48 protein-coding genes and 3 pseudogenes (1 of these 51 running past the window's edge) are annotated in these 56,760 nt (G+C 73.3%); 28 read left to right on the forward strand and 23 right to left on the reverse strand.

Annotated elements, in window-relative coordinates; genetic code table 11:
• Positions 1-79: 79 nt before the first annotated feature.
• From AB0E07_RS22445 to AB0E07_RS22460, 4 genes are all read left to right on the forward strand, one after another.
• Positions 80-1,978 (forward strand): SWIM zinc finger family protein, encoded by a 1,899-nt coding sequence (locus tag AB0E07_RS22445; RefSeq protein ID WP_362254978.1) that lies wholly within the window; start codon positions 80-82, stop codon positions 1,976-1,978.
• A gap of 332 nt (positions 1,979-2,310) precedes the next feature.
• The gene (gene pcaC, locus AB0E07_RS22450; protein ID WP_362254805.1) at positions 2,311-3,639 is read left to right on the forward strand and encodes a 4-carboxymuconolactone decarboxylase; all 1,329 of its coding nucleotides are present in this window, start codon (positions 2,311-2,313) and stop codon (positions 3,637-3,639) included.
• A 33-nt stretch (positions 3,640-3,672) separates the two neighbouring features.
• On the forward strand, positions 3,673-4,308 hold the full coding sequence (locus AB0E07_RS22455) for an MBL fold metallo-hydrolase (protein WP_362254808.1): 636 nt from the start codon (positions 3,673-3,675) through the stop codon (positions 4,306-4,308).
• 30 nt (positions 4,309-4,338) lie between these two features.
• A complete protein-coding gene (locus AB0E07_RS22460) occupies positions 4,339-5,118 on the forward strand; it encodes an exodeoxyribonuclease III (RefSeq protein WP_362254812.1) in 780 nt (259 codons plus the stop codon).
• 80 nt (positions 5,119-5,198) lie between these two features.
• Here the strand turns inward: AB0E07_RS22460 and AB0E07_RS22465 are convergent, their stop codons facing one another.
• Both AB0E07_RS22465 and fdxA read right to left on the reverse strand, forming a co-directional pair.
• On the reverse strand, positions 5,199-7,049 hold the full coding sequence (locus AB0E07_RS22465; RefSeq protein ID WP_362254980.1) for an SGNH/GDSL hydrolase family protein: 1,851 nt from the start codon (positions 7,047-7,049) through the stop codon (positions 5,199-5,201).
• A 126-nt stretch (positions 7,050-7,175) separates the two neighbouring features.
• The gene (gene fdxA / locus AB0E07_RS22470) at positions 7,176-7,499 is read right to left on the reverse strand and encodes a ferredoxin (RefSeq protein ID WP_362254815.1); all 324 of its coding nucleotides are present in this window, start codon (positions 7,497-7,499) and stop codon (positions 7,176-7,178) included.
• A 247-nt stretch (positions 7,500-7,746) separates the two neighbouring features.
• Here fdxA and AB0E07_RS22475 point away from each other — a divergent pair, with 247 nt between their 5' ends.
• The 3 genes from AB0E07_RS22475 (at position 7,747) to AB0E07_RS22485 (ending at position 10,224) form a co-directional block, all read left to right on the forward strand.
• Positions 7,747-8,703: a hypothetical protein gene (locus AB0E07_RS22475; protein WP_362254818.1), complete on the forward strand. Its 957-nt coding sequence runs from the start codon at positions 7,747-7,749 to the stop codon at positions 8,701-8,703.
• Positions 8,704-9,440: 737 nt separating this feature from the next.
• Positions 9,441-9,587, forward strand: a complete 147-nt coding sequence (locus AB0E07_RS22480; protein ID WP_362254821.1) for a hypothetical protein — start codon at positions 9,441-9,443, stop codon at positions 9,585-9,587.
• A gap of 475 nt (positions 9,588-10,062) precedes the next feature.
• On the forward strand, positions 10,063-10,224 hold the full coding sequence (locus tag AB0E07_RS22485; protein ID WP_351925005.1) for a hypothetical protein: 162 nt from the start codon (positions 10,063-10,065) through the stop codon (positions 10,222-10,224).
• A gap of 81 nt (positions 10,225-10,305) precedes the next feature.
• On the opposite strand, the gene proB is transcribed toward AB0E07_RS22485, so the two are convergent.
• From proB to AB0E07_RS22505, 4 genes and pseudogenes are all read right to left on the reverse strand, one after another.
• A complete protein-coding gene (gene proB, locus AB0E07_RS22490) occupies positions 10,306-11,526 on the reverse strand; it encodes a glutamate 5-kinase (protein ID WP_362254825.1) in 1,221 nt (406 codons plus the stop codon).
• Complete coding sequence (locus tag AB0E07_RS22495; RefSeq protein ID WP_362254828.1) at positions 11,523-12,533, reverse strand: alpha/beta hydrolase; 1,011 nt, start codon at positions 12,531-12,533, stop codon at positions 11,523-11,525. Before AB0E07_RS22495 ends, proB begins: the two co-directional genes overlap by 4 nt.
• Positions 12,530-12,721, reverse strand: a complete 192-nt coding sequence (locus tag AB0E07_RS22500; RefSeq protein WP_362254993.1) for a hypothetical protein — start codon at positions 12,719-12,721, stop codon at positions 12,530-12,532. Before AB0E07_RS22500 ends, AB0E07_RS22495 begins: the two co-directional genes overlap by 4 nt.
• A gap of 1,617 nt (positions 12,722-14,338) precedes the next feature.
• Positions 14,339-14,569 (reverse strand): annotated as a pseudogene (locus AB0E07_RS22505) (WhiB family transcriptional regulator); the annotation flags it as partial.
• 419 nt (positions 14,570-14,988) lie between these two features.
• Between AB0E07_RS22505 and AB0E07_RS22510 the strand changes: the two are divergent.
• Positions 14,989-16,050: a PhlD gene (locus tag AB0E07_RS22510; RefSeq protein WP_362254831.1), complete on the forward strand. Its 1,062-nt coding sequence runs from the start codon at positions 14,989-14,991 to the stop codon at positions 16,048-16,050.
• Positions 16,051-16,194: 144 nt separating this feature from the next.
• Here the strand turns inward: AB0E07_RS22510 and AB0E07_RS22515 are convergent, their stop codons facing one another.
• The 10 genes from AB0E07_RS22515 to AB0E07_RS22560 form a co-directional block, all read right to left on the reverse strand.
• Entirely contained in the window at positions 16,195-16,977 is a 783-nt protein-coding gene (locus tag AB0E07_RS22515) for a TetR/AcrR family transcriptional regulator (RefSeq protein WP_362254834.1), read from the reverse strand.
• Between the two features lie 144 nt (positions 16,978-17,121).
• Positions 17,122-17,691 (reverse strand): TetR family transcriptional regulator, encoded by a 570-nt coding sequence (locus AB0E07_RS22520; RefSeq protein ID WP_362254836.1) that lies wholly within the window; start codon positions 17,689-17,691, stop codon positions 17,122-17,124.
• Positions 17,692-17,800: 109 nt separating this feature from the next.
• Complete coding sequence (locus tag AB0E07_RS22525; RefSeq protein ID WP_362254839.1) at positions 17,801-19,429, reverse strand: FAD-dependent oxidoreductase; 1,629 nt, start codon at positions 19,427-19,429, stop codon at positions 17,801-17,803.
• Positions 19,413-20,687: an MFS transporter gene (locus AB0E07_RS22530; RefSeq protein ID WP_362254842.1), complete on the reverse strand. Its 1,275-nt coding sequence runs from the start codon at positions 20,685-20,687 to the stop codon at positions 19,413-19,415. The genes AB0E07_RS22525 and AB0E07_RS22530 overlap by 17 nt, the downstream gene beginning before the upstream one ends.
• A gap of 22 nt (positions 20,688-20,709) precedes the next feature.
• The gene (locus tag AB0E07_RS22535; protein ID WP_362254982.1) at positions 20,710-21,156 is read right to left on the reverse strand and encodes an SAM-dependent methyltransferase; all 447 of its coding nucleotides are present in this window, start codon (positions 21,154-21,156) and stop codon (positions 20,710-20,712) included.
• Positions 21,157-21,556: 400 nt separating this feature from the next.
• The gene (locus AB0E07_RS22540) at positions 21,557-22,354 is read right to left on the reverse strand and encodes a class I SAM-dependent methyltransferase (protein WP_362254845.1); all 798 of its coding nucleotides are present in this window, start codon (positions 22,352-22,354) and stop codon (positions 21,557-21,559) included.
• Positions 22,341-23,120, reverse strand: a complete 780-nt coding sequence (locus AB0E07_RS22545; protein ID WP_362254848.1) for a hypothetical protein — start codon at positions 23,118-23,120, stop codon at positions 22,341-22,343. Before AB0E07_RS22545 ends, AB0E07_RS22540 begins: the two co-directional genes overlap by 14 nt.
• 4 nt (positions 23,121-23,124) lie before the next feature.
• A complete protein-coding gene (locus AB0E07_RS22550) occupies positions 23,125-24,597 on the reverse strand; it encodes a radical SAM protein (RefSeq protein ID WP_362254851.1) in 1,473 nt (490 codons plus the stop codon).
• Positions 24,598-24,870: 273 nt separating this feature from the next.
• The gene (locus tag AB0E07_RS22555; RefSeq protein WP_269662568.1) at positions 24,871-25,032 is read right to left on the reverse strand and encodes a hypothetical protein; all 162 of its coding nucleotides are present in this window, start codon (positions 25,030-25,032) and stop codon (positions 24,871-24,873) included.
• Positions 25,033-25,167: 135 nt separating this feature from the next.
• The gene (locus AB0E07_RS22560) at positions 25,168-26,502 is read right to left on the reverse strand and encodes a radical SAM protein (RefSeq protein WP_362254855.1); all 1,335 of its coding nucleotides are present in this window, start codon (positions 26,500-26,502) and stop codon (positions 25,168-25,170) included.
• A 156-nt stretch (positions 26,503-26,658) separates the two neighbouring features.
• On the opposite strand from AB0E07_RS22560, the gene AB0E07_RS22565 reads away from it, so the two are divergent.
• Complete coding sequence (locus tag AB0E07_RS22565) at positions 26,659-27,099, forward strand: DUF6278 family protein (protein ID WP_362254858.1); 441 nt, start codon at positions 26,659-26,661, stop codon at positions 27,097-27,099.
• Positions 27,100-27,225: 126 nt separating this feature from the next.
• The gene (locus AB0E07_RS22570; protein ID WP_362254861.1) at positions 27,226-27,390 is read left to right on the forward strand and encodes a hypothetical protein; all 165 of its coding nucleotides are present in this window, start codon (positions 27,226-27,228) and stop codon (positions 27,388-27,390) included.
• Between the two features lie 272 nt (positions 27,391-27,662).
• Here the strand turns inward: AB0E07_RS22570 and AB0E07_RS22575 are convergent.
• Together AB0E07_RS22575 and AB0E07_RS22580 are read right to left on the reverse strand one after the other, a co-directional pair.
• A pseudogene (locus AB0E07_RS22575) lies at positions 27,663-27,922 on the reverse strand (acyl esterase); the annotation flags it as partial.
• Between the two features lie 55 nt (positions 27,923-27,977).
• Positions 27,978-28,742, reverse strand: a complete 765-nt coding sequence (locus AB0E07_RS22580; RefSeq protein ID WP_362254863.1) for a hypothetical protein — start codon at positions 28,740-28,742, stop codon at positions 27,978-27,980.
• A gap of 117 nt (positions 28,743-28,859) precedes the next feature.
• Here AB0E07_RS22580 and ggt point away from each other — a divergent pair, with 117 nt between their 5' ends.
• Complete coding sequence (gene ggt, locus AB0E07_RS22585; RefSeq protein WP_362254866.1) at positions 28,860-30,659, forward strand: gamma-glutamyltransferase; 1,800 nt, start codon at positions 28,860-28,862, stop codon at positions 30,657-30,659.
• A 42-nt stretch (positions 30,660-30,701) separates the two neighbouring features.
• Here the strand turns inward: ggt and AB0E07_RS22590 are convergent, their stop codons facing one another.
• Together AB0E07_RS22590 and map are read right to left on the reverse strand one after the other, a co-directional pair.
• On the reverse strand, positions 30,702-33,374 hold the full coding sequence (locus tag AB0E07_RS22590) for an ATP-dependent Clp protease ATP-binding subunit (RefSeq protein WP_362254869.1): 2,673 nt from the start codon (positions 33,372-33,374) through the stop codon (positions 30,702-30,704).
• Between the two features lie 194 nt (positions 33,375-33,568).
• Positions 33,569-34,341 (reverse strand): annotated as a pseudogene (gene map, locus AB0E07_RS22595) (type I methionyl aminopeptidase).
• Between the two features lie 32 nt (positions 34,342-34,373).
• Between map and AB0E07_RS22600 the strand changes: the two are divergent.
• From AB0E07_RS22600 to AB0E07_RS22640, 9 genes are all read left to right on the forward strand, one after another.
• Positions 34,374-34,625: a helix-turn-helix transcriptional regulator gene (locus AB0E07_RS22600; protein WP_362254872.1), complete on the forward strand. Its 252-nt coding sequence runs from the start codon at positions 34,374-34,376 to the stop codon at positions 34,623-34,625.
• 131 nt (positions 34,626-34,756) lie between these two features.
• Positions 34,757-36,634 carry a hypothetical protein gene (locus tag AB0E07_RS22605; protein WP_362254875.1) on the forward strand — a complete coding sequence of 626 codons (1,878 nt, stop codon included), beginning with the start codon at positions 34,757-34,759 and terminating at the stop codon, positions 36,632-36,634.
• Between the two features lie 158 nt (positions 36,635-36,792).
• Positions 36,793-37,635, forward strand: a complete 843-nt coding sequence (locus tag AB0E07_RS22610; RefSeq protein WP_362254878.1) for a nitrilase-related carbon-nitrogen hydrolase — start codon at positions 36,793-36,795, stop codon at positions 37,633-37,635.
• Entirely contained in the window at positions 37,632-38,921 is a 1,290-nt protein-coding gene (locus AB0E07_RS22615; protein WP_362254881.1) for an aspartate aminotransferase family protein, read from the forward strand. The genes AB0E07_RS22610 and AB0E07_RS22615 overlap by 4 nt, the downstream gene beginning before the upstream one ends.
• A gap of 44 nt (positions 38,922-38,965) precedes the next feature.
• On the forward strand, positions 38,966-40,516 hold the full coding sequence (locus AB0E07_RS22620) for a PucR family transcriptional regulator (RefSeq protein ID WP_362254883.1): 1,551 nt from the start codon (positions 38,966-38,968) through the stop codon (positions 40,514-40,516).
• Positions 40,517-40,671: 155 nt separating this feature from the next.
• Positions 40,672-41,514 carry a nitrilase-related carbon-nitrogen hydrolase gene (locus AB0E07_RS22625; RefSeq protein WP_362254886.1) on the forward strand — a complete coding sequence of 281 codons (843 nt, stop codon included), beginning with the start codon at positions 40,672-40,674 and terminating at the stop codon, positions 41,512-41,514.
• A gap of 34 nt (positions 41,515-41,548) precedes the next feature.
• The gene (hydA, locus tag AB0E07_RS22630) at positions 41,549-42,943 is read left to right on the forward strand and encodes a dihydropyrimidinase (RefSeq protein WP_362254889.1); all 1,395 of its coding nucleotides are present in this window, start codon (positions 41,549-41,551) and stop codon (positions 42,941-42,943) included.
• Between the two features lie 11 nt (positions 42,944-42,954).
• Positions 42,955-43,974, forward strand: coding sequence for a TIGR03842 family LLM class F420-dependent oxidoreductase (locus tag AB0E07_RS22635; protein ID WP_362254892.1), 1,020 nt, complete (start codon positions 42,955-42,957; stop codon positions 43,972-43,974).
• 133 nt (positions 43,975-44,107) lie between these two features.
• A complete protein-coding gene (locus tag AB0E07_RS22640) occupies positions 44,108-45,634 on the forward strand; it encodes an NCS1 family nucleobase:cation symporter-1 (protein WP_362254895.1) in 1,527 nt (508 codons plus the stop codon).
• A 19-nt stretch (positions 45,635-45,653) separates the two neighbouring features.
• On the opposite strand, the gene AB0E07_RS22645 is transcribed toward AB0E07_RS22640, so the two are convergent.
• Positions 45,654-46,331: a hypothetical protein gene (locus AB0E07_RS22645; RefSeq protein WP_362254898.1), complete on the reverse strand. Its 678-nt coding sequence runs from the start codon at positions 46,329-46,331 to the stop codon at positions 45,654-45,656.
• Positions 46,332-46,478: 147 nt separating this feature from the next.
• Positions 46,479-47,480 carry a carboxymuconolactone decarboxylase family protein gene (locus AB0E07_RS22650; RefSeq protein ID WP_362254901.1) on the reverse strand — a complete coding sequence of 334 codons (1,002 nt, stop codon included), beginning with the start codon at positions 47,478-47,480 and terminating at the stop codon, positions 46,479-46,481.
• A gap of 168 nt (positions 47,481-47,648) precedes the next feature.
• On the opposite strand from AB0E07_RS22650, the gene AB0E07_RS22655 reads away from it, so the two are divergent.
• From AB0E07_RS22655 to AB0E07_RS22685, 7 genes are all read left to right on the forward strand, one after another.
• Positions 47,649-48,752: a sensor histidine kinase gene (locus AB0E07_RS22655; RefSeq protein WP_362254904.1), complete on the forward strand. Its 1,104-nt coding sequence runs from the start codon at positions 47,649-47,651 to the stop codon at positions 48,750-48,752.
• On the forward strand, positions 48,749-49,414 hold the full coding sequence (locus AB0E07_RS22660; protein WP_362254906.1) for a response regulator transcription factor: 666 nt from the start codon (positions 48,749-48,751) through the stop codon (positions 49,412-49,414). Before AB0E07_RS22655 ends, AB0E07_RS22660 begins: the two co-directional genes overlap by 4 nt.
• Before the next feature lie 88 nt (positions 49,415-49,502).
• Complete coding sequence (locus AB0E07_RS22665; protein WP_362254909.1) at positions 49,503-51,314, forward strand: gamma-glutamyltransferase; 1,812 nt, start codon at positions 49,503-49,505, stop codon at positions 51,312-51,314.
• Positions 51,315-51,442: 128 nt separating this feature from the next.
• A complete protein-coding gene (locus AB0E07_RS22670; RefSeq protein ID WP_362254912.1) occupies positions 51,443-52,291 on the forward strand; it encodes an inositol monophosphatase family protein in 849 nt (282 codons plus the stop codon).
• A 250-nt stretch (positions 52,292-52,541) separates the two neighbouring features.
• Positions 52,542-53,951 carry an NAD(P)/FAD-dependent oxidoreductase gene (locus AB0E07_RS22675; protein WP_362254915.1) on the forward strand — a complete coding sequence of 470 codons (1,410 nt, stop codon included), beginning with the start codon at positions 52,542-52,544 and terminating at the stop codon, positions 53,949-53,951.
• On the forward strand, positions 53,948-54,457 hold the full coding sequence (locus AB0E07_RS22680) for an O-acetyl-ADP-ribose deacetylase (RefSeq protein WP_362254917.1): 510 nt from the start codon (positions 53,948-53,950) through the stop codon (positions 54,455-54,457). Before AB0E07_RS22675 ends, AB0E07_RS22680 begins: the two co-directional genes overlap by 4 nt.
• A gap of 253 nt (positions 54,458-54,710) precedes the next feature.
• On the forward strand, positions 54,711-56,021 hold the full coding sequence (locus AB0E07_RS22685) for a hypothetical protein (RefSeq protein ID WP_362254920.1): 1,311 nt from the start codon (positions 54,711-54,713) through the stop codon (positions 56,019-56,021).
• Positions 56,022-56,034: 13 nt separating this feature from the next.
• On the opposite strand, the gene AB0E07_RS22690 is transcribed toward AB0E07_RS22685, so the two are convergent.
• On the reverse strand, positions 56,035-56,391 hold the full coding sequence (locus tag AB0E07_RS22690) for a metalloregulator ArsR/SmtB family transcription factor (protein ID WP_351924940.1): 357 nt from the start codon (positions 56,389-56,391) through the stop codon (positions 56,035-56,037).
• A gap of 56 nt (positions 56,392-56,447) precedes the next feature.
• Between AB0E07_RS22690 and AB0E07_RS22695 the strand changes: the two genes are divergently transcribed.
• Positions 56,448-56,760: the 5' portion of a heavy metal translocating P-type ATPase gene (locus tag AB0E07_RS22695; RefSeq protein ID WP_362254924.1), read on the forward strand. The gene runs 1,604 nt beyond the window's last position; 313 of the gene's 1,917 nt are visible here — the first part of the coding sequence; its start codon is at positions 56,448-56,450; its stop codon lies beyond the right edge, outside the window.

Consider the following 56,760-nt stretch of genomic DNA (forward strand, 5'->3'; position numbering starts at 1 on the left):
CGGGGCGTCGGCCGGGTCTGCTTCGGGGACCGAGGAGTTGGGGGAGGCGAGCGAATCGACGCCGTCTCGTACTTCGGACGTGGCGCGCGGGGCGCTGCGCCGTCCGGCTTCCACTGGCGGGGCGTCCGACGGGCCTTCCCCGGACGCCGGGGAAGCGGGCTCCGCCCCGCAGCCCAGCGACCCCACCCGCTCCCGCCCGGCGGACGTGGCCCGCGAGGCGCTGCGGGCGGCGCGCAGGGACAGACACCGGAGCGACGCGGGCCCGCAGCCGTCCCGCACTGTTCCCCGCCCCCAGCGCCCGCCTCGCAACGACACCTCCGCCGCCCGCGCACGCGCCCTGCGCGAACTCCTCGCCGACGCCTTCCGGTTGCCGCCGGACACGGAGCCGGTCGCAGGGGCCGCGACCGCGACCGAGGACGCAGAGCCGCTCGAAGTGTCAGGCGGCGTGGGCGCGGAGCCGGGCGGTGGGCCCGCGCAGCCCGGCACGCCGGGACCACGGGCGTCGGCGACGCGTACCCCGGCCGCTGCCGCCGAACCTCGGCCGCTCGGGCCCGACGCCTTCGAGGCAGCCCGTGTCGCAGCCGGGCACCCCACACCTCCCGAGCCGGAGTGGAGGCCGCGAACCCCCGACCGGGTCGCAGCCGAGCACAGCGGCCGCCCCGCCGACACGTCCACCGGTCCGGACGGCCCGGCTGCTTCCCGCGTGCCCCGTTCCATGGCCGCCCCCTCCCGGGACGGGGAGCAGCGGCGCACCTTCCCCGCCTTCCCCGCCCGGGGAGCCGGCGACGCCGGGTTCGCCGAGACCTGGTGGGGAAACGCCTGGGTGGCGGCGCTGGAGGAGGGCGCGCTGGACGCAGGACGACTCGCACGCGGGCGTGCCTACGCGGAGCAGGGGCACGTCGACGCCATCACGGTCACGCCCGGACTCGTCCTCGCCTACGTACAGGGCAGCCGCCCCCGGCCGTACCGCGTACAGGTGCGGCTGCGGACGCTCGACGACGCCGACTGGGAGCGGTTCCTGGACGCCGCCGCCGAGCGGCCGGGGCACATCGCCGCGCTGCTCGACAAGGAGATGCCGCACTCCCTGGCCGAAGGCGGAGTGCCCCTGCTGCCGGGCCCGCGGGACCTGGACCCACGATGCAGCTGCCCGGACTCGGGGCACCCCTGCAAACACGCGGCAGCCCTGTGCTACCAGACGGCACGGCTGCTCGACGCCGACCCCTTCGTACTGCTCCTGCTCCGTGGCAGGGGTGAACGCGAACTCCTCGACGCCCTCTCCCGTCTCAGCGCCACCCGCGCGGCCCGCGCCGCCCAGGACCGGGAACCGGAGCCCCTGCCGGGCGTACGGGCGAGCGAGGCCCTCGCACCCCGCCGACTCCCGCCGCTGCCCGCGCCGCTGCCGGTACCGCCGCACCCCGAGCAGCCGCCCGTGTACCCTGCGGCGCCGGGCGGGCCGGACCCGTTCGCGCTGGACCAGCTGGCGACGGACGCGGCCGCCCGCGCCCACGCCCTGCTCGCCACCGGCCGCGACCCGCTGGCGGAACTCACGCTGTGGCAGGACGCCGTACGGCTGGCCGCCGCCCGCCCGGGGTCGGGCCTCACCGCGGGAACCCGCGCCCTGTACGCCTCGCTGGCCGCGGCCGCCGACCGCACCCCCGCCGAGCTGGCACGGGCGGTCGCCGCCTGGCGCCAGGGCGGACCGGAGGGCCTCGCCGTACTGGAGGAACCCTGGGACCCGCCGGCCGGCCGCTTCGACCGGGCCCGCCCGCTCCTCCTCGCCGCCGACCTCCCCGCCTTCCGCCCCTGGCGCAACCACCTCACCCACCCCCGCGGCCATGTACAGCTCCGCCTGGGCCGCGACGGCCTCTGGTACGCGTACGAGTCGGAGCCGGGTCACGACAACTGGTGGCCCCGAGGCACCCCCGACCCCGATCCGGTCGGCGCCCTGACCGGCCTGGGCGGCCCGGACGGACCGTGAGAGCCACGGACGGCCGGTTGCAGTGACACCTCCCGGGGACGGAAGCCGCGGACGTCCTGGTCGTTCTCGCCGATGCCGATGCCGATGCCGATCCCGATGCCGATCCCGGTGCCGGTGCCGGCCGGGTGCTCCGCGCCCTCGACGATGTTCACGGGGACTGCCAGTGGTCCGCCTCCCGGTCCGGGCTGATCCGGATACCGTTCCCGCCGACGCCGGGGCGATCACGACCGTCGCGTACCACCGTGTACCAGCCGACCCCCGCACATGGGGAGGTTTCGCGAGTCTCCCAACCCCCTTCCCGCGCGGGACGTGAGATGTGGGAGCGTGAGCGGGTGAGTGAGACACCACCGAACACCCTGCAATACCGCTTTGACGGGCCCGAGGACGCACCTGTGCTGATCCTGGGCCCCTCCCTGGGCACCACCTGGCACATGTGGGACCGGCAGGTCCCCGAGCTGACGCAGCAGTGGCGGATCTTCCGGTTCGACCTGCCCGGTCACGGCGGCGCGCCCGCGTACCCCGCGGGTTCGGTCGCCGAGATCGCCGAGCGGCTGCTCGCCACCCTGGACGGACTCGGCGTGCAGCGCTTCGGCTACGCCGGCTGCGCCCTCGGCGGCGGCGTCGGTGTGGAGCTGGCGCTGCGTCACCCGGAGCGGCTCGCCTCCCTCGCGCTGATCGCCGCCTCGCCCCGCTTCGGCACCGCCGACGAGTTCCGCCAGCGCGGCGTGATCGTCCGTACCAACGGCCTCGACCCCATCGCCAGGACCTCGCCCGAGCGCTGGTTCACCCACGGCTTCGCCGCCGCCCAGCCCGCCATCACCGACTGGGCCGTACAGATGGTGCGCACCACCGACCCCGGCTGCTACATCGCCGCCTGCGAGGCACTGGCCGCCTTCGACGTGCGGGCCGAACTGACCCGTGTCGGGGCGCCCACCCTGGTCCTGGTGGGCTCCGAGGACCAGGTCACCGGCCCCGCCGAGGCCCGCACCCTGGTCGCCGGGATCCCGGACGCCCGGCTCGCCGTCGTCCCGGGCGCGTCCCACCTGGTGCCGGTCGAGCAGCCGGCCGCCGTCACCGATCTGCTGGTCCGGCACTTCTCGACGGCCTGGCAGCCCGCCTACGACTCCTCCACCGGCCAGGTCGCCCTGCCCGCGCACGCCGCGAAGCCGGTGCCCGCGACCGCCCCGGTGCCGGTCGCCGCGGTCCCGGTGCCGCCGCAGCCCGCGCCCATCGCGGAGATCGCCCCGGCCCCCGTGCCCGTCCCCTTGGCGGGCGGGCGGCCCGACCCCTACGACGCCGGGATCAAGGTGCGCCGGGAGGTCCTCGGGGACGCGCACGTCGACCGGGCGCTGTCGCAGGCCGACGAGTTCTCGGGCGACTTCCAGGAGTTCGTGACCCGCTACGCCTGGGGCGAGATCTGGGACCGCCCCGGCCTGGACCGCCGCTCGCGCAGCTGTGTCACCCTCACCGCCCTGGTCGCGGGCGGTCACCTGGAGGAGCTGGCCTTCCACACCCGGGCCGCGCTGCGCAACGGCCTGACCCCGGTGGAGATCAAGGAAGTGCTGCTCCAGGCCGCCGTCTACTGCGGCGTACCGGCGGCGAACAGCGCGTTCAGCGTGGCCCAGCAGGTCATCCGCGAGGAGACCACCCCCACCGAGTGAGCCGGCGCCGGGGCGCGGAGGCAGGATGGTGGCATGAGGTTCACGAAGAAGTCGCACGCCTGCGTCCGTCTGGAGAAGGACGGGCGCACGCTCGTCCTCGACCCCGGCGTCTTCAGCGAGGAGGACGCCGCCGCCGGCGCCGACGCGATCCTGGTCACCCACGAGCACCCCGACCACTTCCACGAGGAGCGTCTGCGCACCGCCCTGGAGGCGAACCCGGCCGCCGAGATCTGGACCCTGAAGTCGGTCGCCGACCGTGTCTCGGCGGCCTTCCCGGGCCGTGTGCACACCGTCGGCCACGGCGACACCTTCACGGCCGCAGGTTTCGACGTCCAGGTCCACGGCGAGCTGCACGCGGTCATCCACCCCGACATCCCGCGCATCACCAACGTCGGCTACCTCGTCGACGGCGGCCGGGTCTTCCACCCCGGTGACGCCCTGACCGTCCCCGGCCACCCGGTCCAGACGCTGCTGCTCCCGGTGATGGCCCCCTGGAGCAAGATCTCCGAGGTGATCGACTACGTCCGCGAGGTCAAGCCGCAGCGCGCCTACGACATCCACGACGCCCTGCTCACCGACCTCGCCCGGCCGATCTACGACAACCAGATCGGCGCCCTGGGCGGCACCGAGCACCTGCGGCTGGCCCCCGGGCAGAGCGCGTCTCTCTGATTGTCAGTGGCGCCGGGTAGGTTGTGGGACATGCGCATCGCGACCTGGAACGTGAACTCGATCACCGCACGCCTGCCGAGGCTGCTGGCCTGGCTGGAGAGCAGCGGCACCGATGTGCTGTGCCTCCAGGAGGCCAAGGTCGCCGAGGACGCCTTCCCGACCGAACAGCTGCGTGAGCTGGGCTACGAGTCGGCGGTCAACGCCACGGGCCGGTGGAACGGCGTGGCGGTGATCTCCCGCGTCGGCATCGAGGACGTCGTCAAGGGCCTGCCCGGCGACCCGGGCTACGACGGCTCGGTCGAGCCCCGTGCCCTCTCCGCGACCTGCGGCCCGGTCCGCGTCTGGTCGGTGTACGTGCCCAACGGCCGCGAGGTCGACCACCCGCACTACGCCTACAAGCTCCAGTGGTTCGAGGCCCTGAGAGCGGCGGTCGCCGGTGACGCGGCCGGTGGCCGCCCCTTCGCGGTGCTGGGCGACTACAACGTGGCGCCGACGGACGACGACGTCTACGACGCGGCCGCCTTCGAGGGCCTCACCCATGTCACCCCCGCCGAGCGGGCCGCCCTGGCGTCGCTGCGCGAGGCGGGCCTGTCGGACGTCGTGCCCCGCCCCCTGAAGTACGACCACCCCTACACCTACTGGGACTACCGCCAGCTCTGCTTCCCCAAGAACCGCGGCATGCGCATCGACCTCGTCTACGGCAACGAGCCGTTCGCGAAGGCCGTCAAGGACAGCTACGTGGACCGTGAGGAGCGCAAGGGCAAGGGCGCCTCGGACCACGCGCCGGTCGTCGTGGACCTGGACGTCTAGCGCGGGCATCCGCCCGGCAGCGCGCGGCACCCCGGCAGCACGCGGGGGCCTGGAACGCGGGGACCTGGCACGCGGGAGCCCTAGAAGCGGCCGGACCCGCCCGGTTCCAGCGCGCGCAGGTCGACCGACCCGGCGAGCGCGGCGAGCCCCGCGTCGCCGGGGTGCAGATGGTCGCCGCTGTCGTACCGGGGCAGCATCCGGGCCGGGTGCGCGGGGTCGCGCAGGACGGCGTCGAAGTCGAGGATCCCGTCGAAGTCGCCCGAGGAGTTCCGGATCCACGCGTTCACCTCGGCCCGCTCCGCGTCCACGGCGGCCGTGCACCGTGCCTCGCCCTCGCAGGGCACGAGCGTGGCCACCAGCATGCGCAGACCCCTCGCGTGTCCGAGCTGCGCGAGCCTGCGCAGGCCCGACACGACCTGCTCCGAGCCGGCTCCCCAGCGGACGTCGTTGATGCCCAGGAACACCACCGCCGTACGCACCGAGGGCCGGGCGAGGACGTCGCGGTCGAAGCGGTTGAGGGCGCTGACCCCGGACAGGTCGGTGGAGACACCGTCCCCGGGGTAGCCGTCGGTGACCACCCGGTTGCCGGAGAGCCCGAGGTTGAGCACGCCGTAGTGGGGTACTTCGCGCTGACCGAGCAGCCGGGAGGCGAGTACGTTCGGCCAGCGGCGGTTGGCGTCGGTGGTGGACCTGTTCCCGTCGGTGATCGAGTCGCCGAGCAGCGCCACCGACCCGGGCCCGCCGGGCACGTCCACCCCGGCGAGCAGCGGCCAGGTCGTCAGCGTCGAGGTGTACGCCGAGCCGGTCGCGTCGGCCGCGTGGTCGCCCGGTTCGCTGACGTACGAGCGCTGCTGTGCGACCCGGTGCACCGGCGCCGCCGTGACGGTTCCGGGCAGATGGAAGCTGACCAGCAGGTTGGCGTCGGCGGGCACCTCGAAGCCGAGCGGATCGCTGAACACCTGGGCGCCCGCGGCGATCTCGGTGCCCGCGGTGCCGCCGAAGGTCAGCGGCGCCGGTGCGCTCAGCGGTACCGCACCGGACCCCTGCACCGCCACCGTGGCCGCCCCGATGCGCACCGGCGCCCCCGCGAAGGTGTTGTCGAACCGCACCCGGACCCGCGGCCCGCCCACCGAGGTGTGCACGACCAGCCGCAGCGTCCGGTCCGTCCAGGGGCCCACGGTGGCGTACCCGCCGGTCGCGGCGGACCAACTGCCGGTCCAGCCGGAGGTGGTGGTACGCACCGCGACGGCGAAGACATGCAGCCCGGCCGCGCGCGGCAGCCGTACCGAGGCCACCTCGCGGTCGGCGGCGAGCGGCACCGTCACCACGTACAGGCGGGCCTTCTCGGCACGCGGGCCGTCGGGGGTGTTGATGTGCGGGAGGGCCAGGGCCTTGGTGGCGAGCGAGCCGGTGCGCCAGTCGGGGGCGCTCAGCGGGTACGGGCTCTGCCCGCCGTCGGTGTAGGCGACCGTGCCCAAACCGCCCGTCTCGGCGCCGGCGGTGCCCGCGACGAGGAAGGCCAGCGCGTCGCCCCGGCCGCCGACCAGGACGTCCTGGCCGTCGGCGAGGACGTTGTCGGGTTCGCCCGGCGCACGGTCGGGCCAGGTCAGCGGGGCGCCCTGGACGGACAGCGTCCGGCCCGGGTGCCAGCCGGCGGCGGCCAGGTCCTGGGCCGACAGGGAGGCACCCGAGCCGTCGAAGTCGGCCTCCTCGGGGCGCGCGTCGTCGCTGACCGCGGTGTTGTCGAAATACCGAGCCAGGGGGAGCGGCTCGGCGGCGGTGGCCGCAGTCCCCGCAGCGGCCGCAGTGGCCGCGGCCGCCGAAGCGGCCGTGGTTGCCGAGGCGGTTGCGGTCGCCGAGGCGGTTGCCGCCGAGACCGGCAACAGTCCCGCGATCAGCGCGCACACGACCCCCGCGCCCCGAAGACTCAGCCGCACGTCCCGCCCCTCTCCTCGGCACACCCTTCGCTGACGTGATGTCAGGCGGGCACAAGCTATGGAGGTGGCGGGCGAAGGTCAACGAGGGCCGGGCGGACGGCCGCCGAACTCACCCGTTCGTCACGGAGTGGCCGACACCGGCAGCTCGGCCACCACGGGGTGGTCGTCCTGCGCGCCGTCGAGGTTGGACGCCCCGCCGGGGGAGCCCAGCTCGGCGAAGAACTCCGTGTCGGCCTTGCGGAAGGCCGCCCACTCGCCGGGCACGTCGTCCTCGAAGAAGATCGCCTCGACGGGGCAGACGGGTTCGCAGGCACCGCAGTCGACACATTCGTCGGGGTTGATGTACATCTTCCGCCGGCCTTCGTAGATGCAGTCGACGGGGCACTCGTCGACGCAGGCCTTGTCCTTCAGGTCGACGCAGGGCTGGGCGATGACGTACGTCATGACTGACTCTCCGTGGTCCAGGTGGCGTTGCCGGGCTGGTGAGTGCGGTGAGGGTAGGTGCCGCGGCAGGAATCCCCGTGGACGGCGGATGGAGTCCGTCTCGAACCGGCGTGGCCGGGTGGTCGCCGCGTTCGCGGGGTGGGCTCGGGCGCACGGATGTGCTGGTTGCGGGCCCTAATTCAGCACCCGTAGACTTCAACAGGCAGTGAAATAACGTGTTCCGTGCCAGGCGCGGTGAAAGGACGTCGTGAACACCGTGTTCTCGGTTCTCGTGCTCGGTACGGCCTCGGCGTTGGCGTACGCGGCCGCCGCCGTCGGGCAGCGCCTCGCCGCGCTCCGGGCCACCGGCCCCCTCGGCGTGGGCCTGCGGCGGTCCGCGTCCTGGTGGGTCGCCGTCCTCCTCAACGTCCTGGGCGCCGTGCTGCACACCGCCGCGCTGCGCTATGGGTCCCTGGTCACCGTGCAGATGCTCGGAGTGCTGACGCTCGTCGCCGCCCCGCTGCTGTCCTCGGTCGTGCTGCGGCAGCGGATGACTCCGGCCCAGTGGTCGGCGACGGGACTGACCGTGGCGGGGGTCGTGGGGCTGCTCGCGCTGGTGCCGTCCGCCGGGGAGAGCCGCCCGCTCGACTCGGGCGAGCTGGTCGGTGTGGTGCTCCTGACCGCGGCCGGCATGGGAGTTCCGGTCGTCGCGGCAGCGGTCAGCCGGAGCGTGGCGGCGGCCAGCCTGTGTCACGCGGCCGCCGCGGGCATCGCCTTCGCCGCCGCTTCGGCGCTGGCGCAGACCGCCGTGCTCCAGGTGACCGGCGCGGGCAGCGGTACCTTCGCCTCGACCCTCCTGGTCGCCGGCGGGGTGCTGTTCCTCGCCCCCGCCGGCCTGCTGCTGTGCCAACTCGCCTACCGGGGCGGGCTGGAGGCCCCGCTGGCCACGGTCACCCTGGTCAACCCCGTGTTCGCCGTGGTGATCGGAGCGGCGGTGCTGGGCGACCGGTACGCCACGGGCCCGTTGACGGTGGCCGCCGGAGTGGCCGCCGCGCTCGCCGCGGGGCGGGGCGTGTTCGTCCTCGCGCGCGCCGAGACGCACGGCGCACCCGAGGGCGCCCGACCTCAGGTCGCCGCGCCCGGTGGTCACTTCTGGGGCATACGGCTGCGGAGATCGACGGCGGTCGCGGTGGGGGCGGGGGCCGGTGCGGAGTCGCGCCGGTAGTGAACCGGCCGTTGGGGGAGCGTGGTTGGGGTCGCGATGGCACCCCGGCAGACTCCGGCCGCGACCGCACGTGCCGAACGGGCGTTTGTGGGGCGGTGACTTGGGGCGTACGGGGGTCGCGAGGCGACGGCTGCGCAACCCGGGCCTTCGTGGGGGTGGGCCCGATGGGTCCGGTGGGCCGGGTGGAGTGGGTGGCTGTGGGGGTGGGCTACGCGGGCCCGGGTGCCCGCGGTGGGTGCCCACGGTGGGTGGCAGATAGGGCTCGCCGGTCGCGTGAGAGTCGGCGGCTGCGGTCCGGCGCAGGCGGTGGCGACCGAGGGCTTCGGCGTCGACGCCCTGCCGGGGTTGCTCCCATGGACGGGCCCTCGCGGGAGCCCACTCCTGGTGTGAGCCGCGACCGGCAGGTCGCACCCCCGCGACCGCGCGCACCGCACCACGGGTGACGGTGGGCCGGGAGGCCGGTCGCTTCGGCAGGGCGTGTTCCGGTCGGGGCGGCGACCGGGCCGGTGGGAGGGCGCCCGCTCCCGCCGGCTCCGGTCGATCACGGCTCAGAGCCCGCAGGAGGCGGCGTCGTGGAGGGTCGCTCAAGGCTCGGCCCAGGGTCGCTCGGGGCCCGGAACTGCGGCTCTTGTCGGGGTTGTCGGGCCGTGCGACGCTCGGACGAGGTGAGTTCACCGAGCGTTGAGTTCACCGCTCTCGCCGTGTGCCGCGGCGGTCGTACACCACAGGGAGTCCCTATGAGTGGCACGGGTTCTGGTCTCACCGTTCATCCGGACGAGGCCGAGGCGCTTGCCTGGGTGATGCTGGCGGAGCTGTCGGGGACCGAGCCGGCGCCGCCCGTGGCCGAGGCCGAGGCCATGGCGGGAGACGGCGGTGAGGGGTGACCGTCGCGGTCCCCGTCGGTGCCCCGGCCGCTCCCACGGAGCCGGAACCGGCGCGCGAAGGACACGTGCGGGCCGCTGCCCCGGCCTCTCGGGCCGCCGCCCGGCTTCCTGCCGCCACCTCCGGTGACCCGCGCAACACCGCCCTGCTCGCCGTCGCCCGAAGGCTGACCGTCGCCCCCGCCGACATCCTGGCCGCCCACCGACGTGACCCCGTCTCCGCCCACGAGGCAGGGCAACCTGACCCAGCAGTAGACCAGTTGACCTCCGCTCGCAGCGGCCCGACCGGATCCCGTGGGCGCCGCCCCGGCCGGCTCGGGCACGGCTGCGGGCTGAACTCGGCGTCTCCACCCAGAAGCTGCACGCGCGCGGGCCCATCGGCTCGACCGCGCTGACCACCACCAAGTACGTCCTGGTGGGCGACGGGCACACCAGGGGCGGACCGCCCGCCCCGCTGCCCCGGACGGGAGGTCCGTTCATGCAGATCCGCATCATCACCAAGACCAAGCCGGCGGGCCGGCTCGTGTACCGGCACGAGTCACGGCGGGTGCGCCTGCGGGCCGCTCCCGCCCCGCCGCTCGGCCTGGCGGGGGTGGACGACGACCCTGCCGAACTGCACATCGTGCGCAGCATCGACTGAGCGAGCCGCTCACGGGGCCGCTCACGGGGCGGCGCCCGTCGGACTTCCCGACGGGCGCCGCCCCGTGAACGTGTGCCGGGCTCAGAAACCGGGACCGCCGGCGTCCCGCGCCGCGAACTCCCGCGCGGGCAGCACCCGTACGTTCACCTGCCGGCGCAACTGCGAGGGGAAGGCGGTGCGGGCGGCCGCCGGGAGGAGGACCAGGTCGTCCTGGTGCACCACCTCCCGGCCGGAACGCCCGCGCAGCAGCGACAGTTCCTGGAAGGCGATCGAGGCGAGGCCGCGGGCGACCACGTTTCCCTCCTCGTCGAGGAGTTCCACCGGGTCGCCCGCCACGAACTGGCCCGCGACGCGGGTCACCCCCGTCGCCGGAAGCGCGCCCCGCCCGTGGACCAGGGCGTGCACCGCGTCCGTGGTCAACTGCACCGTGCCGCGCGGGCTGCTGGCGTGCTCCAGCCACAGCAGATGGTCGGAGTTGCGGTCCCCGGTGCGGTGGAAGAGCGTGCCCGTCTCCCGGCCGGCCAGCGCGTCGGCGGCGTGCCGGGCGGCGGTGAGCACCACCGGGACGCCCGCGCCGGTCGCGATGCGCGCGGCCTCCACCTTGGTCTTCATCCCGCCGGTGCCGACGCCCGAGCTGCCCGCGTCGCCCAACTCCACCTCCGCGAGGTCCTGTTGTCCGTGCACATCGGTCAGGAGCCGCGCTCCGGGCCGCCTCGGGTCGCCGTCGTACAGCCCGTCGATGTCGGACAGCAGCACCAGCAGGTCGGCGCGGACCAGATGGGAGACGAGCGCGGCGAGGCGGTCGTTGTCACCGAACCGGATCTCGGACGTCGCCACCGTGTCGTTCTCGTTGACGATCGGCACCGCGCCCATCGACAGCACCTTGGTCAGCGCCCGGTAGGCGTTGCGGTACTGGGCGCGGCGGCCGATGTCGTCGGCGGTCAGCAGGACCTGGCCGACCCGCAGCCCGTAGCGGGCGAACGAAGCCGTGTACCGGGCCACCAGCAGGCCCTGGCCCACACAGGCGGCGGCCTGCTGCCCCGCCAGGTCCTGCGGGCGCTCGGCCAGCCCCAGGGGCGCCAGTCCCGCGGCGATGGCGCCCGAGGAGACCAGCACGATCTCGGTGCCGCCGGCGATGGTGCGGGCCAGCACGTCGACGAGGGCGTCCACGCGGTCGGAGTCCAGCCCGCCCACCGCCGTCGTCAGTGAGGACGAACCCACCTTCACCACGATCCGCCGCGCCCTGAGCACATCGAGGCGCAGACCGTCGTCCGTGGCGGGGTCCATGGGCGGCCGGTTCATCGTTCCGCTCCGGAGTCGAGGGCGAGTTCCCGGGGCGCGCCCGGGGCGGACTCGCCGCGTTGTCGTAGGTCGCGCAGGAGCGCGTGCACGGTCTCCACGACCAGCACCGGGCGCTCGTACGGCAGGTCATGGCCCTGTTTCGGCACGGTGTGCAGGGTCGCCCCCGGGATGTCGTCGGCCAGGCGCAGGGCCTGGCCGGGTGGTGTGTAGCTGTCGAGGGCGCCGACCAGGATCCGGGTCGGCACCCGGCTGAGCGCGCCGAGCCGGCCCACACAGTCGTGCGTGGCCAGCGCGGCGAAGAACTCGGCGACGGTCAGTGGGGGGATGGTGCGCAGCGCGTGGGCGTCGGCCCGGGCGTGGTCGGTCTGCGGGCCCCGCCCGAACAGGACGTTCCACAGCGGGGCCGTCGAGGGGTGCGAGAGCGGTCCGGTGAGCAGCCGGTGCACGGTCCTGGCCCAGCCGGCCGAGCGCAACAGGCCGTCCACGACGATCCGTTCGGCCTGCGCCCGGCGCTGCGCGCCCCGGCCCTCGGGCACGAACGGCACCGCGCCCACGTCCTGCACGCACGTCGAGAACAGCGCGGCGCCGGACACCCACGGACCGAACATCTCCGGCCGGGCCGCGGCCAGTTGCTGTACGGCCATCCCGCCCATGGAGTGCCCGACGAGCAGTACGGGACCGTCGTCGGGGTTCGTCGCCCGGCGCAGGACGAGGTCGAGGTCCCGTCCGAGCAGTGCCATGTCCAACGGCGCGTCCCCACGGGTCGAGCGGCCGTGCCCGCGCTGGTCGTAGCTGACCGCCCGCAGCGCGGGGAAGCCGGGCCGGGGCCGGGTCAACGCCTCGATGTGCGGCCGCCATTCGAGGGCGGACATGGTCCACCCGTGCGAGAGGACCACCGTTGCCTCGGCGTCCGGCGACCCGTGCGCGTACACGACGATCTCGGCGTCGTCGTCCGTGACGACGGTCCCGGCGAGCCGCCGCGCCTGCAACTCCCGTACGGCGCTCATGACGTACCGCCCCGCTTGCCGGAGCCGCCCGGGACCGGCCGGATGGTGATGGTGACCCGGGGGCTCCGCGGCGCGACGAAGGTCCGCGCCGAACCGGTGGTCAACGTGACCCGTGGTCCCTCGGGCAGCCTGCGCGCCTTGGGCGAGAGCAGCAGCCGCACCCGGTCGACGTACAGCGGTGCGTCCACCCGGCCCGGCCCGGGTCGCCCCTCGTCTCCGGTCCGGAACGGTCCGGCGTCCGACGGCCCGGCCGCACGCCCCCGTTCACCACCCCCCGCCGCCTCGACGCCCCGCCGAGGCGCGGGCATGAGCCGAGCCCGCGCCCCCGAGGCCCCCGACGCAAGTCCGGAACCGGGCGGTATTCGGGTACTGGTGGTCGGCCGGGGGCCGGGGGTGGGCGGTACATGGGTGCCGGTGGTCGGTCGAGGGCTGGAGGTGGGCGGCACCCGGGTACCCGTGGTCGGCCGGAAGTCGGCGGCGGGCGGTATTCGGGTACCTGTGGTCGGCCGGAAGTCGGCGGTAGGCGGCACCCGAGTGCCTGTGGTCGGCCGGGGGCCGGACGCGCCGGGGGAACGGATGCCGTCGGGGGTGGGCCGTTGGCCCGGAGTGATGGGCGGCCGAGCCCCGTCGGCGGCCGGGCGCCCGTCGTAGGGCCTGCGGCGCGGCTCGGGGGAGACGGGGTAACCCGTGCGCCCCCCGGAGGCGGCCGGCCCCTCCGAAGCAAGCGGCGTGGGCCCGCGCCCGGGGGCCGAGCGTGCCCCGCCGGGCGGCACTGGGTAGCCGCTGGGCAGTCGAGGGTCGCCTTCAGCTCCCCTTCCTAGGGCGGCAGGGGCGGGAACCGGGCGGCCTGCCGTCCTGCCGTCCCTGTTGAGCGGCGCGCCTTCTCCGCGACCGGAGGTCGGGCCCGCCCCACCAGGACGTGCGGGAGAGACGCCGGGGGGCTGCTCGCGGCCTTCGGTTCGGTTTCTGTCCGCGGTGGTCGAGCCGGGTGCGGGTCGCGCGTCCGCGCGGGTCGGGGCGCCGCCGTGCCGGGGGTTCGGGCGCCGAGCGTCCGGGGGTACGGGGGAGCCGCCGGGGAGTTGGTGGGCGCCCTCGGGCCGCCTTCCCCCGCTCGCGGTCGGGCGGGGTTCCGTCCACCCGTCCGCGTGGGTCGGGACTCCTCCGCGCCCGGGGATCGGGCGACCCGCGCCGGGCGACGCCGGGACGCCGCCGGGAGTACGGTGGGCGCCCTCCGTTCGTGGCCCGTTGCCGGGAGCCGACGTCGAACGGCCGGGTGCGGCCGGCAGGCGCCGCGCCTCGGCGCCGGGCACCGCCCCGCCGAGGGCACCCGGCGGTGACCAAGGTCCGCCCGTGGGCGACGGTCCCGCTGGATGGGCTCCGGTGGGGGGCAGTTGAGGGCGCGGCTGGTAGCCGGACCGCGCCACCCCGAACCCCGTAGCGGGAGAGGGCGCCCGGCGGGCAGGCACCGCCGCGCCGGGACGTTCCGCGCCGGTCACGCCCTCCGGCACGCCCGCCCGCCGCACCCGCTTGCGCGGTGCCCGGGGATTGGGCATCCCGCTCACCGGACCCCGCGTGCAGGACGACGCCAACTCCGCGAGGTGCCAAGCTTGTTGGACCTGGCCGAAGCTGATGCCGAGGGCGCCCGCGATACGGCGCGGGGTCCAGCCGTGGTGGCGCAGGTACCACACGTACGCGGGCCGCTCCCGGGGCGTCGCGCTCAGCCTGCGCCCGCCGCCCGCCAGGAGGGCGGCCAACTGCGCCCCGGTCGACTCCAGCGTGCCGGCGATCCGCAGCAGCTCCCGCCGCTCCCGCGCGTTGAACCCGCCCCAGATCCCGGCGCCCTCGTCGTGCAGCAGCGCCTCCCGCAGGCACTCGCGGGCCACTGGACAACGCCCGCACAGGCGCTTGGCGGTCGCTTCCCGGTCGAGGCCGCCCGAGGCTCCGGGGAGCGGGAAGAAGGTCTCGGGGTCGGTGTCGCGGCAGGCCGCGTGTTCCGTCCAGGGGTCGGGGTCCGCGTAGTGCGGAGGTGCCTGCATGGCGGTCGGCCCTTTCTCGGTGTGATCCCGGTGGCCGGTGGTGGTCTCGGCTGTCCTCCCGGATTAAATTCCATACGCGTTGAATTTCGCTCTAGTTGGAGTCAACTCCGCTCTCGTACCTTCAAGTTGCGAGGTGGACCCCGGGTCGTGTCCGGCAGGGGAAAGCCTCGAACGCATCTTTCCTGCATCGCCATGTGCCGTCGGGCGCGCTGTTCGCCATGCGCGCTTTCGGCGAACCGCGCCATCGAAGCGCCTGCGAAGGCAGCACCGTCACACACCGGGGGGAGTGTTCGGCATGCCCAGATTCTCCGTGGGGCGATTCGCCCGACAGCGGCTGCGACGCCGGTCGGGCGCCCGACCGCCGGGCCGGACGTGATCGGCGCCTTCTCACCTGCTGGTTCCCAATCCTTGGAGATGTCGTGCCCGTTGTGACCGCACCCGTCGTCGCCCTGCCCCGCTACCAGGTGACCACGGACGAACTCATCAAAGAGATAAGCGAGTTGTACGCGGACGAGCCAAGGCTCGCCGCAGGCTGCCGGGCCATTCGGGGTACCACCATTCAGACGCGCTGGTACACCCGGCCGCCGATGGAGTGGCTGCGCCGGCAGCCCCCGGTCGAGCAGCAGGCGCGTGAACACCTCGAAGCCTCCCTGGAGCTGGCGGAACGCGCCGCCAGAGGTGCGCTGCGGGAGGCGGGCCTGTGCGTCGGCGAGGTCGACGCCATCGTGGTCACCAGTGCCACCGGACACACCATGCCGGGCCTCGACGTGGGGCTGGTGCGCCGCCTGGACCTGCGGCCTTCGGTCCGGCGGATCCCGGTGACGCAGATGGGCTGCGCGGGCGGGGTGTTCGGGATCTCCACGGCCATGGAACTGGTCGCGGCCCGGCCGGAGGCGAACGTGCTCGTCGTGTGCGCCGACGTCTTCAGCTACTACCTGAACCACGCCGACACCGACATGACGGGCCTGATCCTCAAGGGGCTGTTCGCCGATGCCGCGGGCGCCTGCGTGGTGCGGGGGAGCGCGAACGGCCCGCACATGGAACTCACCGGTTCGTGGGAGTGCCTGCACCTGGGGAGCCAGGACGTGGTCGGAACCCGTACCTCCAGTCATGGGCTGCACGGTTACAACTCTCCCGTGCTGGTGAACGCCATCCGAGGGGTCCTGCCGAGGCTGGTCGAATGGCTGGAGCTCACCGCGCCGCCCGGGGAGAACGGCCGGCCGGAGTTCATCGTCTCGCACACCGGCGGGCCCCGGATCATCGACGCCCTCGCCGCCGGGATCGGCGGCCCGCCCGAACTGTTCGGCCTGGCCCGCGACTCGCTGCGGGACGTGGGCAACGTGGGCTCGGCCTCGGTGCTGGAAGTCCTGGAGCGCACGTTCGCCAAGCCGCCCGCCGACGGTGCGCGCGGACTGCTGCTCGCGGCCGGGCCGGGCGTCGCCATCATGGCGGTGAAGGCCGTCTGGCACGACGAGGTCTGATGCGGTGCCGGCCTCCGGCCGCCGTACCCGCCGACCGCAGACATGGAACGCCCCCCACGTCCGGAGGATCCGACGTGGGGGGACCGGTGGGTGCGTGGCGGCCGGACCGGCGTGGCGGCCGGACCGGCGTGGAGGCCGCCGCCCTCACGCCGGCGGCGGCGTTCCCCCGACTTGGTCCGCGTCGCCGGACGCGTCCCGGTCCGGATCCGCCTGACCGTCCTTCACGCGGGGCTCCAGCGTGGAGGACAGGCGCAGTTCCAGCGCAGGCACCACCCAGCCGAGGAACTCCTCGTAGCTCATGTCCGCAAGCGGCTGGACCTCCAGCACGTAGCGCAGGATGGCCAGTCCGATGATGTGGCCCGAGGCCAGGGCGGCGCGGGCCTCCGAGTCCGACACGTCCCGGTAACCGCTGGCACTGGACCAGGACTTGGTGCTCGCCTCGATCCGCGATCTGAGCACGTCCGACGTGACACTGTCCGCGAGCCCCGCACGGTAGATGGCGGTCATGGCGTAGCGGGTCGTCTCGTTCTCCCAGAAGGAGAAGTAGGTGTGCGCGAGCCAGGCCGCCTCCGAGGTGGCGTCCTCGGCGATCGGCATGGTGTCGAAGGCCGCCGAGACACTGAACTGGGAGTTGACCGCGGCGTCGAACACTCCTTCCTTGTTGGTGAAGAAGTGGTGCACCAGGGCGGGGTCCACACTCGCGTTCTCGGCGATGGCCCGGATGGTGGTCCGTGCGTAGCCGCGCTCGGCGAAGAGGTGGAGTGCGGCTTCCAGAATCTGTTCCCTGGTGCCGCTGTCGCCGGGGCGGCGCCCGCTGCGCGCGCGCTGCGGCCTGCTCCGCCGCGGCTGCGGACCGGTGGCGGTCGTTTCGGGCTCCTCGGACCCCCCGGAGGTAGAAGCGGAACCGTCTGGGCGACTGGATTTCATGAGATCACTGCACTTTGGGTGAGGAGCGTCGGAACAAGTAATTCACTGTACAGTGAAAATACCTTATCAGGCAGGACACCTTGAGGCCATGACCATGCGGAGTCTTGGACTCTTCCTTACCTTGTCCGTTCCTTCTTATCCGTCCTACGCGGAAGCCAGTACCGTCCGCATCGAGGGCGCCACCAACTCCGCCAGTGTCGCCACCGGCAGATCGGCGATCGGGCGCAGTCGCAGGACGTAGCGGGTGAACGCCACTCCCAGCAACTGCGCCGCCAGCACCCCGCTGCACGCGTCCGCCCGCTCCGCCCCGAGGACGCCCCGCAGACTGCTCGTGAACTGCTCGTGCAGCACTTGCCGAAGATGCTCCGCCGCCCGCTCGTTGGTCGCCGCGCAGCGCAGCAGCAGTCGCATGGAGCCCTCGTCCAGATCGTCCTCCCAGGGGGCGAGGAAGCGCGTGATCAGCGCCTGCGGGAGCAGCTCCATCGGCGTGCCGGTGAGGTCGGGCAGCCCCAGGTCGACATCGAGTGCCGCGTCGAACAACTGCTCCTTGCTGCCGAAGTAGCGCATGACCATGGACGGGTCGATGGCGGCGGTCGCCGCGATGGCCCTGATCGTCGAACGCTGGTAGCCGTCGGCGGCGAAGTGCATCCGGGCCGCCCGCAGTATGGCCTCCCGGGTGCGCTGGGAACGCGTCGGCATCAGTGGCTGGGCCATGGACGGGCATCTTTCGGCGTCTGGTCCGTCCGCACCCCCGCGTCCGGAGCGATGCGAGGGGTGCGGACGGCTGCGGTCGGTCCTCCAGGGTGTCCACGCGGTCCTCGCGTCACGTGCGGTCGGCGGGCGCCGGTTCCGAGTCGGGGGCCTCGGCGGGCTCCTCGCGCGCGGTACGGCGCGGCGCGGCCGCCTCGGCGGCGGGGGGCGTGCGGAGCTGCGCCGCCGGCCCCTCGGTGCCGCACCAGCGGTGCAGGGCCTGCCGTACGCGGTCCTCGCGGCCCGAGGGCGACGCCGTGCTGTCCACCCAGGCAGCGTAACCGTCCGGGCGGACCAACAGGGCCTTGATTCCCGAGAGTTGAGGCAGCCGCCCGTCCACCCGGACCGGGCAGACCCGCGAGCCCCAGCCCTCGGCGACCCCGGCCGCCACGCCGTCCCCGCCGAGGTCGAGCAGCAGGAACCGCCCGTCCCGCATCAACTCGTACATCCGCACCGGGGCGCCCCCGGTCTGCGGCACGGCCAGATCCGGCACCCGCTGGCCCGCGCGCAGCCGGGCGCCGCCGAGGACGGCGGGACGGCCCCGGCCCGCGTACCCGGCGCGCAGCCCGGACAGCGCCTCACCGGCGAGCTGCTTGATCCTGCGACGGCCGAGCAGCCGGCCCAGCACCACCCGGCGGATCCCCGTGACCACCGGCGAGGGATGGGTGGCCATCCGGGTGGCGTGGTCGGTGGCCTTGAGGATCCTCTGCGCCTGGGGCCGCCGTTCGGCCTGGTAGGTGTCGAGCAGCCCGGCCGGCGCCCAGCCCTGGATCGTGGCGGCCAGCTTCCAGCCGAGGTTGACGGCGTCCTGGATACCGAGGTTGAGGCCCTGGCCGCCCAGCGGCGAGTGCAGATGGGCCGCGTCGCCCGCCAGCAGCACCCGGCCGGTGCGGTACTGGTCGGCGAGCCGCTGATGGATCTTGAAGCGGGCCAGCCACCGGGCGTCGTGCGGCTTCGGGTCGAAGCCGAGCACCTCGGTCAGCCGCTCGGACAGCTCCTCCAGCGTCACCTCGTCCCGCGTCCAGGGGTGGTCCCGGTGCCCCACCGCCACGCGGTACCAGCCGTCCCCGAAGGGCACGGTCACCATCATCGCGCCGCCACCGCTGAGGATCACCACGTCGTCCGGCGGCGGGGTCTGGAGCCGGACGTCCGCGAGGATCGGCGCGATGTCGTAGGTACGGCCGCGGAAGGCGATCCCGGACAGTTCGCGCACCGCGCTGTGCGCGCCGTCGCAGCCCACCACGTAGTCCGCGGTCTCCTGCCACTCACCGGACTCGGTCCGCACGTTGAGCCGCACCCCGGTCGCGTCCTGCTCCAGGCCGAACACCTCCGCCCCGCGCTGCACGATGACCCCGAGGTCGACGGCGCGTTGCAGCAGCGCCTCCTCGGTCCGGCTCTGCGGGATCACGTAGAGCGCCGGGAAGGGGCTGTCGATCGCGGTGAAGTCGATCTCCGCGCCCCGCGCGGGCAGCATCCGGCCGACCGGCCGGCCCACCGCGGTGAGCGCGTCGGCGTGGCCGCGCAGATCGAGCACCTCCAGGGTCCTGCTGTACAGCGCCATGGCACGGGACTGCCCGGACGCCTCCGTACGGCGTTCCAGCACGGTGCAGGAGACCCCGGCGGCGGCCAGCTCACAGGCGAGCGCCAGTCCGGTGGGTCCTGCGCCGACGATGATGACGGACTGTTCAGGGGTGGGTGCCATGGGACTCTCCTTGGATATCGGTCAGCGGTACGGCCGGCGCGGGCTGCGCGCCGGGAAGAGTGGAGGGGCGGCCGGACCGGGACGCCCAGACGCCGCAGCCGAGCGCCAGGGCACCGAGCAACAGCCAGCCGACGGCCCCGCGTTGCACCACGAGGAAGGTGACGACGAGGGGACCGTAGGTGTTGCGGGCGGCGTTGCCCAGGCTGAAGAAGGCCAGATACACCTGGCGCCGGTCCTCGGGCGCCAGGTCGTAGGAGATCGCCCAGGCGCCCGCCTGCTGGTACATCTCCGCGAACGCCTGGAAGGCGACCGCCAGCAGCAGCACCGTGACCGCGGCGGTGGTCGACAACTCGCCGGTGGCGGCCAGCGCGAGGCAGCCGGCGGCGAGCAGCAGCCCGCTCAGCCGGAGCGCGCGGCCGCCGTCCGCGGCGCTCTCGACGCCGCGGGTCGCCCGCACCTGGAAGAGCACCACGACGACCGTGTTGAGCACCAGCGTCCAGGCGATCACGGCCCGGGGCAGCTCGTCGTGGGCCAGCACCCACAGCGGGACACCGACGGTCAGCACCGTCACATGCAGGCTCACCACGGAGTTCAGCACGGTCAGGACGGTGAACCGCCGGTCCCGGAAGACCGCCAGCCGACGCCGCCACGGCAGCGGCCGGCCGCTGCCGCCGGCGCCGCCCGCCCGCAGCCGGGTCACCAGCACGGCGGCGAGCACGAACGACAGCGCGTTGACGTACACGACGGCCAGGTACACCCCGTCGCTGTCCCCGAGCAGTGCCCCGGCGGCCGCGAGTCCGCCGAGCGCCAGGCCCAGGTTCTGCAGCGACCGGGCCATGCCCATGGCCCGCACCCGCTGACCGGGCTCCACGGCCGCCCCGAACATCCCCTGCACCAGCGGGGAGGCGGCGCGGTCGGCGACCGCGAGCAGGGAGACCACGAGGAGGAAGGAGACGAAGGACGATGCGAACGGGTAGCACGCCAGCAGCGCCGCCCGGGTCAGATGGGCAGCGAGCAGCATCCGGCGCGGACCGGCCCGGTCCGCCAGGATCCCGGTGGGTACCAGCAGCGCGAAGGACACCGCCCCCGCGACACCCAGACCGAGCCCCACCTCACCGCTGCCCAGATGCAGGTAGCGGGTGAGGAAGACGACGGAGACCGCCATGTAGAGCCCGCTGCCGAGCGCGTCCACGAACACCGCGGCCAGCAGCGTCAGGGCGCTGCGCGGCAGGCGCTCCCGCGCGGCGGACTTCTTCATGTCGGCTCCGATCGGGGCGGGTTCAGTAGTAGTCCCGCATCAGGTCGTCGACCCAGGCGGGCTGTACGACCTCCTCGCGCGGGCCGAACTGGGTGAGGTAGGGCTTGATGTCGAGCACCGGAGTGCCGTCCACGGCGTCCAGGCCCCGCACATGGACGTCGAGGCCGTCCACCTTCAGCAGCTTGCAGCGCGAGACGCCGATGCGGTTGGGGCGGTTCTTCGCCCGCTGGGCGAAGATCCCGGCGCGCGGCCAGTCGGGGTTGCCCCGCGGATGCCGTGCCCCGGTGTGGATCTTCTCCGGTGCCACCCGGTGGAAGTGGAAGACCACCTCCAGGTGGGAGAAGGAGTCGAGGCCGAGCAGCGCCTCGGGGCCGAACCGCCGTCCGTCCAGCCGGATCACCGAGGTGATGTCACCCCAGTAGTCGTCGGACAGGTCGCTGCGGTCGCTGTGCACGCGGCCGATCGGCACCAGGTCGGTGACCGCGCCCGGCCGGGGCTCCTCCAGATGCGCGAACCACACCTCGTCGCGGACCAGCAACTCGCCGGTGACGGCCCGCTGCACGGTGAGGAAGATCTCGTCGGCGGGCACGTGCAACCGTGCCGCAAGGCGGCTCTGGATGAGCCGCAGCAGCGCGCCGACCTGGTCCTTGCTGTAACTCGCCTTGCAGACCACGAACCCGACCGGGGCCGGGGGAGTGTCCGGGGCGCGCCATTCGGGCCGGTGGTAGGTGCCGGGCTCCAGCCGCTGCCACCACACCCAGCAGTGGCCGGTCGGCAGCCCCAGCAACTCGGTCACGTCGTTGGCGAGTTGTTCCAGGGCCGCCGGGCCCGGACTGGCGTCGGGGGAGAACAGCCTGATGACCGGCATGTCAGCGCACCCCGCCCAGCGGTTTGACGCCGATCACCATGCAGGTGCGCACCGGGATGAGGAACTCCTCGCCGTTCTGCCGGATGCCCAGTGCCGCGCGCTGCTCCTCGGGCGCCTCGGCGAGCCGGCGCCGGATCGCGGCCTCGGCCTCGGCGCCGGAGGAGGCGATCTCGCACCACCGCTTCACCGGCACCCCGGTGCGGCTCTCCGCCTGACCCCCGCGGGCGACCGGGACGTTGAGCCCCGCGCCCTGGAGGAAGCCGACCCACTCGTCGAGGGTGTAGCTGCGCTCGTGCGTGGGGTCGTGCAGGACCTCCAACTCGTGGTTGAGCGCGTCGATCACGGGGTCGGGGTGGCCCTCCAGGTCGATCACCGCGAGCCGCCCGCCGGGCCGCAGCAGCCGGGTCATCTCCCCGACGGCCCGCTCGATGTCCTGGAAGTGGTGCGGCGCGAGCCGGGACACCACGAGGTCGAAGGAGGCGTCGGGGAAGGGCAGTTGCTCCGCCGCCGCCTGTGCCGTCTCCACCGTGGCCTGCCGTTCGGCGGCGAGTTTCCGGAAGGACTCCAGCATCGACGGGGCCGGGTCGACACCCACCAGCCGGGCCGGTGCCTGCTCGGCGAAGGACAGCGCCAGATGGCCAGCGCCGCAGGCGACGTCGCAGATCGCGGCACCGGTCTGCGACCCGAGCGTCTCGTGCAGGGCCTCCATGGTCGGGCTCGACCGGTGCACCTCGCTGGTCGCGAAGTTGTCGGCGATCTTGTCGAACCGCCGGCTGGAGAGGGTCTCACTCGCGGGCATCTCGTAACCTTTCCTGTCGTGCTGTGGGCCGATGCGTCGTCAGGGGGCCAGTCCCCACCAGCGAGGTGAGCTCCGGCAGCGGGTCACGGCCCGGACCGGGACCGACGGGGTGCAGGGTGTGCCCGAGTCCTTCGAGCAGATGGACGTTGACCTCGGGCGTGGGGGACCCGATGACGTGCCGCGCGGACCAGTCGGCGTACATGCCCGGGTCGAAGACGATGGGCTGCGGGTTCGCGCCCGAGTCCGAGGTGTCCTCGATCAGATAGCCGATCAGGTCGCGGCTGCCGTAGACGAGTTCGACGGTGGGCACGCGCGAGCTGAGGAAGACGTCCTCCTCCAGCACCGTGCCCACCAGGACCACCCGGTCGGCGCGCGGCGGGGAGCCCGACTCCAGCAGCTCCAGCAGGGCCAGCCCGCCCAGCGAGAAGCCGACCAGGGTGAGCGGCCCGGTCATCAGGTGCCGGTTGCCGCGCAGCAGGTGGTCCAGCCGCTCCACGCGGGCGTCGAACTCCTTCTCGGTGAAGGGGACCTGCGGATTGCGCACCGGCATGTCGCACTGCAGGACCTGCCGTCCCGCGCCGACCAGACGGTCCGTCAGCCGGCCGAGCAGCAGGTCGTCCCGGCCCCCGCCGTCGAGGGCCGAGACGCTTCCGGGGCCGGCGAGCAGCGTGGTCGCGCTCGCCGGACCCGCGGGGAACGACCGCCTCAGGCGGTACGGCTCCCCGGCCGAGTCCTTGCGCCACAACTCGTGGCGGTGCACGCCCATCCGGTCACCTCCGGCAGACGGCTTCGGCGAAGCTGCCGATGCGCTGGTGGAAGTAGACACTGATGATCTCCTCGTGCAGGGCCTCGCCGTCCAGCGTGGGCACGACGCTCTCCGTGGTGCCCGGTACCGGCTCGACCAGGCCGCGCTCGGCCAGTTCGGCGAAGACCGCCGCGAACGGCTCGTCGTGGAACAGTTCGACACCGAAGCGGCGCCGGAACCGGGCCGCGTCGATGGGCTGGTTGGCCTTGAAGTTGAAGCCGAGCACCAGCCCGACCGCCTCCAGGCCGACGAGCCTGCGCCCGAAGGCCAGCGGCAGCCCGGGGCCGTCCTGGAGCAGCCGGGCGTGGCCGCTGATGTCGGCGATGTTGTGGGTCTGCACGACCGTGTCGTCGTCGCGGGTGAGCCAGCCGTAGGCGCCGGGCCCGTAGGCGATCATCGAGTCGTGGCGCTGCCACTTGTTGCGGGAGACCCGCGGGATGTTGCCCTCCGGGTAGATCCCGGGCCGGTTCCACCAGCCGCACGGGCTCGGGTGGTAGCCCGCGTCGAGCAGCAGCTCCACGATGGCCTCGCGCATCTCGTACGTCTCGTCCAGACCGGGGAAGGCGTGCTCCGAGCGCAGCCGGTCGCGGACGCTCTCCACGTTCCACAGGGCCCGGTTGCCGATCCCCATCCTGGCCCGGTCCGCGTTGCGCAGCCGGTAGATGGTGATCGTGGGCACCTCCAGGTCGATCAGCGTCCGGATGTCGGAGGCGACCTTCGCGGGGGTCTGGTGCGGCAGCCCGAACATCATGTCGGCGTTGAACGGCCGCCCCGTCGCCCGGAGTTTGTCGATCGCGCGCAACGACATCCCGGCGTCGTGGCCGCGCCCGGCGAAGGCGTTGACCTCGCTCTGCAACGACTGCACGCCCACGCTGAAGCGGTTGAAGCCGAGCGCGGCGGCCTCGGCCAGCTCGTCGCGCTGGAAGTTGTCCGGGTTCCCCTCCAGGGAGATCTCGCAGTCCTCGGTGAGCGTGTAGTGGGCCCGCATGTGCCGCACCAGGCGTGTCAACTGCTCGGTGCCGAGCAGGGACGCGGTGCCGCCGCCGAGGTAGACCGACTCGATCCGGGCGCCGGAGAGCCAGGGGGCGTGCGCGAGCCGTCGCTCGGACTCCTCGATCAGCAGGTCCGTCCAGACCCGGGAGGCGCGCTCGCCCTCCTCACCACCGGGGATCTTCCGCTTGACGTAGTTGCAGAAGTGGCAGACGTACGCGCACAGCGGCACGTGGAAGTACAGATGCGCGGGCCGTCCCGCGCCCGGGTGGGTGCGCAGGGCCTCGGCGACCTCCTCGGCGTCGAGCCGGTCGCCGTAGTTGGCCGTCACGTTGATGTTGTAGTCGTCCTGGCCGATCCTGAGGGCCGGGTTCTCGTGGAGCAGCCGCGCGAGTCCTGTGCCGGGGCGCACGGCGGTGGTGCCGGCTGAAGCAACCGTCTTGCTCATCGCGACCTCGTCTCCTGTCCGGGCTGGGGCCTGTTCCAGGTCTCCCGTCGTCCGCCCGAAGGGCGGGCCCCGCTGGTCGGTCACGCCGCGCCTGACGTGCGCGCGGCCCTTCCCGGCCCGTCCCTCACGGGCCGGGAAGGCCGTGCAGCGCTCGCCCCCGTTTCCGATCCCTCGGCGGTCCCGGGGGTCCCTCGAGCGCTCTTCCGCGAGCCCGTCCCTCTACGAGCCCGGGGGGTTCTGCTGCGCTCCGGTCCGTGTCACCACAGGGGTGGGTCAGATCTCGACCTCGATGACCGTGGCCTCGGTGATGTTGGTGGCCTCCACCAGGAGGGTCTCGCTGGGCGCGGTGGCCGAGGCGGCGCCGACGGCGCTGAGCGTCACGCCCTCCTCGCCCGGCTCGAGGTGGATGCGGATGACCTTCTTCTCTTCGGGCATGTCCGTGTTCCCTTCGATGAGGGGCGGCAGCACTCGTGCCGCCCTCGGACGGGACCCGCCCACGGCATCGGGAGCGGGGTCGGTGGGGCCCGGCCGGCGGCCGGGCGGGGTGGTACGCGGCGCCCGGGGGCGCGTCTAGCGCGGGGTGAGCGTCAGGCGTATGTCGCGCCTCCTGCGCTCACGCCAGTAGCGGCCGGAGCGCAGCATGAACTCCTGGAGGTACTCGGTGGCGCCGCAGCCCCGCGCGTCGCCGGTGAGGTTCTTGGCCAGCGGCGGGCACCGGAACTGGCACCAGATGTCCTCCGCGGCCACCGGGCAGGTCCCGCACACCGTGTGGTCGCTGAACCGGATGTCGCGGAAGGCGTCGAAGCCGGTCTCCCAGATGTCGGCGAAGGACCGCTCGGCGAGGTTCCCGGCCCGGTGCAGCTGTCCCGACATGCAGTTGCTGCACGGGTAGACGTCGCCGCGGCTGTTGACGTAGACCACCGAGCGGCCGCACTTCTCCTGGCCCACGGCGCGTTCGAGGCGCTGGCAGAACTGGATGGTGTCCACCCCGCGGATCTCGTCGGCGGCGCGCCGGGCGGGCGCCGCGCCCCCTCCGCCCCCGGACTCGGCGCCGGTGCCGCCCTCGCCGTCGGGAAGGGACTCGGGGGAGGTCGAGTACCGGTCCATGCAGCGCCGGTAGACCTCGAAGACCTCGTCGACGTCCTCGGGGCGCAGCAGCATGTTTGGGTGGAGCAGGGCACGGCCCACGGGGTGGGTCTCCAGCCACTGAGGCCGGGGGTAGCCCCGCTCCGCGCACCACTCGAAGATCTCCTCGGCGTCCTGGATGTTGTTGCGGTGGACGGAGATCGCGGTACGGAAGACATGGCCGTGCCGGCGCATCGCCTCGAAGGCGCGCTGGAGTTTGGGGAAGTCCATCCGGCCCCGCACGGTGCGTTCGGGGTCGGCGGTGTCGAAGCTGATGAAGAACGACTGGCCCGGCGGGATCGCCGCGAGCCGTTCCTCGGTCACGAGCAGGCCGTTGGTGAAGATCTGGGTGCTGAACGGCTTTGTGCGGGCGTGGTTGACGATCTCCACCGCGTCCCGGTGGGAGAAGATCTCACCCCCCGTCAGAAAGACCTGGAGAACGCCCTGTTCGGCGAACTCGTCGAGCAGGGCCTTGATGCGCGGGGTGGACATCTCGTCGGGGCGCTTGAGGGCGGAGTCCGCGTAGCAGTGCTTGCAGCGCAGGTTGCACAGGTTCGTGGTCTCCACGAACGCGATGGCCGGCGCGGAGAGATGGAACCGGTCCAGGGTGACCAGCGGATCGTTGATCGCGTGTGCCATCAACTCCTCGGCCGGGACCGCCCGTCCGGCGTTGTGCCGCAGGATCAGCGGGTGCGCCGAATTGGCGAGGAACTCCACATGGCCGTTGGGCAGCAGGGCGACCAGTCCGCCCTCGTTCACCTGGAATGGGATCTTCCGCACGGGTCCCCGCCTCCCGGAACGCCAAAGTCAACATCTGTTGAACTCATGACCTGATGAACTCTACGGAGGATGAATAAGCTTTGGCAAGGGGTATCCGGTTGGCCGGTTCCCGCGCGCCGGTGGTGCCGGTGGCATGGTCGGTGCGAGGGTGAGTGTATGAACATCCCATTCCTGACGGCCTGGCGCAGGCGGCGCGGCGCCGCCCTCGGTGTGGCGGTGCTCTCCGCCGGGGGTGAGGGGTACGAGGGCATCGGGGAGCTGCTCGCGGAGTGCGATCTGCTGCGTTCCCAGGCGGGCCGGGAGGGGATCGGGCTCGACGACTCGGCGGCCTCGCTGGAGGCGCTGGACCAGCTGCTCCCGCGCTGGCGGGACGACGACGAGGTGCTGCCCTGGCTCGGCAACGACGCCGGCCTCTACCTCGGCACGGTGATCGTGCGCACGGTCCCCGGGGCCCGCTGGGAGATCTGGTCCAACGGCCAGCCGGTCGTACGGCTCTCCTCGGGCCGCGAGTTCGACGTCGTCGCCTCCGGGCACGAGTGGGCCGCCAACGGCGTGCCCGAGCTGTCGCAGCTGTACGCCGAAGTCGCGGAGGCGTGAGCCCGTGGCCTGAGCTGCGGTTTAAATACGGCTATTGCCCGAAAAGTGCGTGTCGCGCCTTGGGTCCTGTTCTGTCTGGATAGTTTGCGGCAACCACGACACGGCTGAGAGTGGGTAGGGCTGGGCATGGCAGTCGATCCGTTGATCGAGTTGTCCGACGTCGACCAGGAGTGGGGGGAACCGCGTGTCACGCGCCGACCGGCCACCGCGGGCATGACCGCGGACGTCGTCGCCCGGAGGACGGGGAGCGAGCGCGCCCGGGACCTCCCGTCCGAGATCCTCAACCACTGAACGGGGACCCGCGATCGATGCCGTGTACCACACCTGTGCCCTCGGCGGCGCCGGACGACGGATGCTCAAGCCCCGCCCCCCGCCCGGCACCTGCGTCACGGGGAGCCTCGGCTACGATGGGCGGTTCGTCCCCCTGGGACCGGCCCCCCGGCGATCTCCGCGTCCGGTGGGTCGTACGGGGGACGCTGCTGCCGGGTGGGGTTCCCCCCACGGCCCCTCGACCGTAGGGGGCAGCAGTCACAGAGCCATACCCGCCCGGCGGCGGCCGGAGATCACTGCTCGCGCAACAGGGCCGACACGCAACCCGGGTCGTTCCCCCGCGAGGAGAAGGTCAGCTGCGCGCCGGTCGGGTTGTGCTCGACGCAGAGCGGGTCGACCGTGTCGACGACCGGGGCGCTCGGACGCCCCGCCGGGCCGGCGTGGGCCGAGGGAACAGCTCCCGGCCCGCACGGAACGGCTCTTCCGGGGTGCGCCCGGAAGGGGTGAACGGCACGTCGCCGACCGGCTCGCCGAGGCCGAGCGGCCCTCCGTCGCACCGCCGGGCGACGGGGTGCCGCTCACCTCGGCCGGGATGAGCGGACGCGGACTCAGGAAGCCCGGTGGGAGGCGCGTGTGCTCGCGGGCGCCGGGGTCGGCAGCGGAGCCTGCGCCGCCCGCGTCACGTCCGCCACCAGTTCCACCACGTCCGGGCCGTACGCCTGGGAGTTGACGACCTTCAGCAGCAGGACGAAGGAGTTGTTCCCGTGCTTGCGGGCCAACCGCTCGTGGTTGCGCGCGAGATAGCGCGTCGCGGCCTGATTGGTGATCGCCCGCTGACCGCAGAACAGGAACACCGGGCGGGACTCCCTGCCCTGCCCTGCGGTGAGCCGCGCGAGGATGACGTACTCGCCCCGCCCCGGCTCCAGCCGGTAGCGCTCGCTGCCGATCTGGAAGGCGCCCCGGTCGGGCCCCGGTTCGGCGTCCACGTTGACGCGTATGCCCGGCAGCAGGGAGGCGAGATGAGCGGTCATCCGGCGGTTGGAGGCCGGTCCGCCGACACAGAACTCGGTGCGTTCGCCGAAGCCCTGCTGGGCCGCGTCGTGCGCGACGACCTGGGCGTGCGCGTTGCAGTCCTTGATGAGCGCGGCCAGTTCGAGCAGTGCGAACACGTCGTGGCGCATCACCGTGAGTTCGGGCCCGCCCGCCTCCCGGTTCACCACGAGCAGCGATTCGGAGTTGTCGGGCAGCCCGAAGAAGCCCTGCTTGCGGCGGAGCTTGCGCTTCCACAGATAGGTGCGGGCCATCCAGCCGAGGGCGGCGCTCAGGCCGGCCGCCACCACACCCAGGACGATGTTGCGCAGGTCGTCATTCATGGGCGCGCATGCTAGCGGGGTTGCGCAAACTCGTGTTCGACGCACGGTGGTCGCGTTCCTGACGTGCGCATGTTAATGGCATAGGCTGCCCGGACGTCCCTTGCCGTGGAGGTGCGCATGCGTCGTCCGGTCGCAGGCAGACTGTCGGTTCTGGCGGTGTCCGCCGCCCTGGTCTCCGTGGGGGCGGCGCCGCCCGCGGACCCGGCGGTCGCGAAGCCGGGGAAGGTCCCGGTAGCCGTCGGGTACGGAGGCGCGGTCTCCAGCGTGGACGCGGACGCCTCCGCCGCCGGCATCGAGGTGCTCAGGAAGGGCGGCAACGCCGTCGACGCGGCCGTCGCCACCGCAGCCGCGCTCGGCGTCACCGAGCCCTACTCCGCCGGCATCGGCGGAGGCGGCTACTTCGTGTACTACGACGCCGGGTCCCGGACCGTGCGCACCATCGACGGACGCGAGACCGCGCCGCGCACCGCCGACGCGGGGCTCTTCGTGGAGAACGGCACCGCGGTCCCCTTCGCCGAGGCCGTCAGCAGCGGCCTGAGCGTCGGCACCCCCGGCACACCCGCCACCTGGCAGCGGGCCCTGGACCAGTGGGGGAGCAGAAGCCTCGGCACGCTCCTCAAGCCCGCCGAGCGGCTCGCGCGGGACGGCTTCACCGTCGACGAGACCTTCCGCGCCCAGACCGCGGCGAACGAGACCCGCTTCCGGTACTTCCCGGACACCGCGGAGCTGTTCCTGCCCGGCGGGCGGCTCCCCGTCGTCGGCTCCACCTTCAAGAACCCCGACCTCGCCCGTACTTACGCCCGGCTGGCCGAGCGCGGGGTGGGCACGCTGTACCGGGGCGACCTCGCCGAGGACATCGTCGCCACCGTCAACCGGCCCCCGGTCGACCCCGCCTCCGGCTGGAACGCACGCCCCGGCCGCCTGTCCGCGGAGGACCTCGCCACGTACCGCGCCAAGTCCCAGGCGCCCACCCGGACTTCGTACCGGGGTCTCGGCGTGTACTCGATGGCGCCCTCCTCCTCCGGCGGCACCACCGTCGGCGAGGCCCTCAACATCCTGGAGCGCACCGACCTCGCCGCGGCGAGCGGGACGCGGTACCTGCACCGCTTCGTCGAGGCGAGCCGGATCGCCTTCGCAGACCGGGGGCGCTGGGTCGGCGATCCCGCCTTCGAGGACGTACCGACACGGGAGTTGCTGTCGCAGCGGTACGCCGACACGCGGGAGTGCCTGATCAAGGACGACGCGGTGCTCTCCAGCCCGCTCGCGCCCGGCGACCCGCGCGACCCCGCCGCCTGCGAGGCGAGCGGCACGGCCGCCCCGACGACCTACGAGGGCGACAGCACGACCCACCTCACGGTCGCCGACCGGTGGGGCAACGTCGTCTCCTACACGCTGACCATCGAACAGACCGGCGGCAGCGGCATCACCGTCCCGGGCCGCGGCTTCCTCCTCAACAACGAACTGACCGACTTCTCCTTCACCCCGGCCAACCCCGCCGTCCACGACCCGAACCTGCCGGGACCGGGCAAGCGCCCGCGCTCCTCGATGTCCCCGACGATCGTGCTGGACGGACAGAACAGGCCCGTGGTGGCGCTCGGTTCGCCCGGCGGCGCGACCATCATCACCACCGTGCTCCAGACCCTGACCGGACTCCTCGACCGCGGCCTCCCGCTCGTCGACGCCATCGCGGCGCCGCGCGCCAGCCAGCGCAACCAGACCACCACCGAACTCGAACCCGGCCTGTACGACAGCGCGACGAGGACCGCGCTTGAGGCGATCGGGCACGGCTTCCGGCTCAACCCCGAGATCGGCGCGGCGACGGCCGTCCAGCGCCTGCCGGACGGCCGATGGCTCGCCGCGGCCGAGAAGGTCCGCAGGGGCGGTGGTTCGGCGATGGTGGTGCGCCCGGCGCGGTAGGACCGGCCGTCACGGCGCCGCCCGGCGCGGTAGGACCGGCCGTCACGGCTCGGGGGCGGGCGGGGTCTCCGGCGGGCCGGGGTCGGGCGGAGCCTGCCGTTCCTGCCGGGAGCCCGGGTCGGGCGGAGACGGAGTCGCCCGCGGGGCGGCGGTAGACGGAGTTCCCGGCGTGGTGGGGGAGGGCTGGGCGCTCCGTGGGTCCTCGGTCCGGAAGGTCAGCCGTCCGTCCTCGACGTCCACGGTGACCCGTCCGCCCGCCCCGACCCTGCCGTCGACCAGCAGCCGCGACAGCTGGTTGTCCACCTCGCGCTGGATGGTGCGGCGCAGCGGCCGGGCCCCGTACTCGGGCTGGTGGCCGCGCTCGGCGAGCCAGTCGACCGCCCGCCCGGTGAACTCGACCGTGACCTCCTGGGCCCGCATGAGCCGGCGCGTCCGGTCCAGCAGCAGATCCGTGATCCGCCGCAGCTGTTCGGGGTCGAGCCGGCGGAACACCACGATCTCGTCGATCCGGTTGAGGAATTCGGGCCGGAAGTGCTCGCGCAGCGGCCGGAGGATCCGCTCGCGCCGCGCCTCCTCGTCGGCCTGCTCGCCGCCCGCCCCGAAGCCGATCCCCGACCCGCCCCGGGTGATCGCCTCGGAGCCCAGGTTGCTGGTCATGACGATCACGGTGTTGGTGAAGTCCACCGTGCGGCCCTGGGAGTCGGTCAGCCGCCCGTCGTCCAGGACCTGGAGCAGGATGTTGAAGACGTCCGGGTGCGCCTTCTCCACCTCGTCCAACAGGAGCAGCGAGTACGGGTGGCGGCGCACCACCTCCGTGAGCTGGCCCGCCTCCTCGTGGCCCACGTACCCGGGCGGGGCGCCCACCAGACGGCTGACGGTGTGCCGCTCCTGGTACTCGCTCATGTCGAGCCGGACCATGCGCTCCTCGCTGCCGAACAGCGCCTCGGCCAGCGCCCGCGCCAGCTCGGTCTTGCCGACGCCGGTCGGGCCGAGGAAGAGGAAGCTGCCGATCGGCCGGTCGGGACTGGCGAGCCCGGCCCGGGAGCGCAGCACCGCGTCGGAGACCACGCGCACGGCCTCGTCCTGGCCGACGACCCGCTCGTGCAGATGCTGCTCCAGGCCCAGCAGCCGGTCCTTCTCCTCCTCGGTGAGGCTGGCCACCGGGATCCCGGTCAGCCGGGACACCACCTCCGCGACCGCCTCCGCGGTCACCTCCAGATTCTGGCCCTCGTCCGCCGTGCCGTCCCCGGCCGCGTCCATGATCCGCTGCCTCAACTCCACGATCCGGTCGCGGAGTTGCGTGGCCTGCTCGTACTGCTCGTCCGTGACGGCCTGGTCCTTCTCCCGGGCCAGCTGTTCCATCTCCCGCTCCATGGCCCGGACATCGGTGCCCTTGGTGCGCGAGCGCAGCCGGACCCGGGCGCCCGCCTGGTCGATCAGGTCGATCGCCTTGTCGGGGAGGCGCCGGTCGGTCAGATAGCGGTCGGACAGCTCCACCGCGGCGACGAGCGCCTCGTCGGTGTAGCGGACCTGGTGATGGGCCTCGTAGCGGTCCCTTAGGCCGCGCAGGATCTCGATCGCGTCCGCGGGCGTCGGCTCGGGCACCAGGATCGGCTGGAAGCGGCGGGAGAGCGCCGCGTCCTTCTCGATGCGCCGGTACTCCTCCAGCGTGGTGGCGCCCACGATGTGCAGTTCGCCGCGGGCCAGGGCGGGCTTGAGGATGTTGCCCGCGTCCATCGAACCGCCCTCGCCGCCGCCCCCGGCACCGACCACGGTGTGCAGTTCGTCGATGAACACGATCAGCCGGTCGGAGTGGGCCCGGATCTCGCCCACGATGTTGGTCATGCGCTCCTCGAAGTCGCCCCGGTAGCGGGTGCCCGCGACCACGGCCGTCAGGTCGAGCGCGACCACCCGCCGGCCGCTCAGCACGTCCGGGACGTCCCCGTCGGCGATGCGCTGGGCCAGGCCCTCCACGACGGCCGTCTTGCCCACGCCGGCGTCGCCGATCAGCACCGGGTTGTTCTTGCCGCGCCGGGAGAGCACCTCGATGGTCTGCTCGATCTCCTCGTCCCGCCCGATCACCGGGTCGATCCGGCCCTGGCGGGCCAGTTCGGTGAGGTCCCGGCCGAACTTGTCCAGCGTGGGCGTCTCGGTGGAGCGCGGCCGCTCGGAGCGCTGCGCGGTCTCCGGCGCCTCGGGCGGCAGGCCGGTGGGCGCGAACCGGGCCGAGTTCAGGATGTGGCCCGCGGCCGAGTCCGGATTGGCCGCGAGGGCGCTGAGCACGTGCTCCGGGCCGATGTACCCCGCGCCCCGGGCCCGGGCCAGGTCGTGCGCGTCCAGCAGGGCGCGCTTGGCGGCCGGGGTGAGGGAGAGCGAGGTGGGCGGCGGTGCCTCGCCCGGCGGGTGCTGTACGGGGCCGGAGCGCTCGTCGATCTCCGTGGCCAGCGAGTCGGGGTCGGCCCCGGACCGGCTGAGCAGGCTCCGGGTCGGCTCGGCGGACACGGCCGCGCGCAGCAGGTGCTGGGTGTCGAGATCGCGGCTGCCGTGCTCGGCGGCGTACTGGGCGGCGCCGCGTACGAGTTCCCTGGCCGGCTGACTGAGCAGCTGGCCGATGTTGATCTGGCGCGGGCCGGGGCGGGGGCCGCCGAAGAACCGTGCCAGGAAATCGCCGAAGGGATCTCCCTCCGGGCCTTCCGGGAAGAAGCCGCTGGTCATCGTTTCCGCACCTTCGCTGACGACGTACCGGAGTCGGGAAACCCGGGCAAAGAGGACTCATGCCACGATGGCACGAAGTCCTGCCGGAGGCATGCGCAGGCGCCCCCGGCCCCCGGCCCCCAGGGGCGCGGGGAACGGCGCGACCGGCCCACGCGGTGCCGCACCCGAAGAACGACCCCGGTCGTATCCGTCCGTCAGGACGCGCGGGCCGTCAGGACGCGGGGCCCCTCCGTCGTGATCGCCACGGTGTGCTCCGCGTGCGCCGCCCTCGATCCGTCGTTCGTGCGCAGGGTCCAGCCGTCCGGGGCCTCGTGGTACCCGTCCGTGCCACCCGCGATCAGCATGGGCTCGATCGCCAGAACCATGCCGTGCCGCAGGGGCATGCCCCGGTGCGGGCGGCCCTCGTTGGGCACCGAGGGGTCCTCGTGCATGTGCCGGCCCACGCCGTGGCCGCCGAAGCCCTCGGGGATGCCGTACCCGGCCTGCCGGCAGACCGTGCCGACGGCGTGGGCGATGTCGCCGATCCGGTTGCCGACCACGGCCGCCCCGATCCCCGCGGCCAGCGCGCGCTCGGCGTCTCGATCAGGCGCAGGTCCGCCGGTCGGGGCCGGCCCACGGTGAAGCTGATCGCCGAGTCGCCGACCCAGCCGTCGAGTTCGGCCCCGCAGTCCATGGACACCAGGTCGCCGTCGCGCAGGCGGTACTTCGTCGGGATGCCGTGCACGATCGCGTCGTTCACCGAGGTGCACAGCACGGCAGGGAACGGAGTCGGCGCGAAGGAGGGCCGATAGCCCAGGAAGGGCGAGCCCGCGCCCGCCGCGCGCAGCACCCCGCGCGCCACCTCGTCCAGCTCCAGCAGGGAAACGCCCACGTCAGCGGCTTCCCGTACGGCTGTGAGGGCGCGGCCCACCACCTGTCCCGCGGCGTACATGGCATCGATCGATGTGTCCGTCTTCAGTTCCACCATGCCAATTACTATACCGGTATTAGAATGGCGTCATGGTGCGTACCCCCTTGACCCCAGAAGAGCGCGAGCGCGGCGAGCGGCTCGGGCGCCTGCTCCGCGAGGCCCGCGGCGGCCGCAGCATGGCCGAGGTCGCCGCGCGGGCCGGCGTCTCCGCCGAGACGCTGCGGAAGATCGAGACCGGCCGGGCCCCGACCCCGGCGTTCTTCACGGTGGCCGCGCTCGCGCGGGTGCTGGACCTCTCCATGGACGAACTGGCCGGGCTGTGCGCGCCGGTCGGCGTCTGAGGCCCGCGCGCGTCACGTTCAGGCAGGGCCGGCGTACTCTGCGTTCCCCCGGAAAACTCCCCGTAGCGCCCTCGTAACACGATTGGTGTTGCCTACGGACCGAAGTGTTCCGGTCGGGTGGGAGTCTGGGCATGGCAGTGGAACAACTCCCGGCTCAGGTACGGGAGTTCGCGAATTACCTGAACGGTCTGATGGCGCGCCTCGAACAGGGCGGCGGCTGGTGCGGGGTGTTCTGGCAGCGAGATCCGGACGGCATGCGGGCCTGTCTGGACGGGCGCGAGATACCTCCCTGGGACGTCCTGGAGGCCCTTCTCCAGGACCTGGGCGCCGAGTACGGGGCTCAGGCAGCCGGGGCCGAGACCGAGGCGGCACGGGCGTGGCACGCCGCCGCGCTGCTCGCCCACGATCTGCGTCCCGGTGGGCGGGACGCCCTCGGTGACCGGCTGGACGTCATGATCCGCGAGCAGCGCTACGCGGCGGAGCGCCAGGCCGAACTGGGCCGCTCGCTGGCCGGGGCCACCAGCCGGGACGAGGCGGAGGCCCTCGGCCTGGACCTCGCCTGGGCCCGCGACGACCACGCACGGGCCACCGCCCGCTGCGCCGAGTTGCGCGCGCGGATGGCGGAGCTGGACCGCCGGTCGGCACCCGGGCGGATCTCGGCGATGGGCCGCCAACCCACGGGCCCCGGCACGCCGCACGGCTCCGGTACCCCCCTCGGCTCCGATACGGCGCACGGCTCCGGTACGCCGTACGGTCCTGGTACGGGGCACGGCCCCAGCGCGCCGCACGACCCCGGTACGGCGGACGCGGCCCGGACCCGCGCGCCCCGGCAGGCCCCGGAGTCCGACCGTCACGCCACCCCCTTCGGGCCCGGTGCCGGTACCGCAGCCCCCGGCCCGACCGGTACCGCTCGCGCGTCGGGCCCCGGCGACGGCGTCGACTCCGCTCGTTTCGGCTCCTCCGCCTTCGACTTCTCCCACACGGCGGAGTCCGCCGACGGCTTCCGCGCCTTCGGCACCGGTGCGTCCGCCACGGGATCCCCCGACGCCGCCCGATCCGCCCGAGGCACCGGGCCTCATGCCGAGGCCGGTCCCCGCTCCACGGCCGGGCCTCACCCCTCGGCGGGGTCTCACCCCTCGGCGGGGTCTCACCCCTCGGCGGGGTCTCACCCCGCAGCCGCTTCCCACCCCGCGGCCGCCGCCACCCCCGATCCGACCCCCGCGCCCGACTCCGCCGCCACCCCCGATCCCACCCCCGAACCCCCCGTCCAGGTGCCCAAGCAGCGCAAGCGCCGCCGGGGCAGCGCCCGCTTCGCCGGCATGGTCGAGGAGGAGACCGCCCCCGTCGTGGTCCCGCCCGCGGTCGTACCCGTGCTGCCCGAACCCCGCGTCAGCGGCTCCCGCACGCCCCGGGGCGCCCGCTTCGCCGGTGCCGCCGAGACCGTGGAGCAGGTCGGGCCGCCCGTCGACCAGGTGGACGGAGCCGACCGGCTGGAGGTCGTGGACGCCGTCGACCGGCTGGTCCGGCTGCGCCGGGAGGGCCGCAGCGGGGAGGCGCACGCCCTGCTCGCCGAGATCGCCTACTCCGCGGCGGGACGCTTTCCGCTGCTCGCCGTCGAACTCCAGCGGGCCGGGCTCGGCGCCGACTGGGCCACCCTGCTCTGGGAGGCGGCCTCGCTGCCCGCGGGGCGCCTGGTCGCGGCGGCGGACGCGCTGGTCGCCGCCGGCCGGGGCCCGGACGGGGAGCAGATCCTGCGCCAGGGTGTCGCCCGGTCCGCCGAGGAGATCGGCCGTGCCGTCCTGGGGCTGGCCGATGAGGGGCGCAGACGCGAGGTGCACGCCCTGCTCGACGCCTACGTACGGGTCCGTACGCCGGAGGAGGCGGCCCGCAGCGTGGCCGCCGACCCGCCGACCCTCGTACCGTTGCTGCTGGAGGCAGCCAGGGGTGTCTCGGACGAGCGCCACTGGGACCTCGTGCACGCGTTGAGGGTCGCCGGCTTCGCCGCCTGAGGGGGCGGGACACTCACCCACAGGAGTGTGAAACCGCATCGACTCAGCGGGTTAACGACGATGGTCTTGGCAAGCCCGTCCGGGAGGCTTACGTTCGTGCCTCTACGGCCTGCATCTACGGGCGTAGAGGCTCTGACGTCCCGTCGAAGGAGCAGCTCATGGCCAACGTCGTACGCGCCGCTCTGGTCCAGGCCACCTGGACCGGCGACACCGAGTCCATGGTGGCGAAGCACGAGGAGCACGCCCGCGAGGCGGCCCGCAGGGGCGCCGCGGTGATCGGGTTCCAGGAAGTCTTCAACGCCCCCTACTTCTGCCAGGTCCAGGACCCGGAGCACTACCGCTGGGCGGAGCCGGTGCCCGACGGGCCGACCGTGACCCGGATGCGGGAACTCGCCCGCGAGACCGGCATGGTGATCGTCGTCCCGGTCTTCGAGGTCGAGCAGTCCGGCTTCTACTACAACACCGCCGCCGTGATCGACGCCGACGGCAGCTACCTCGGCAAGTACCGCAAGCACCACATCCCGCAGGTGAAGGGATTCTGGGAGAAGTACTACTTCAAACCCGGGAACGCGGGCTGGCCCGTCTTCGAGACGGCCGTCGGCAAGGTCGGCGTCTACATCTGCTACGACCGGCACTTCCCCGAGGGCTGGCGCCAACTCGGCCTGAACGGCGCCCAGCTGGTCTACAACCCCTCCGCCACCCACCGCGGCCTCTCGTCCTACCTGTGGCGGCTGGAGCAGCCCGCGGCGGCCGTAGCCAACGAGTACTTCGTCGCCGCCATCAACCGGGTCGGCGTCGAGGAGTACGGCGACAACGACTTCTACGGCACGAGCTACTTCGTCGACCCGCGCGGACAGTTCGTGGGGGAGGTCGCCAGCGACAGCAAGGAGGAACTCCTCGTCCGCGACCTCGACTTCGACCTGATCGAGGAGGTCCGGCAGCAGTGGGCCTTCTACCGCGACCGGCGTCCCGACGCCTACGAAGGGCTGGTGCGGCCGTGAACGGCGACGACCTGCTGGGACGCCACCGCCGGGTGCTGCCCGACTGGCTCGCCCTCTACTACGAGGACCCGCTGGAGATCACCCACGGCGAGGGCCGTCATGTCTGGGACTCCGAGGGCAACAGGTACCTCGACTTCTTCGGCGGCATCCTCACCACGATGACCGCGCACGCCCTGCCCGAGGTGACGAAGGCGGTGAGCGAGCAGGCCGGGCGGATCATCCACTCCTCCACGCTCTACCTCAACCGGCCGATGGTCGAACTGGCCGAGCGGATCGCCCACTTGTCCGGCATCCCGGACGCCCGGGTCTTCTTCACCACCTCCGGCACCGAGGCCAACGACACCGCGCTGCTGCTCGCCACCGCGTACCGGCGCAGCAACACCGTGCTGGCGATGCGCAACAGCTACCACGGCCGCTCCTTCAGCGCGGTCGGCATCACCGGCAACCGCGGCTGGTCCCCGACCTCCCTGTCACCGCTCCAGACGCTGTACGTGCACGGCGGCGTCCGCACCCGCGGCCCCTACGCCCACCTGGACGACGCCGAGTTCACCGCCGCCTGCGTGGCGGACCTCAAGGACCTGCTCGGCCACACCCGGGCACCCGCGGCCCTGATCGCCGAACCCGTCCAGGGCGTCGGCGGGTTCACCTCCCCGCCCGACGGCCTGTACGCGGCCTTCCGCCAGGTGCTCGCCGAGCACGGCATCCTCTGGATCGCCGACGAGGTGCAGACCGGCTGGGGCCGTACCGGCGACCACTTCTGGGGCTGGCAGGCCCATGGACAGCACGGTCCGCCGGACATCGTCACCTTCGCCAAGGGCATCGGCAACGGCATGTCCGTCGGCGGGGTCATCGCCCGCGCCGAGATCATGAACTGCCTGGACTCCAACAGCATCTCGACCTTCGGCGGCACCCAGGTCACCATGGCGGCCGGCCTCGCCAACCTCTCGTACCTGCTGGAGCACGATCTTCAGGGCAACGCCCGGCGGGTCGGCGGACTGCTGATCGAGCGGCTGAGGGCGGTCGCCGCCCAGGTGCCGTACGTGCGGGAGGTCCGCGGGCGCGGGCTGATGATCGGCATCGAGCTGACCGAACCGGGGACCGACCGGGCGGCGCCGCAGGCCGCGGCCGCCGTGCTGGAGGCGGCCCGCGCGGGCGGGCTGCTGATCGGCAAGGGCGGCGGCCACGACACCAGCGCGCTGCGGGTCGCCCCGCCGCTGTCGCTCTCCGTCGCGGAGGCCGAGGAGGGTGCCGCGATCCTCGAACGCGCTCTGCGGGGCCTTCAGTGAGGGAACGACACGCTCTGCGGGGCCTTCAGTAAGGGAACACCGTCATGACCACCACCGTGGAACCCGCCCTGTCGGTCCGTCAGGTCCTCACGCTGGAACGGGTGCTGGCCGGAGAGCCCGAGGTGGTGGCCGGCGCCGGACAGCTCGACCGGGCGGTGCGCTGGGTCCATGTGGCCGAGGCCGCCGACGTCGGGGTGATGCTCAGCGGAGGCGAGATGGTGCTGACCACCGGGGTGCTGCTGGCCGGCGACGAGAGCGCGCAGACCGAGTACATCCAGTCCCTGCACCGCGCGGAGGCCGCGGCCGTCGTCCTGGGACTCGGCCGCGCCTTCCCGGCCGCCCCCGAGGTGATGCGCCGGGCGGCCGAGCGGTGCGGGCTGCCCATGGTCGTGCTGCACCGGCCCTTCCCGTTCGCCGAGCTGACCGAGGAGGTCCAGTCCCGGCTGGTAAGGCGGAAGTTCGCCGCGGTCAGTCTGTCGGAGTCGGTGCGCACCGCCCTCACCGGGCTGATCACCGCGGGCGCCCCGCTCCAGCGGCTGCTCGACGAGATCGCCCAGCACAGCGCCTGCCCGGTCGTCGTCACCAACCTCGCCCACCGCGTTCTCGCCACCGCGGGCGAGCGGCCGGCCGTGGACGACGTGCTGCGCGACTGGGAGCGCATCGCCCGGCAGGCCGGCGGCAGCGAGGGCGACGGCTGGATCCGCGCCGAACTCGGCGGCCGGGGCGAGCGCTGGGGCCGGATCGTGCTGTGCGGCTACCGCGGCGACCGGGCCACCGGCCGGCTGCTCGCCGACCGGGCCGCCGAGGCCCTGGTGCTGCACCGCATGCTGGCCGGGAACTCCGCCTGCACCTGGGAGGAACAGTCCGCGCAGAGCCTGCTCACCGACCTGGTCAGCGGGGTCGTACCGGCCCGCCAACTGCTGCCCCGGGCGCGGGCGGCCGGACTGCCCGTCAACCGGCGCACCTTCGTGCCGCTGGTCGTCCGGCACGGCGAACCCGCCCAGCTCGACCGGGTGCTGCGGATGCTGGGACTGCCCGGCATCGTCGCCGAACTCGCCGACTCGGTCACCGCCGTGCTGCTGAGCCTCGCGCGCGACCAGGACGCGCCCGGACTCGCCGCTCACTTCGCGGCCCGGCTGCGCTCGGAGGCGCCCGGCACCGTGGTCGCCGCCGCGGACCCCCGCGCCGTCTGGGACGAGGTGCCCGCCGGTCTCCGCGAGGCGCAGCACGTGGCCGACGCGGTCGCGGACTCGGCGGCCGCCATGGACCTCCCCGTCCTGGTGCGCCTCAGGGACGTCCATCTGCGCGGCCTGGTACGCCTGTTGCGGGACGACCCGCACGTCCAGTCCTTCGCGGAACGGGAGTTGGACGGACTGCTCTCGGCCTCGGAGGAGGACCTGCTGGCCGTGCTGCGCACCTACCTCGCCACCGGCCGCAACAAGTCCCGCACCGCCCAGCTCCACCATGTCTCGCGGCCCGCGCTCTACCGCCGGCTGGAGGTCATACAGGCGCGGCTCGGTGCCGACCTGGACGACTTCGAGCAGGCCGCCTCGGTGCACATCGCCCTGCTCGCACACGACGCGCAACAGGGCTGAAACATGCGACGACCTGGGAAAACGGCGGTGAAACATGGGCCTGCGACAGGGTGACACCGTGGCACGCCCGAGGCCCGCAGACGTGACACCGTGCCAGTCGAAGCGCGCTGTCGGACTTCCTAGTCTCGCTGCACACCGAGCGACCGGAGGTCCCGATGAGCAGAGTGATCCGTGCCGCCCTCTTCCAGACCGCGTGGACGGGCGACAAGGAGTCGATGATCCAGGTACACGAGCAGGCGGCCCGCGACGCGGCCGCGCAGGGTGCTCAAGTCCTGTGCTTCCAGGAGCTGTTCTACGGACCGTACTTCTGCCAGGTGCAGGACAAGGCGTTCTACGAGTACGCCGAGCAGATCCCCGAGGGCCCGACCGTACGGCGCTTCCAGGCGGTCGCGAAGGAGCTGGGCCTCGTCCTGGTGCTGCCGATGTACGAGGAGGAGCAGCCCGGGGTGCTCTACAACACCGCGGCCGTGATCGACGCCGACGGCTCCTACCTCGGCAAGTACCGCAAGACCCACATCCCCCAAGTGCAGGGATTCTGGGAGAAGTTCTACTTCCGCCCCGGGAACAGCGGCTGGCCCGTCTTCGAGACGGCCGTCGGCAAGGTCGGCGTGTACATCTGCTACGACCGGCACTTCCCGGAGGGCTGGCGGGCGCTGGGCCTGGCCGGAGCCGAGATCGTCTTCAACCCCTCGGCCACCTCGCGCGGGCTCTCCCGCTACCTGTGGCAGCTGGAGCAGCCGGCGGCGGCCGTCGCCAACGAGTACTTCGTCGGCGCGATCAACCGGGTCGGCGTGGAGGACCTCGGCGACAACGACTTCTACGGCACGACGTACTTCGTGGACCCCGAGGCCCAGTTCGTCGGGGAGGTGGCGAGCGACAAGGAGACCGAACTCGTCGTCCGCGACCTGGACCTGGCCAAGCTCCGCGAGGTCCGCGACCGCTGGCAGTTCTACCGCGACCGGGCTCCGGGGGCGTACGGGCCGCTGACAGCACCGTGAATCACCCGCTCATGACCACCGAGGGAGAGGACCCATGGCCGGCCGAACAGTAATCCGTGGCGGTCTCGTCGTCACCGCGTCCGACGAGGTCCACGCCGACGTCCTGATCGAGGACGGCCGGGTGGCCGCCCTCGCCGTGCCCGGTACGCAGGGCTGGAGCGCGGACCGCACGATCGACGCCACCGGGAAGTACGTCATCCCGGGCGGGGTCGACGCCCACACCCATATGGAGCTGCCCTTCGGCGGCACCTTCGCCTCCGACACCTTCGAGACCGGCACCCGGGCGGCCGCCTGGGGCGGGACGACCACCATCGTGGACTTCGCCGTGCAGAGCGTCGGGCACTCGCTGCGCGAGGGCCTGGACGCCTGGCACGCCAAGGCCGAGGGCAACTGCGCCATCGACTACGGCTTCCACATGATCGTCTCCGACGTCAACCAGGACACCCTGAAGGAGATGGACCTGCTGGTGGAGGAGGGTGTCACCTCCTTCAAGCAGTTCATGGCCTACCCGGGAGTCTTCTACTCCGACGACGGCCAGATCCTGCGCGCGATGCAGCGCTCCGCCGAGAACGGCGGGCTGATCATGATGCACGCCGAGAACGGCATCGCCATCGACGTGCTGGTGGAGCAGGCGCTGGCCCGCGGGGAGACCGATCCGCGCTACCACGGCGAGGTCCGCAAGGCGCTGCTGGAGGCCGAGGCCACCCACCGCGCCATCCGGCTGGCCCAGGTCGCGGGCGCCCCCCTGTACGTCGTGCACGTCTCCGCCATGGAGGCCGTGGCGGAGCTGGCCCGCGCCCGTGACGAGGGGCTCAACGTCTTCGGCGAGACCTGCCCGCAGTACCTGTTCCTGTCCACCGACAACCTCGCCGAGCCCGACTTCGAGGGCGCCAAGTACGTCTGCTCCACGCCGCTCAGGCCCCGGGAGCACCAGGCCAAGCTGTGGCAGGGGCTGCGGACCAACGATCTCCAGGTCGTCTCCACCGACCACTGCCCCTTCTGCTTCGTGGGCCAGAAGGAGCTGGGCCGCGGCGACTTCTCCAGGATCCCCAACGGCCTGCCGGGCGTGGAGAACCGGATGGACCTGCTCCATCAGGCCGTCGTCGACGGGCACATCTCGCGCCGCCGCTGGATCGAGATCGCCTGCGCCACCCCGGCGCGCATGTTCGGCATGTACCCGAAGAAGGGCACCATCGCGCCGGGCTCCGACGCCGACATCGTCATCTACGACCCGCAGGCCGAACAGGTCATGTCGGCCGAGACCCACCACATGAACGTCGACTACTCGGCCTACGAGGGCCGGCGCACCACCGGCCGGGTGGAGACGGTCCTCTCGCGCGGCGAGGTCGTCATCGACGAGCGGGAGTACACCGGCCGAGCCGGACACGGGGTCTACACGCCCCGCTCCACCTGTCAGTACCTCACCTAGGAGTGGCGCACATGGACTTCGGACTCGTCCTGCAGACCGACCCGCCGGCCTCGAAGGTCATCAGCCTGATGAAGCGGGCCGAGCGCAACGGGTTCACGTACGGCTGGACCTTCGACTCGGCCGTGCTGTGGCAGGAACCGTTCGTGATCTACAGTCAGATCCTCTCCAACACCACGAAGTTGACGGTCGGGCCCATGGTGACCAACCCGGGCACCCGCACCTGGGAGGTCACCGCCTCCACCTTCGCCACCCTCAACGACATGTTCGGCAACCGCACGGTCTGCGGCATCGGCCGCGGCGACTCCGCGATGCGGGTGGCCGGCCGCAAGCCCAACACCCTGGCCCGGATCAGCGAGGCGATGAAGGTCATCCGGGCCCTGGCCAGTGGGGAGGAGGCCGACCTCGGCGGCACGACGATCAGCTTCCCCTGGATCGGCGAGGGCGCCGAACTCCCCGTCTGGATGGCCGCGTACGGGCCGAAGGCGCTGAAGATGACCGGCGAGGAGGCGGACGGCTTCATCCTCCAGCTCTCCGACCTGTATCTCACCGAGTACATGGTCAAGGCGGTCAAGGACGCGGCGGTCGCGGCCGGCCGGGACCCCGGGGACGTGAAGATCTGCGTCGCCGCCCCCGCGTACGTCACCGAGGACGACTCGCCCGAGGCGCTCGCCCACGCGCGTGAGCAGTGCCGCTGGTTCGGCGGCATGGTCGGCAACCACGTCGCCGACCTGGTCGCCAAGTACGGCGAGCACTCGGCGTCCGTCCCCGAGGAGCTGACCGACTACATCAAGGCCCGCGAGGGCTACGACTACTCCCACCACGGGCGGGCCGACAACCCCGACACCGCGTTCGTGCCCGACGAGATCGTCGACCGGTTCTGCGTCATCGGCCCGGTGGAGCGCCACATCGAGAAGCTGACCGCCCTGCGCGAGCTGGGCGTGGACCAGTTCGCCGTCTACGACATGCACGACGCCCAGGAAGCCGTCATCGACGCGTACGGGGCCGAGGTCATCCCCGCGCTCAACGGCTGAGGCACCCACCCCTGAGAACTCCCCCTCCCCGCCGTCCCGGGGAGGGGGCCCAGGACGCTCGCCCCCGAGCGCACCCCCCATCGGCGCCACCCGCACGGCCTTTCCCGTCCCACCGTCCCTGATTGGCCTGCCCATGACCGACACCGCTCCCACGGCGATACCGCCGTCCGCCCAAGTCACCCTGGCCGACGGCCGGGTGGAGTTCGCCCCGGGGTCCCCGCCGCCCAGCGGCCGCTACGCCAACGACGACCTGCTCCCGGTTCCGGTCGAGAAGCGGACCTGGACCACGTACAACTTCTCCGCGCTCTGGGTCGGCATGGCCCACAACACCGCCTCCTGGACCCTGGCCTCCGGGCTCATCGCGGTCGGCATGGACTGGAAGCAGGCGGTGCTCACCATCGCCCTGGCCAATGTCATCGTGCTGGTGCCGATGCTGCTCACCGGGCACGCCGGACCCAAGTACGGCATCCCCTTCCCGGTCTTCGCGCGCGCCTCCTTCGGGATCCGCGGGGCCAACCTGCCCGCCGTGGTACGGGCGTTGGTGGCGTGCGGCTGGTTCGGCATCCAGACCTGGATCGGCGGTGAGGCGATCTTCTTCCTCGCCGGGAAGCTGATCGGCGACGGCTGGGCGGAAGCGGGTCTGATCGGCGGTCACCCCTGGACCATGTGGCTGTCGTTCGCGATCTTCTGGGCGATCCAGGTCGCGATCATCTACCGGGGCATGGAGACCATCCGCCGGTTCGAGAACTGGGCCGCGCCCTTCGTCCTGGTCGGCGCCTTCGTGATGCTGTGGTGGATGAGCAGCAAGGCCGGCGGCTTCGGCCCGCTCCTGGACCAGCCCTCCCAGCTGGGCTGGGGCGCCGACTTCTGGAAGCTGTTCTGGCCCGCCCTGATGGGCATGATCGGCTTCTGGTCCACGCTGTCGCTGAACATCCCCGACTTCACCCGGTACGGCAGGAGCCAGAAGGCCCAGACCTGGGGCCAGGCCCTCGGGCTTCCCACGACCATGACGCTGTTCGCGTTCCTGTCCGTGATGGTCACCTCCGGCTCGGCCGCCGTCTACGGCGAGCCGATCTGGGACCCGGTGCAACTGGCCGCCAAGACCGACAACGTGGTCGGGCTGCTCTTCGCCCTGGTGACCGTGCTGGTGGCGACCCTCTCGGTCAACGTCGCCGCCAACCTGGTCTCGCCGGCCTTCGACTTCTCCAACATCGCGCCCCGGAAGATCACTTTCCGGACCGGCGCCCTCGCCACCTGCGTGCTGGGCGTCCTGATCTTCCCGTGGAAGCTGTACTCCGACCCGCAGGGCTACATCTTCACCTGGCTGGGCCTGGTCGGCGGGCTGCTCGGCACGGTCGCCGGCATCCTGATCGCCGACTACTGGCTGCTCCGCCGCGCCCGGCTCGACCTGGCCGACCTGTACCGCGAGGGCGGCCGCTACTGGTACGAGCACGGCTGGAACTGGCGGGCCGTCGTCGCCTTCCTGACCGGCGGTGTACTGGCCGTCGGCGGCGCCGACTTCGACCCGCTGATCGACGGAGTCCCGATCCCCGCCCTGTCCCCGCTCGCCGACTACGGCTGGGCGGTGGGCCTGGGCACCTCGATGGTCCTCTACCTGGGCCTGATGCTGCTGCGCGGCCGGGAGGACCGCGCCCTGTGACGTCCGGGCCGGAGGACGGTCAGCCCTTCGAGGCGCCGTCCTCCAGCGCCGCGACGGCGGCCTTCGCCGCCTTGATGGCACCCTTGTTGATCTCGTCCGAGCTGGGCGCCTCCTTGGTCTCGAAGTCGCTGCCGTTGTACGTGACGACGACCAGCGCGTTGGAGACCTGGGCCAGCACCACGCCCTCACGGGTCTTCTGCCCGTCCTCGGTGGTCAGGTTCACCACCGAGTAGCCCGCGTCGCCGAGGCCCGGCACCTCGCCGCCGCCGCTCTTGTCCTCGACCCGGTCCGCGTAGGACTTCCGCGCCTTCTCGTCGGATTCGGTGATCTCGAAGGAGACGTCGAGCCAGCGGTAGTCGTACCCCTTGAGCGCGTTCCAGGAGCAGGTGCGGCGCAGGTCGGTGTCGGTCGACGGGATCTCCTTGCCGGCGGTCTTGGCGCCGGGCACGAGGGAGGTCACCGTCGCCTTGGGGACGCTCTCGCAGGGCGCGGGCGCGTCCGTGTACGTCTTCGACGCGGCCGCGGTGGAGGGCGCGGAGGCGGACTGGTTCTCCGTCTTCGTCTCTGTCTGTGCCTGGGGCTCGGACTCCGGGGTCGCGGCGAACGGACCGGACGTCAGCGCCCAGCCCGCGGCGGCGAGCACCACGACGGGGGACAGTCGGGCGGTGAGGGCGAGCGGCAGCGAAAGGGGACGCACGGGTCACTTTTCGTGGGGGACGGTGCGGAGCGAGTCCGCACAGCGGACGGGACGGCAGTGTTGCACGCCTGCCTGTGGGGCGGAAGTGTCACTTCGCTCCGTGCGTGCCCCGTCACTGTGACCCACCAGGCGTGCGGCATATGCGTGTTATGTCCGCACACTCGAACGGCTCAGCGCCGACTCGATCCGGTCGACCGCGGTGAAGGCCCCGAACGCCACGAGCCGCACCAGGCACGCGTCCGTGCGCTCCGGCCCGCGCCAGGCCGCCACGTCCTCGTCGGTGATCCGGTACGGAGCGAGCGCCGCCAGCAGCGCCAGCCGCGCCCCCGGCCGCTCCGCGCGGTCCGGGACGCCCTCCAGGCCGACCCCCGGGTGCCGTCCGTCCCAGTGCCACAGCGTCTCCAGCACCAGGGACCGGTCCTCGGGGTCGAGCAGCTCCGCGCCCGCCATGGCCGCCCCGAGCAGCGCCGCGTACGCCGGACCGACCGCGGTGCCGGCCGCCCACGCGGGCGCCTCGCCGGAGTCCGAGCCCGGCAGCAGGGCCAGCGAGTCCCCGGGGCGGACCGGTCGGCGCACGGTCCGCGCGAGCGCGCGGCCCGTGAGGCTGCGCACCACCCGCAGCCGCTGGGCGCCCCCGGGCAGCAGGTTCTCGGTCAGCAGGGCCGAGGCGATCCGGTTGATGAAGTGGAAGCCGAGCGCGGTGCCGAAGTAGCCGGGCGCCTCCTCGCGGGGGAAGGGGTAAGGAGCGGAGGACGGGCTCGGGATCCGGGAGCGCCGGCCCCACTCCAGCACGCGCGCGTCCCGTTCGTCCTCGGGAACCTCGCCCCGCGCCAGGCGTTCGGCGAGGGTGTGGTCGCCGGTGGCGTGCAGCAGCACGGTGTGGGCGTCCACGCAGAACGGGCACTGGTTGGCCTGCGACACCCCCAGCGCGGCGATCTCCTTGCCGGTCCTGGTGCCCGGGCCGGCGATCAGCGACTCGCGCGTCAACGCCCAGGCCGACGCCAGCAGTTCGGGCACGGGGGAGAGCACCACGAAGGTGGACGGATCGGCGATGCCGAACTCGCGGCTGATCTGCTCGAACACCTCGGCGGTGCGTCCGGTGGCCGCCTTGGGCGGCAGGGGCTCGGTGTGGCGGAACGGTGTGGTCATGGGCAGCAGCCTGCGCCCCGGCGGGGGTTCGGGTCGTCGTACGTCCGGAGGGAGTCCGCGCTGCGCCCACGGGGCGGTCCTGGGCCCGCGGGTACTGCACGGGGAGTAGGCCGGGAGTTGTCCACAGGGCTGACGCCGAGGTCGGGGCGAGCGTCTACTGTGCCGTCCATGAGGGGGATCCGGATCACACGCGGACAACTCGGCGACGCGGCCCTGGCCGTTGTGGTCGGCGTCCTCGTGCTCACCACGACCGCCGCGGACTCCGGCACGGCCCCCGTCGACCTGCTCCTCGTCGTCGTCGGGAGCGCGGCGCTGGCCTTCCACCGGATGGCCCCGCGCGCCGTGCTGGCCGTCGCCTCGGCCAGCGGCGCCGCGTACGTGCTGCACGCCCACCCCGGCACCCTGGCCGCCCTGCCCGTCATCGGCGCCGTGCACACCGCGGCCCGGGTCGGACACCGGGCGGTCGCCGCGGCGGGCGCGGGGGTGTTCCTCGCGGCGTACCTCGCCACCGGACCCGGCGGCCAACCGGTGCTGGAGAAGTCCGCGCTGCTCGCGGGCTGGTTCCTGTGCGCGGTGGTCACCGGGCAGGCCGACCGCAACTGGCAGGCGTATCTGCGCCAGACCGAACAGCGCGCCCTGGAGGCCGAGCGCACCCGCGAGGAGGCGGCCCTGCGCCGGGCCGGCGAGGAACGCCTGCGCATAGCCAGGGAGTTGCACGACTCGCTCACCCACAGCATCTCGATCGTCAAACTCCAGGCGGGCGTCGCCGTCCATCTGGCCCGCAAACGGGGCGAGGATGTGCCGCCCGCGCTGCTCGCCATCCAGGAGGCGAGCGGCGAGGCGATGCGCGAACTGCGGGCCACGCTGGAGGTGCTGCGCACCGACGAACCGGCCGGCACTCCCGCCCTGCTGGTGGAGCGGGCCCGCGCGGCGGGCCTGGCGGCGGAGTTGGCGGTGAGCGGCGAGGAGCGTCCCCTCACCGCGACTGTGGACCGCGCGGTGTACCGCATCGTCCAGGAGGCGCTGACGAATGCCGCCCGGCACGCCGGTCCGGCGAAGGTCCGCGTCGAACTCGCCTACGGCCACGAGGAGCTGACGGTGCGGGTGGAGGACGACGGGAAGGCCGTGCCGGACCGGCCGCCGGTGCCCGGCATCGGCCTGACCGGCATGCGGGAACGCGTCCACGCCCTCGGCGGCACCCTGCACGCCGGCCCGCGCGCGGAGGGCGGCTTCTCGGTACGGGCCCGGCTGCCGCTCGGGGAGGCGGCGTGATCCGGGTCGCGCTCGTCGACGACCAGGCGCTGATGCGGGCCGGGTTCCGGGCGCTGCTCGACGCCGAGGGCGGCATCGAGGTGGTCGGCGAGGCGTGCGACGGGGAACGCGGGGTCGCCCTGGTCCGCGCCGAGGTCCCCGACATCGCGCTGATCGACGTGCAGATGCCGGTGATGACCGGCATCGAGGCCACCCGCGCCATCGCCGCCGACCCCGCGCTGGCCGCCGTCCGCGTGGTGATCCTCACCAACTACGGCCACGACGAGTACGTCTTCCAGGCGCTGCGCGCGGGCGCGAGCGGCTTCCTGCTCAAGGACACCGAGCCCGCCGACCTGCTCCAGGCGATCGAGGTCGTGGCCCGCGGCGAGGCCCTGCTCTCGCCCTCGGTCACCCGCACCCTCATCGGCGAGTTCGTGGCCCGGCCCCCGGACCGGGCCACCGCCCCTGGCCTGGAGGGGCTCACCCGCCGCGAACGCGAGGTGACGGCCCTGGCCGCGCGCGGGCTCAGCAACGAGGAGATCGCCGGGCACATGGTCATCAGCCCCTTCACCGCCAAGACCCACATCAGCCGCGCCATGACCAAGCTCGGCGCCCGGGACCGCGCCCAACTGGTCGTGTTCGCCTACGAGTCCGGGCTGGTACGGGCCCGCGCCGGGGACTGACCCCGCCTCGTGCGGGCACCCACCGGTGCGGCGGAGTGATCCACGTACGATGCCACGACCCGCCGCACGCGCAGTGAGGAGACCGCCCTTGTTCACCTCCCGCCCCACGCTCCAAGGCACCTTCGGGATGGTGTCCTCCACCCACTGGCTGGCCTCCCAGTCGGCGATGGCGGTGCTGGAGGACGGCGGCAACGCCTTCGACGCCGCCGTGGCGGGAGCGTTCGTGCTGCACGTCGTCGAGCCGCACCTGAACGGACCGGCCGGCGAGGTGCCCGCGCTGCTGGCACCGGCCGGCGGCGAGGTGCGGGTGCTGTGCGGACAGGGCGTCACCCCGGCCGGCGCCACCGTCGCCCACTACCGCGGCCTCGGCCTGGACCTCGTCCCCGGCACCGGCCCCCTCGCCGCGGCCGTGCCCGGCGCCTTCGACGCCTGGCTGCTGCTCCTGCGCGACCACGGCACCCGCACCCTCGCCGACGTGCTGAAGTACGCCGTCGGCTACGCCGAACACGGGCACGCCCCGGTGGAGAACGTCGGCGCCACCGTCGAGGCGGTACGCGAACTGTTCGAGACCGAGTGGACGTCGTCGGCGCGGCTGTACCTGCCGGACGGACACCCGCCCCGCCCCGGCCTGCTGTTCCGCAACCCCGCCCTCGCCGCGACCTGGAAGCGGCTGCTCGCCGAGGTGGCGGGGGCGGGCGACCGCGAGGCGCAGATCGAGGCGGCCCGCGAGGTGTGGCGCACCGGCTTCATCGCCGAGGCCCTCGTCCGGCAGGCGGCGCGGCCCACCCTGGACACCAGCGGCGAGCACCACACCGGCACGCTCACCGCCGACGACCTCGCCGGCTGGTCCGCGAGCTACGAGGCGCCGGTGACGTACGACTGGAACGGCTGGACCCTGTGCAAGGCCGGCCCCTGGAGCCAGGGCCCGGTCCTCCTCCAGCAACTCGCGCTCCTCCCCGACGAGTTGCCGCCGTACGGCTCGGCCGACCACCTCCATCTGCTGATCGAGGGCTGCAAACTGGCCATGGCCGACCGGGAGGCCTGGTACGGCGACACGGGCGACGTACCGCTCGCCGAGCTGCTGTCCGCCGAGTACAACGCGGAGCGGCGCGCGCTCGTCGGCGAACGGGCCTCCCACGCGCTGCGCCCCGGCAGCCCCGGAGGCCGGACACCCCGTCTGAGCGCCTACGCGGGCACGGTCCTCGGCGACCGGGTCCGTGCCCCGGGTGCCGGTGAGCCCACGGCGGCCCGCTACGACGCGCCGGGGGAGCCCGGGGCGGGCCCGGACGGGGCGACCCGCGGCGACACCTGCCACCTCGACGTCGTCGACCGCTGGGGCAACATGATCGCCGCCACGCCCAGCGGCGGCTGGTTCCAGTCCAACCCCGTCGTGCCCGAACTGGGCTTCCCCCTCGGTACCCGGCTCCAGATGACCTGGCTGGAGGAGGGACTCCCGGCCACCCTCACCCCCGGGCGGCGCCCCCGCACCACTCTCTCGCCCTCGCTGGCCCTGCGCGACGGAGAACCGGTGCTGGCGTTCGGCACCCCGGGCGGCGACCAGCAGGACCAGTGGCAGCTGCACTTCTTCCTCGGGGTCGCGGGGCGCGGGCCGGTGCGTGGAGGTCTCGACCTCCAGGGCGCGATCGACGCCCCGAACTGGCACAACGACAGCTTCCCCAGCTCCTTCCACCCCCGCGGGACGGTGCCGGGTGGCGTCACGGTGGAGTCCCGCACCGACGCCGCTGTGATCGCCGAGCTGATCGCACGCGGGCACCGGGTGACCGTCGGTGAGCCCTGGTCCGAGGGGCGGCTGTGCGCGGTCGCGCGGGATCCGCGGACCGGCCTGCTGTCGGCGGCCGCCAACCCGCGCGGGATGCAGGGCTACGCCGTGGGCCGGTGACCCGGTGATCCGGTGATCCGGTGACCCGGTCCGCGGCGCCGGTCGCGTACCCGCGTATTCATCCCGATTCCACCCGGAGTGCACCCCGCCCGGCCGGGGCTGTCAGAGCGCCATGTTCTTATGGAGGCATGATCGTAGACACGGAAACCATCGACGAGTTTCTCGCCCACCACTCCTCCGACGTGACCGAGGCCGTCCGCCGGGCCGCCGCCCTGGAGATCATGCCGCGCTGGCGCAAGCTGGCCGAGCACGAGGTCGACCAGAAGAACGGGCCGCACGACCTGGTGACGGACGCCGACCGCAAGGCCGAGCAGTACCTCACCGAGGCACTCGGCGCCCTGCTGCCCGGCTCCGTCGTGGTCGGCGAGGAGGCGGTGCACGCCGACCCCACGACCTACGAGGCGATACGCGGCGACGCCCCCGTCTGGATCGTCGACCCCGTCGACGGCACCCGCCAGTTCGTCGCCGGCGACACCGGCTTCTGCACCCTGGTCGCGCTGGCCCGGGGCGGCGAACTCCTCGCCTCCTGGACCTACGCCCCCGCCCTGGACCTGCTCGCCACCGCGGTACGCGGACAGGGAGCCTTCCTCGACGGCGAGCGCCTGCGCCCGGGCGCCCCGGAAGCCGGCCGGGACCTGCGGGTGGCCACCTCCCACCCCGACTACACCACCGAGGCGCAGAAGCGGGCCCTGCTCGGCCTGTGGACCGAGGGCGTCGCGCCGCGTGCCTGCGGCTCGGCGGGCCTTGAGTACCTCGCCGTCGCGCGGGGCGAGTCCGACGGTGTCGCCTTCAGCTGGGAGGCCGCCTGGGACCACGCGGCGGGCCTGCTGCTGGTCGAGGAGGCGGGCGGCGCCCATCTCACCCTCACCGGCGAGCCGTTCCGGGTGACGGGCGGCAACACCCTGCCGTTCACGGCCGCCCGCGACGAGGCCACGGCGCGTCGGCTGCGCGCGCTGCTGAGGGCGCAGTCGGCCTGAACGGCCAGCCTGAGCAACCGGACGACGACGGCGGCGGACGAATGGGGACAGCTGGGGCGGGGCGCATCCGGGACACCGGGTTCGCCCGCCCGCCGGGACCTTGACCGGACCGGCCCGCCCGGAGGGCGGTGGCCGGGCTGTCCCGTCCGGGCTGTCCCGTCCGGGCCCGTGCTTCCCCCGCTGTCGGTGCCCCGGCCTATCCTGATCCCGAGTGGCCATCGGCTGACGAAGGAGTCCGAAGGTGCCGTCGATGCTCGATGCGGTCGTGGTGGGGGCGGGGCCGAACGGGCTGACCGCCGCCGTGGAGCTGGCCAGGCGGGGATTCTCCGTCGCCGTCTTCGAGGCGCGCGACACCGTGGGCGGAGGCGCCCGCACCGAGGAACTCACCCTGCCGGGGTTCCGCCACGACCCCTGCGCGGCGGCGCACCCGCTGGGCGTCAACTCCCCGGCGTTCCGCGCCCTGCCGCTCGGGCGCTACGGCCTGGAGTGGCTGCACGCCGACCTGCCGATGGCGCACCCGTTCCCGGACGGCACCGCCGCGGTGCTGTCCCGCTCCGTCGGGGAGACGGCCGCCTCCTTCGGGGCACGGGACGCGGGCGCCTACCGCAGACTGGTCGAGCCCTTCCTGTCCCGCTGGGACACCCTGGCCCGGGACTTCATGTCCCTGCCGCTGACCTCCCTGCCCCGCGACCCGGTCACCCTCGCCCGTTTCGGCCTGGCCGGACTGCCTCCGTCCAGCTGGCTGACCCGCCGCTTCCAGGGCGAGCGCGCCAAGACCCTCTTCGCCGGCCTGGTGGCCCATGTCATGGCGCCGCTCAACGGCTTCGCCACCGGCGCCGTGGGCCTGGTCTTCGCCCTGGCCGCGCACGCCCGGGGCTGGCCGGTGGCCCGCGGCGGCTCCCAGGCGATCTCCGACGCGCTCGCCGCGTACCTGAAGGACCTCGGCGGCGTGATCCACACCGACTACGAGGTCAAGCGCCTCGACGACCTGCCGCCGGCCCGCTCGTACATCTTCGACACCTCACCGACCGCCCTGGCCCGGATCGCCGGGTTCGGGCGCTACTACGAGCGCTACCGGTACGGTGCCGGCGTCTTCAAGATCGACTACGCGCTGGACGGACCGGTCCCGTGGACCGCCCCGGAGGCGCGTCGGGCCGGGACGGTCCAGCTCGGCGCGGGCAGCGCGGAGATCGGCGCTGCGCTGCGCGCCGCCTCCCGGGAGGGCCGGGCACCCGACCGGCCGTTCATGATCACGGTCCAGCCCGGGGTCGTCGACCCGGACCGGGCCCCCGCGGGGAAGCAGGTCTTCTGGGCGTATGCGCATGTGCCCAACGGCTGGACCGGCGATCTCACCGAAGCGATGGAACGCCAACTGGAGCGCCACGCGCCGGGCTTCCGGGACCTCGTCCTCGCCCGCGCCACGGCCGGACCCGCCGAACTCGCCGCCCGCAACGCCAACTACGTCGGCGGCGACATCGGCTCCGGCGCGGCCTCCGGACTCCAGCTGATGCTGCGGCCGAAGCTGTCCCTGTTCCCCTACTCCACCCCGCACCCGGCGGTCTTCATCTGCTCCTCGGCCACCCCGCCCGGACCCGGTGTGCACGGGATGTCGGGGCACAACGCGGCCAAGGCCGTCTGGAGAAGACTGAGGCAGACATGACCGCCATCACGCTCGTCCAGGGCGACATCACCCGCCAGAGCGCCGACGCCATCGTCAACGCGGCCAACTCCTCGCTGCTCGGCGGCGGCGGAGTCGACGGCGCCATCCACCGGCGCGGCGGCCCGGCGATCCTCGAAGCGTGCAGGGCGCTGCGCGCCTCCCACTACGGCAAGGGCCTGGCCACGGGCCGGGCGGTCGCCACCACGGCCGGAGACCTCGACGCCCGGTGGGTGATCCACACCGTCGGCCCGGTGCACAGCGACACCGAGGACCGCTCGGACCTGCTCGCCTCCTGCTACCGCGAGTCCCTGCGCGTGGCCGACGAACTGGGCGCCCGCACGGTCGCCTTCCCGGCCGTCTCCACCGGTGTCTACCGCTGGCCGATGCGGGACGCGGCCCGGATCGCCGTGGAGACGGTGCGCGACGCGCGGACGGAGGTCGAGGAGGCGCGGTTCGTCCTCTTCGACGAGCGGGCGTACGAGGCCTTCGCCGAGCAGCTGCGCTGAGGGGGCGTGCGGGGTCCTCGCCGAGCAGCTGCGCTGGGCGGGCGCACGAGGTCCTCGCCGATCAACTGTGCTGAGGGGCCGTACGGGGTCCTCGCCGGCCCACTGTGCTGAGCGGCCGCACGGGGTCCTCCCCGCCCAACTGCGCTGAGCGGGCGCGATGCGGCCCGTCCGCTCACCCGTCCGGCCCGCCACGGTCGCCGCCCTCCGCTCCCCGGGTTCTGCTGAGACCCGGGGGAGCAGGAGGGAGAACGGCATGGCAGGCGACGGCGACGCCGCGGGCGCCTCCCCGGAGGAGCTGGAACGGCTGCGAGCGCGGGTCGCCGCGCTGGAGGAGGAGCGGGCCGCGCGGCCGAAACGGCATGTGGGCCGGGCCGTGCTGGCGACCGTGATGATCGTCCTCGGCTGCATCCTCGCCCCGCTCGGCGCGGTCGCCGCGTGGACCGCGGACCTGGCCGGCGACACGGATCGCTATGTCGATACCGTCGAGCCGCTCGCCGGCGACCGGGACGTGCAGAACGCGGTGGCCACCCGGGTCACCGACGCCGTGATGTCCCGCCTCGACCTGGCCGCGCTGCTCCAGGACACGGCCGCCGCGGACCGGCCGCTGGTGGAGAAGGCCCTGGGCAAGCTGGGCGACTCCCTCCAGGACGCGGTCGGCAGCTTCGTGCACGACAAGGCGCAGGACGTCGTCGCCTCGGACGCCTTCGAGACGATCTGGACCGAGGCCAACCGCCGGGCCCACGCCGCCGTCGTCAAGGCACTGACCGGCGCGGGCGGCGGCGCGGTGCAGCTCAAGGACGACGCGGTCACGGTGGACCTAGGGCCGGTCGTGGACCGGCTCAAGGAACGGCTCGTCGACGACGGCCTGACGGTCGCCGGGAACATCCCGGAGATCCACACCGACATCACCGTCGTGCAGTCGGAGGACATCGGCAAGGTCCGCACCGGCTTCCGGCTGCTCCAACTCGTCGGCTTCTGGCTCCCCGTGCTGTCGGTCCTGCTGATCGCGGGCGGTGTGGCGGTGGCCGTGCGACGGCGCCGGGCCCTGGTCGCCGGGGCGCTCGGCTTCGCCTTCGCCGTCGGGCTGCTCGGTGTCGCGCTCTCCGTCTTCCGGGTGGTCTACCTCGACGCCCTGCCACCGGGTGTCTCGCAGTCGGCCGCCGGGTCGGTGTACGACACCCTCGTCCGCTATCTGAGGGTCGCCGTCCGGGTGGGCATCGTCCTCGGTGTGGTGGTCGCCCTCGCGGCCTGGCTCACCGGACCGGGACGACGGGCCGGCTTCGTCCGGCAGTTGTGGCACTCCGGGATCGGCGCGCTGCGGGACACCGCGGACCGGGCGGGCCTGCGCACCGGACGGGTCGGGCACTTCCTGTACCGCCACCGCGTCTGGATCTCCTGGCTGCTGGTGGCGGCGGCCGTGGTCGCCTTCGTGCTGTGGCCCTACCCGACCGGCGCGGTCGTGTTCGGCCTGGCCCTCACCCTGCTCTTCGCCCTGGCGGTGGTGGAGTTCGTGGCGGAGGAGGAGGGCGAGCCCCGCACCGCGCAGCGCGGGCGCGCGTCCTAGCCTTCGCGTCGGCTCACTCGGCCGTGTCGCTGAGCCCCAGGCGCAGATGCTCCACGTGGTAGACGGCCTGGTCGAGGAGTTCGGCCACGTGGTGGTCGTGCAGTGCGTACACGACCGACCGGCCGCGCCGCTCGCCCACCACCAGCCCCAGATTGCGCAGCAGCCGCAGCTGGTGCGAGCACGCGGACTGCTCCATGCCCACCTCGGCCGCCAACTCGGTGGCCGGCAGCGGGCCCTCGCGCAGCCGGGCCAGGATCAGCAGCCGGGAGGGGGTGGACAGGGCCTGAAGGGTGGTCGCCACCTTCGCGACGTTGTCGGCGTCCAGACGCACCCGCTCGTCGTCGGTGGTGGTGACGGCTCCATGACCCATGGGCGTATCCTACCCATCAGACATGAACAGATGAATGAGTCTTCATGTGTTCCTGTATGGTGGCCCGCGTGTCCACCGCACTCGCTCCCGCCCATGCCCCCGCGTCCGCCCCGGCCGCCCCGCGCCGCCGCACCCGGTTCCTCACCCTGCCCGAGGCCCGCTGGGCGCTCGCCGCGACCCTCGCCTTCCTGCTCGCCCTCGCCCTCGACCTGGCCGGCGCCCCGGCCTGGGCCTGGGCCCCGCTGTACGCGGCCGCCTACGCCACCGGAGGCTGGGAGCCCGCCCTGGAAGGGCTGCGCGCCCTGCGCGAGAAGACCCTCGACGTCGATCTGCTGATGATCGTCGCGGCGCTGGGCGCGGCCTCGATCG

Source organism: Streptomyces sp. NPDC048002 (genome assembly GCF_040653275.1).
Taxonomy (GTDB): Bacteria; Actinomycetota; Actinomycetes; order Streptomycetales; family Streptomycetaceae; genus Streptomyces.

Excerpts from the sequence above, each read along its gene's own strand:
- AB0E07_RS22455 (WP_362254808.1), top strand. The coding sequence starts at position 3,673 with ATGAGGTTCACGAAGAAGTCGCACGCCTGCGTCCGTCTGGAGAAGGAC.
- AB0E07_RS22460 (WP_362254812.1), top strand. The coding sequence starts at position 4,339 with ATGCGCATCGCGACCTGGAACGTGAACTCGATCACCGCACGCCTGCCG.
- fdxA (WP_362254815.1), bottom strand. The coding sequence starts at position 7,499 with ATGACGTACGTCATCGCCCAGCCCTGCGTCGACCTGAAGGACAAGGCC.
- AB0E07_RS22480 (WP_362254821.1), top strand. The coding sequence starts at position 9,441 with ATGAGTGGCACGGGTTCTGGTCTCACCGTTCATCCGGACGAGGCCGAG.
- AB0E07_RS22485 (WP_351925005.1), top strand. The coding sequence starts at position 10,063 with ATGCAGATCCGCATCATCACCAAGACCAAGCCGGCGGGCCGGCTCGTG.
- proB (WP_362254825.1), bottom strand. The coding sequence starts at position 11,526 with ATGAACCGGCCGCCCATGGACCCCGCCACGGACGACGGTCTGCGCCTC.
- AB0E07_RS22495 (WP_362254828.1), bottom strand. The coding sequence starts at position 12,533 with ATGAGCGCCGTACGGGAGTTGCAGGCGCGGCGGCTCGCCGGGACCGTC.
- AB0E07_RS22515 (WP_362254834.1), bottom strand. The coding sequence starts at position 16,977 with ATGAAATCCAGTCGCCCAGACGGTTCCGCTTCTACCTCCGGGGGGTCC.
- AB0E07_RS22520 (WP_362254836.1), bottom strand. The coding sequence starts at position 17,691 with ATGGCCCAGCCACTGATGCCGACGCGTTCCCAGCGCACCCGGGAGGCC.
- AB0E07_RS22525 (WP_362254839.1), bottom strand. The coding sequence starts at position 19,429 with ATGGCACCCACCCCTGAACAGTCCGTCATCATCGTCGGCGCAGGACCC.
- AB0E07_RS22530 (WP_362254842.1), bottom strand. The coding sequence starts at position 20,687 with ATGAAGAAGTCCGCCGCGCGGGAGCGCCTGCCGCGCAGCGCCCTGACG.
- AB0E07_RS22540 (WP_362254845.1), bottom strand. The coding sequence starts at position 22,354 with ATGCCCGCGAGTGAGACCCTCTCCAGCCGGCGGTTCGACAAGATCGCC.
- AB0E07_RS22545 (WP_362254848.1), bottom strand. The coding sequence starts at position 23,120 with ATGGGCGTGCACCGCCACGAGTTGTGGCGCAAGGACTCGGCCGGGGAG.
- AB0E07_RS22550 (WP_362254851.1), bottom strand. The coding sequence starts at position 24,597 with ATGAGCAAGACGGTTGCTTCAGCCGGCACCACCGCCGTGCGCCCCGGC.
- AB0E07_RS22555 (WP_269662568.1), bottom strand. The coding sequence starts at position 25,032 with ATGCCCGAAGAGAAGAAGGTCATCCGCATCCACCTCGAGCCGGGCGAG.
- AB0E07_RS22565 (WP_362254858.1), top strand. The coding sequence starts at position 26,659 with ATGAACATCCCATTCCTGACGGCCTGGCGCAGGCGGCGCGGCGCCGCC.
- AB0E07_RS22570 (WP_362254861.1), top strand. The coding sequence starts at position 27,226 with ATGGCAGTCGATCCGTTGATCGAGTTGTCCGACGTCGACCAGGAGTGG.
- AB0E07_RS22580 (WP_362254863.1), bottom strand. The coding sequence starts at position 28,742 with ATGAATGACGACCTGCGCAACATCGTCCTGGGTGTGGTGGCGGCCGGC.
- ggt (WP_362254866.1), top strand. The coding sequence starts at position 28,860 with ATGCGTCGTCCGGTCGCAGGCAGACTGTCGGTTCTGGCGGTGTCCGCC.
- AB0E07_RS22590 (WP_362254869.1), bottom strand. The coding sequence starts at position 33,374 with ATGACCAGCGGCTTCTTCCCGGAAGGCCCGGAGGGAGATCCCTTCGGC.
- AB0E07_RS22600 (WP_362254872.1), top strand. The coding sequence starts at position 34,374 with ATGGTGCGTACCCCCTTGACCCCAGAAGAGCGCGAGCGCGGCGAGCGG.
- AB0E07_RS22605 (WP_362254875.1), top strand. The coding sequence starts at position 34,757 with ATGGCAGTGGAACAACTCCCGGCTCAGGTACGGGAGTTCGCGAATTAC.
- AB0E07_RS22610 (WP_362254878.1), top strand. The coding sequence starts at position 36,793 with ATGGCCAACGTCGTACGCGCCGCTCTGGTCCAGGCCACCTGGACCGGC.
- AB0E07_RS22620 (WP_362254883.1), top strand. The coding sequence starts at position 38,966 with ATGACCACCACCGTGGAACCCGCCCTGTCGGTCCGTCAGGTCCTCACG.
- AB0E07_RS22625 (WP_362254886.1), top strand. The coding sequence starts at position 40,672 with ATGAGCAGAGTGATCCGTGCCGCCCTCTTCCAGACCGCGTGGACGGGC.
- hydA (WP_362254889.1), top strand. The coding sequence starts at position 41,549 with ATGGCCGGCCGAACAGTAATCCGTGGCGGTCTCGTCGTCACCGCGTCC.
- AB0E07_RS22635 (WP_362254892.1), top strand. The coding sequence starts at position 42,955 with ATGGACTTCGGACTCGTCCTGCAGACCGACCCGCCGGCCTCGAAGGTC.
- AB0E07_RS22640 (WP_362254895.1), top strand. The coding sequence starts at position 44,108 with ATGACCGACACCGCTCCCACGGCGATACCGCCGTCCGCCCAAGTCACC.
- AB0E07_RS22650 (WP_362254901.1), bottom strand. The coding sequence starts at position 47,480 with ATGACCACACCGTTCCGCCACACCGAGCCCCTGCCGCCCAAGGCGGCC.
- AB0E07_RS22655 (WP_362254904.1), top strand. The coding sequence starts at position 47,649 with ATGAGGGGGATCCGGATCACACGCGGACAACTCGGCGACGCGGCCCTG.
- AB0E07_RS22670 (WP_362254912.1), top strand. The coding sequence starts at position 51,443 with ATGATCGTAGACACGGAAACCATCGACGAGTTTCTCGCCCACCACTCC.
- AB0E07_RS22675 (WP_362254915.1), top strand. The coding sequence starts at position 52,542 with ATGCTCGATGCGGTCGTGGTGGGGGCGGGGCCGAACGGGCTGACCGCC.
- AB0E07_RS22680 (WP_362254917.1), top strand. The coding sequence starts at position 53,948 with ATGACCGCCATCACGCTCGTCCAGGGCGACATCACCCGCCAGAGCGCC.
- AB0E07_RS22685 (WP_362254920.1), top strand. The coding sequence starts at position 54,711 with ATGGCAGGCGACGGCGACGCCGCGGGCGCCTCCCCGGAGGAGCTGGAA.
- AB0E07_RS22690 (WP_351924940.1), bottom strand. The coding sequence starts at position 56,391 with ATGGGTCATGGAGCCGTCACCACCACCGACGACGAGCGGGTGCGTCTG.